The 46,137-nt window shown below is 41.6% G+C and carries 45 protein-coding genes and 1 riboswitch; of the genes, 21 read left to right on the plus strand and 24 right to left on the minus strand.

The features are described 5' to 3' along the window. Positions 1 to 132: 132 nt before the first annotated feature. Positions 133 to 474 (plus strand): hypothetical protein, encoded by a 342-nt coding sequence (locus tag VXQ11_RS14595; protein ID WP_104472901.1) that lies wholly within the window; start codon positions 133 to 135, stop codon positions 472 to 474. A 91-nt stretch (positions 475 to 565) separates the two neighbouring features. Here the strand turns inward: VXQ11_RS14595 and VXQ11_RS14600 are convergent. Further along, positions 566 to 1,704, minus strand: a protein-coding gene (locus tag VXQ11_RS14600) for an IS3 family transposase (protein WP_141667081.1) whose coding sequence is annotated in 2 segments (ribosomal slippage) — positions 566 to 1,446 and positions 1,446 to 1,704 — 1,140 coding nt in all. Because the reading frame shifts where the segments join, the coding sequence is not laid out codon by codon here. Positions 1,705 to 1,868: 164 nt separating this feature from the next. On the opposite strand from VXQ11_RS14600, the gene VXQ11_RS14605 reads away from it, so the two are divergent. Continuing rightward, a complete protein-coding gene (locus tag VXQ11_RS14605; RefSeq protein WP_064095446.1) occupies positions 1,869 to 2,465 on the plus strand; it encodes a hypothetical protein in 597 nt (198 codons plus the stop codon). A 432-nt stretch (positions 2,466 to 2,897) separates the two neighbouring features. Here VXQ11_RS14605 and VXQ11_RS14610 read toward each other — a convergent pair whose 3' ends face one another. From VXQ11_RS14610 to VXQ11_RS14620, 3 genes are all read right to left on the minus strand, one after another. Then, positions 2,898 to 3,947, minus strand: coding sequence for a 3-deoxy-7-phosphoheptulonate synthase (locus tag VXQ11_RS14610; protein WP_416706337.1), 1,050 nt, complete (start codon positions 3,945 to 3,947; stop codon positions 2,898 to 2,900). Positions 3,948 to 4,468: 521 nt separating this feature from the next. Continuing rightward, positions 4,469 to 4,999: a hypothetical protein gene (locus VXQ11_RS14615; protein WP_416682209.1), complete on the minus strand. Its 531-nt coding sequence runs from the start codon at positions 4,997 to 4,999 to the stop codon at positions 4,469 to 4,471. Between the two features lie 219 nt (positions 5,000 to 5,218). Beyond that, entirely contained in the window at positions 5,219 to 6,331 is a 1,113-nt protein-coding gene (locus tag VXQ11_RS14620) for an S-(hydroxymethyl)glutathione dehydrogenase/class III alcohol dehydrogenase (RefSeq protein ID WP_064095363.1), read from the minus strand. 121 nt (positions 6,332 to 6,452) lie between these two features. Here VXQ11_RS14620 and VXQ11_RS14625 point away from each other — a divergent pair, with 121 nt between their 5' ends. From VXQ11_RS14625 to VXQ11_RS14635, 3 genes are all read left to right on the plus strand, one after another. Then, positions 6,453 to 8,009, plus strand: coding sequence for a phospholipase D family protein (locus VXQ11_RS14625; RefSeq protein ID WP_416706338.1), 1,557 nt, complete (start codon positions 6,453 to 6,455; stop codon positions 8,007 to 8,009). 273 nt (positions 8,010 to 8,282) lie between these two features. Continuing rightward, on the plus strand, positions 8,283 to 8,720 hold the full coding sequence (locus VXQ11_RS14630) for a hypothetical protein (RefSeq protein WP_416706339.1): 438 nt from the start codon (positions 8,283 to 8,285) through the stop codon (positions 8,718 to 8,720). A gap of 158 nt (positions 8,721 to 8,878) precedes the next feature. Next, complete coding sequence (locus VXQ11_RS14635; RefSeq protein ID WP_416706340.1) at positions 8,879 to 9,355, plus strand: pyridoxamine 5'-phosphate oxidase family protein; 477 nt, start codon at positions 8,879 to 8,881, stop codon at positions 9,353 to 9,355. Positions 9,356 to 9,449: 94 nt separating this feature from the next. Here the strand turns inward: VXQ11_RS14635 and VXQ11_RS14640 are convergent, their stop codons facing one another. The 7 genes from VXQ11_RS14640 to VXQ11_RS14670 all read right to left on the minus strand — a co-directional run bounded on the left by VXQ11_RS14640 (position 9,450) and on the right by VXQ11_RS14670 (position 16,237). Beyond that, positions 9,450 to 10,034, minus strand: coding sequence for a uracil-DNA glycosylase family protein (locus VXQ11_RS14640; RefSeq protein WP_416682202.1), 585 nt, complete (start codon positions 10,032 to 10,034; stop codon positions 9,450 to 9,452). A 32-nt stretch (positions 10,035 to 10,066) separates the two neighbouring features. Continuing rightward, positions 10,067 to 10,777: an SGNH/GDSL hydrolase family protein gene (locus VXQ11_RS14645; RefSeq protein WP_416682200.1), complete on the minus strand. Its 711-nt coding sequence runs from the start codon at positions 10,775 to 10,777 to the stop codon at positions 10,067 to 10,069. Between the two features lie 206 nt (positions 10,778 to 10,983). Then, the gene (locus VXQ11_RS14650; RefSeq protein ID WP_416706341.1) at positions 10,984 to 12,042 is read right to left on the minus strand and encodes a fatty acid desaturase; all 1,059 of its coding nucleotides are present in this window, start codon (positions 12,040 to 12,042) and stop codon (positions 10,984 to 10,986) included. A 292-nt stretch (positions 12,043 to 12,334) separates the two neighbouring features. Further along, positions 12,335 to 13,078, minus strand: a complete 744-nt coding sequence (locus tag VXQ11_RS14655; RefSeq protein WP_416706342.1) for an SDR family oxidoreductase — start codon at positions 13,076 to 13,078, stop codon at positions 12,335 to 12,337. A 47-nt stretch (positions 13,079 to 13,125) separates the two neighbouring features. Beyond that, positions 13,126 to 13,824: a histidine phosphatase family protein gene (locus VXQ11_RS14660; RefSeq protein ID WP_064102936.1), complete on the minus strand. Its 699-nt coding sequence runs from the start codon at positions 13,822 to 13,824 to the stop codon at positions 13,126 to 13,128. Continuing rightward, on the minus strand, positions 13,821 to 14,942 hold the full coding sequence (locus VXQ11_RS14665; protein WP_416706343.1) for a phosphotransferase family protein: 1,122 nt from the start codon (positions 14,940 to 14,942) through the stop codon (positions 13,821 to 13,823). Before VXQ11_RS14665 ends, VXQ11_RS14660 begins: the two co-directional genes overlap by 4 nt. A 53-nt stretch (positions 14,943 to 14,995) precedes the next feature. Then, a complete protein-coding gene (locus VXQ11_RS14670) occupies positions 14,996 to 16,237 on the minus strand; it encodes an acyl-CoA dehydrogenase family protein (RefSeq protein WP_416706344.1) in 1,242 nt (413 codons plus the stop codon). Between the two features lie 94 nt (positions 16,238 to 16,331). Here VXQ11_RS14670 and VXQ11_RS14675 point away from each other — a divergent pair, with 94 nt between their 5' ends. Both VXQ11_RS14675 and VXQ11_RS14680 read left to right on the plus strand, forming a co-directional pair. Continuing rightward, positions 16,332 to 17,249, plus strand: coding sequence for a LysR family transcriptional regulator (locus VXQ11_RS14675; RefSeq protein ID WP_416706345.1), 918 nt, complete (start codon positions 16,332 to 16,334; stop codon positions 17,247 to 17,249). Positions 17,250 to 17,477: 228 nt separating this feature from the next. Beyond that, the gene (locus VXQ11_RS14680) at positions 17,478 to 18,032 is read left to right on the plus strand and encodes a thermonuclease family protein (RefSeq protein WP_416682192.1); all 555 of its coding nucleotides are present in this window, start codon (positions 17,478 to 17,480) and stop codon (positions 18,030 to 18,032) included. An 89-nt stretch (positions 18,033 to 18,121) separates the two neighbouring features. On the opposite strand, the gene VXQ11_RS14685 is transcribed toward VXQ11_RS14680, so the two are convergent. From VXQ11_RS14685 to VXQ11_RS14695, 3 genes are read right to left on the minus strand one after another with little or no spacing between them, the layout of a single operon-like run. Then, on the minus strand, positions 18,122 to 18,229 hold the full coding sequence (locus tag VXQ11_RS14685; RefSeq protein ID WP_144724873.1) for a DUF2474 family protein: 108 nt from the start codon (positions 18,227 to 18,229) through the stop codon (positions 18,122 to 18,124). Between the two features lie 9 nt (positions 18,230 to 18,238). Next, positions 18,239 to 19,243 (minus strand): cytochrome d ubiquinol oxidase subunit II, encoded by a 1,005-nt coding sequence (gene cydB / locus VXQ11_RS14690; protein ID WP_064102941.1) that lies wholly within the window; start codon positions 19,241 to 19,243, stop codon positions 18,239 to 18,241. After that, positions 19,240 to 20,685, minus strand: coding sequence for a cytochrome ubiquinol oxidase subunit I (locus tag VXQ11_RS14695; protein ID WP_064095351.1), 1,446 nt, complete (start codon positions 20,683 to 20,685; stop codon positions 19,240 to 19,242). The genes cydB and VXQ11_RS14695 overlap by 4 nt, the downstream gene beginning before the upstream one ends. A 256-nt stretch (positions 20,686 to 20,941) precedes the next feature. On the opposite strand from VXQ11_RS14695, the gene VXQ11_RS14700 reads away from it, so the two are divergent. Together VXQ11_RS14700 and VXQ11_RS14705 are read left to right on the plus strand one after the other, a co-directional pair. Continuing rightward, the gene (locus VXQ11_RS14700; RefSeq protein ID WP_416682189.1) at positions 20,942 to 21,382 is read left to right on the plus strand and encodes a MarR family winged helix-turn-helix transcriptional regulator; all 441 of its coding nucleotides are present in this window, start codon (positions 20,942 to 20,944) and stop codon (positions 21,380 to 21,382) included. Then, positions 21,382 to 22,584, plus strand: a complete 1,203-nt coding sequence (locus VXQ11_RS14705; protein ID WP_416706353.1) for an MFS transporter — start codon at positions 21,382 to 21,384, stop codon at positions 22,582 to 22,584. The genes VXQ11_RS14700 and VXQ11_RS14705 overlap by 1 nt, the downstream gene beginning before the upstream one ends. Positions 22,585 to 22,590: 6 nt before the next feature. On the opposite strand, the gene VXQ11_RS14710 is transcribed toward VXQ11_RS14705, so the two are convergent. Then, positions 22,591 to 23,571 (minus strand): GlxA family transcriptional regulator, encoded by a 981-nt coding sequence (locus VXQ11_RS14710; RefSeq protein ID WP_416706346.1) that lies wholly within the window; start codon positions 23,569 to 23,571, stop codon positions 22,591 to 22,593. 78 nt (positions 23,572 to 23,649) lie between these two features. Between VXQ11_RS14710 and VXQ11_RS14715 the strand changes: the two genes are divergently transcribed. Then, entirely contained in the window at positions 23,650 to 25,473 is a 1,824-nt protein-coding gene (locus VXQ11_RS14715) for an acyl-CoA dehydrogenase (protein WP_416706354.1), read from the plus strand. Positions 25,474 to 25,527: 54 nt separating this feature from the next. Here the strand turns inward: VXQ11_RS14715 and VXQ11_RS14720 are convergent, their stop codons facing one another. Next, positions 25,528 to 26,742: an alkane 1-monooxygenase gene (locus tag VXQ11_RS14720; protein ID WP_416682187.1), complete on the minus strand. Its 1,215-nt coding sequence runs from the start codon at positions 26,740 to 26,742 to the stop codon at positions 25,528 to 25,530. 188 nt (positions 26,743 to 26,930) lie between these two features. On the opposite strand from VXQ11_RS14720, the gene VXQ11_RS14725 reads away from it, so the two are divergent. Then, positions 26,931 to 27,881: an AraC family transcriptional regulator gene (locus VXQ11_RS14725; RefSeq protein WP_064095346.1), complete on the plus strand. Its 951-nt coding sequence runs from the start codon at positions 26,931 to 26,933 to the stop codon at positions 27,879 to 27,881. A gap of 5 nt (positions 27,882 to 27,886) precedes the next feature. Here the strand turns inward: VXQ11_RS14725 and lpxB are convergent, their stop codons facing one another. Then, a complete protein-coding gene (lpxB, locus tag VXQ11_RS14730; RefSeq protein ID WP_416706347.1) occupies positions 27,887 to 29,056 on the minus strand; it encodes a lipid-A-disaccharide synthase in 1,170 nt (389 codons plus the stop codon). A 387-nt stretch (positions 29,057 to 29,443) separates the two neighbouring features. Between lpxB and VXQ11_RS14735 the strand changes: the two genes are divergently transcribed. The 3 genes from VXQ11_RS14735 to VXQ11_RS14745 all read left to right on the plus strand — a co-directional run bounded on the left by VXQ11_RS14735 (position 29,444) and on the right by VXQ11_RS14745 (position 32,142). After that, complete coding sequence (locus tag VXQ11_RS14735) at positions 29,444 to 30,334, plus strand: sulfite exporter TauE/SafE family protein (RefSeq protein ID WP_416682182.1); 891 nt, start codon at positions 29,444 to 29,446, stop codon at positions 30,332 to 30,334. Between the two features lie 127 nt (positions 30,335 to 30,461). Continuing rightward, complete coding sequence (locus VXQ11_RS14740; RefSeq protein ID WP_191731298.1) at positions 30,462 to 31,553, plus strand: 3-deoxy-7-phosphoheptulonate synthase; 1,092 nt, start codon at positions 30,462 to 30,464, stop codon at positions 31,551 to 31,553. A gap of 64 nt (positions 31,554 to 31,617) precedes the next feature. Continuing rightward, positions 31,618 to 32,142 carry a protein tyrosine phosphatase family protein gene (locus VXQ11_RS14745; protein WP_064095343.1) on the plus strand — a complete coding sequence of 175 codons (525 nt, stop codon included), beginning with the start codon at positions 31,618 to 31,620 and terminating at the stop codon, positions 32,140 to 32,142. A gap of 2 nt (positions 32,143 to 32,144) precedes the next feature. Here the strand turns inward: VXQ11_RS14745 and ispF are convergent, their stop codons facing one another. After that, positions 32,145 to 32,633, minus strand: a complete 489-nt coding sequence (gene ispF, locus VXQ11_RS14750; RefSeq protein ID WP_064095367.1) for a 2-C-methyl-D-erythritol 2,4-cyclodiphosphate synthase — start codon at positions 32,631 to 32,633, stop codon at positions 32,145 to 32,147. A 100-nt stretch (positions 32,634 to 32,733) separates the two neighbouring features. Between ispF and VXQ11_RS14755 the strand changes: the two genes are divergently transcribed. Then, on the plus strand, positions 32,734 to 33,387 hold the full coding sequence (locus tag VXQ11_RS14755) for a hypothetical protein (RefSeq protein ID WP_416706348.1): 654 nt from the start codon (positions 32,734 to 32,736) through the stop codon (positions 33,385 to 33,387). 287 nt (positions 33,388 to 33,674) lie between these two features. On the opposite strand, the gene VXQ11_RS14760 is transcribed toward VXQ11_RS14755, so the two are convergent. The 6 genes from VXQ11_RS14760 to VXQ11_RS14785 form a co-directional block, all read right to left on the minus strand. After that, positions 33,675 to 34,919 carry a D-amino acid dehydrogenase gene (locus VXQ11_RS14760; RefSeq protein WP_416682177.1) on the minus strand — a complete coding sequence of 415 codons (1,245 nt, stop codon included), beginning with the start codon at positions 34,917 to 34,919 and terminating at the stop codon, positions 33,675 to 33,677. Positions 34,920 to 35,054: 135 nt separating this feature from the next. After that, positions 35,055 to 35,142, minus strand: a riboswitch (glycine riboswitch). Between the two features lie 320 nt (positions 35,143 to 35,462). After that, positions 35,463 to 36,371, minus strand: a complete 909-nt coding sequence (locus tag VXQ11_RS14765) for an AEC family transporter (RefSeq protein WP_416706349.1) — start codon at positions 36,369 to 36,371, stop codon at positions 35,463 to 35,465. A 158-nt stretch (positions 36,372 to 36,529) separates the two neighbouring features. Next, positions 36,530 to 36,964: an Imm44 family immunity protein gene (locus VXQ11_RS14770; RefSeq protein WP_064095339.1), complete on the minus strand. Its 435-nt coding sequence runs from the start codon at positions 36,962 to 36,964 to the stop codon at positions 36,530 to 36,532. Positions 36,965 to 37,095: 131 nt separating this feature from the next. Beyond that, entirely contained in the window at positions 37,096 to 38,190 is a 1,095-nt protein-coding gene (gene aroC, locus VXQ11_RS14775) for a chorismate synthase (RefSeq protein WP_416706350.1), read from the minus strand. Between the two features lie 12 nt (positions 38,191 to 38,202). After that, on the minus strand, positions 38,203 to 39,213 hold the full coding sequence (prmB, locus tag VXQ11_RS14780; RefSeq protein WP_004647103.1) for a 50S ribosomal protein L3 N(5)-glutamine methyltransferase: 1,011 nt from the start codon (positions 39,211 to 39,213) through the stop codon (positions 38,203 to 38,205). Positions 39,214 to 39,417: 204 nt separating this feature from the next. Continuing rightward, complete coding sequence (locus VXQ11_RS14785; RefSeq protein WP_064102951.1) at positions 39,418 to 39,804, minus strand: lysozyme inhibitor LprI family protein; 387 nt, start codon at positions 39,802 to 39,804, stop codon at positions 39,418 to 39,420. Positions 39,805 to 40,004: 200 nt separating this feature from the next. Between VXQ11_RS14785 and VXQ11_RS14790 the strand changes: the two genes are divergently transcribed. From VXQ11_RS14790 to VXQ11_RS14815, 6 genes are all read left to right on the plus strand, one after another. After that, a complete protein-coding gene (locus VXQ11_RS14790) occupies positions 40,005 to 40,313 on the plus strand; it encodes a hypothetical protein (RefSeq protein ID WP_064095336.1) in 309 nt (102 codons plus the stop codon). 160 nt (positions 40,314 to 40,473) lie between these two features. Next, on the plus strand, positions 40,474 to 41,850 hold the full coding sequence (locus VXQ11_RS14795; protein WP_416706351.1) for an ABC1 kinase family protein: 1,377 nt from the start codon (positions 40,474 to 40,476) through the stop codon (positions 41,848 to 41,850). A gap of 242 nt (positions 41,851 to 42,092) precedes the next feature. Continuing rightward, positions 42,093 to 43,379: an acyl-CoA dehydrogenase family protein gene (locus VXQ11_RS14800; RefSeq protein WP_416706355.1), complete on the plus strand. Its 1,287-nt coding sequence runs from the start codon at positions 42,093 to 42,095 to the stop codon at positions 43,377 to 43,379. A gap of 23 nt (positions 43,380 to 43,402) precedes the next feature. Next, positions 43,403 to 44,602 (plus strand): acyl-CoA dehydrogenase family protein, encoded by a 1,200-nt coding sequence (locus tag VXQ11_RS14805; RefSeq protein WP_064102954.1) that lies wholly within the window; start codon positions 43,403 to 43,405, stop codon positions 44,600 to 44,602. A 112-nt stretch (positions 44,603 to 44,714) separates the two neighbouring features. After that, positions 44,715 to 45,206 carry a GNAT family N-acetyltransferase gene (locus VXQ11_RS14810; RefSeq protein WP_416706352.1) on the plus strand — a complete coding sequence of 164 codons (492 nt, stop codon included), beginning with the start codon at positions 44,715 to 44,717 and terminating at the stop codon, positions 45,204 to 45,206. A 126-nt stretch (positions 45,207 to 45,332) separates the two neighbouring features. Continuing rightward, complete coding sequence (locus tag VXQ11_RS14815; RefSeq protein WP_416706356.1) at positions 45,333 to 45,914, plus strand: lytic transglycosylase domain-containing protein; 582 nt, start codon at positions 45,333 to 45,335, stop codon at positions 45,912 to 45,914. Positions 45,915 to 46,137 lie beyond the last annotated feature (223 nt).

The following is a 46,137-nucleotide window of genomic DNA, read 5'->3' on the forward strand; positions in this document are numbered from 1 at the left end:
GTCCATGGTGATAAAAATCATCATAAACCAGACATTTTTATTGGTGAGAATATAGACACTTTAAATGGGTTCTAACATTTCGACTTCATATAACGTGTATTATGTTAATTTTAGGGAAATTAAAGAGTAGAAATGAACTTAAATCTAAATAATAAAAAATTTGTAAATGCTAAAAATACATCTAATGGAGAAGTATCTCACGAGACTATTTTTAATTATTACCAAGTAGGTGAACGTATAGAAGCTACCTATTCTGGTGGCAGTATTACCAATGGACATTTACTAGGTTTCATGACTTCTGAAAAAACTTTCACTATGGCATACCACCACATCAATGAGATGAATGAATTACGTATAGGTGAATGTAATACTGAGATTGAGATCCAAGCCAATGGAAAAATTAAGTTAATTGAAAATTGGCAATGGCGTAATGGAGACTGTTCTACAGGCGAATCAATACTTGTTGAAATGTAAGGTAGAAATAAATAAAGCCCAGATCTTAGATCGGGGCTTCGTATAATCCGTATTATTGGACTGCTCCCAGTATCTTAGACATGAGATAGCCTCATTTTGAAGCTGTCTCGAATGCTTCTGGGCTCATACCATCGAGGTGCGAATGACGCCTGATTCGATTGTAGAACATTTCGATATAATCAAACACATCCGCACGAGCCATTTCTCGTGTTTTATAGATTCTCTTTTTAATTCTTTCCTTCTTTAAACTGCTAAAAAAAGATTCAGCAACAGCGTTGTCCCAACAGTTTCCTCTGCGACTCATACTGGGAATTAAATTATGCTTTTGACAGAATTTCTGCCAGTCTCCACTACTGTATTGTGAGCCTTGGTCTGAGTGTATGATCACAGGTTCATCGGGTCTGCGTCGCCATACTGCCATGAGTAGTGCATCAAGAACGATATCCTTAGCAAGAGTTGGTTTCATTGACCAACCGATCACTTTTCTCGAATATAAATCAAGCACTACAGCCAGATATAACCAGCCTTGCCAAGTCCGAATATAGGTAATATCAGTTACCCAGGAAGTATTCGGAGTATTCACAACAAACTCTCTATTTAAATGGTTGGGTGGCACAATCTGAGGACGACCACGGCCATAACTTTTATGCTTCTTGTATCCTCTAACTGCTGCAATACCATTGTTTTTCATGATCTTCAGTACACGATTCGGGCCACAGCCTTCACCTAGTTCTTTAAGATCCAAAGTAATGCGACGATAACCATAAATACCATAACTAGCATCATAAGAAGATCGGATGAGCTGTAATAACCGTTTATCTTCAATAGTTCTGCCTGATTCGGGTTCATGCAACCAAGCGTAATAACCAGCACGAGCAAGCTTTAAAACCCGACACATCGTTTTAATCTTAAATTGATTACTGTACTCAAGAATAAACTGATACTTTACTCGGGCAGACTTGCAAAGTACCTTGCGGCCTTTTTTAGTATGTCCCGTTCCTCTTCAGTTTGTCTAAGTTGACTTTTAAGACGGAGGATCTCTTTCTTTGCTTCGAGCAATTCATGTTCATCAGGGTTGTTGCGTAAAGGCTGTATCGCCTTTAACCATTTATAAATACTGTGTTGTGATACACCTAAACGTTCCGCTACATCAGTGACAGAATATCCTCGTTCAGTAATTAATTTTATAGCTTCGTCTTTAAATTCTGGGGTATATCGTTGTCCACTCATAATGTTTTCTCCTGTGCAAAAAGAATAGACGATATTTGTCTAGGAGAGTGGTGGCAGTCCACAATGAGGCTATCTCATGTCTAAGATACTGGGAGCAGTCCATATGTTAATTTTAGAAAAACTGAAATAAGATCAATCTAACTCGTAGCACGACAGGAGGTGATATGAATAATGATATAAGTGAAGCCCCCTATCACCCAGATAAATTACTGATGAAAATTCTTGATGAATTATCCCCTTATCGGTATTTTTATTTACATTTATTTTCCTTAGTTTTTATTGTTGCTTATATTTTTGGGTTCTCTATTGAAGGTTATTCTGGGATTACGAACTTTTCCCAATCGATGATTTTGGCATCACCACAAGTAAAACTGGTTAATGATGTTACGTTAATATTTGAGATATTTATTTTTTTAATTATGTTTTCAAAGTATACCTTTTGGGGGCTAGACATCAGAACTAAACATCTATTTAAAAGATATGAAAGATATTATCAGAGCATTCATGAGATTAAAGATAATAGATCTTTAGTTTTACTAGTATGTTTTTTAACTCTAATAATTATGATTTGTTTTAGATATCAAATGTTTATTTTTACCGATGGTGGGAATATATCTTCAATAAGAAAACTTTTAAATGAACCTAATTTTTTTGTGTATTTGTATATGATTTTAGGTTTTTTAATGAATTTTTTTCTATTTATATGTGCAATTTTTAGTCTAGAGTTAAGAAAGCATGTTAGAAACAGATATTTTAATTAATCATTTGGAAAACTAAGCTTATTTAACATAATGGGTATTATACAAAATTCCTTTTTAAATAGTGTTACTTATCAAATACTTAAATCAATAAATCCAAAACCCCAAAGATCAAAAAACACACGTTTTCACAACTCGTGTGTTTTTTGATCATATTTGTAATATTCTGCTTATAAAATTGATTATTTTTTAATCAAATCGAAGATTTTTTCAATGTTTCCGCTCTTTCCAGGGCAAAAACTATCCCCAATTTCTGGGGATAAAATTTAGACATATATTATGCATATCTTAGTAAAAATTAATCTCGACCTTTGCATCTATTTATTCATTATATTTTTAAACTGTTTAATGAACAATTTTAAACATCAAGGTAAATTACCTCATTAGCTTCTTCTGCCTTCCCCCAATGACTTGGAGAAAGCCAGAACCTGATTTTTAAGCACTACGCCTTAAACCTTCAAGTCGTAGTGAGTCAGTCATATTTAACAGCATCTGTTCGGTTTTAGCCCAACCCAGACATCCATCAGTGATTGATTGACCATAAGTCATTTGCTCAGAAATTTTCTGATTCCCATCAACCAGATGGCTTTCAAGCATTACACCACGAACCTTGGTATGTAAACGTTCTGCCAAGATCTGTTTCAGCACTTCAGGTTGTAGCATCGGATTTTTTGAGCTGTTGCCATGACTACAGTCAATCACCAGTGCCGGCAATTCCATCTGATGTTTTGCCTGTATTTTCTCGATTTCAGCCAACTGGTAATTAGGTCCACTATTTGAACCACGTAAAATTAAATGCGCTTTAGGATTACCTTGAGAATGTAAAATACATGGCAAACCGGACTGGCTCATACCCAGGAATTGATGCGGATGAGAGGCAGACTGAATAGCATCTAGGGCAATCTGGATCGAACCATCAGTACCATTTTTGAAACCAATGCTATATGGCATATGACTTGAGATTTCACGGTGAATTTGTGATTCGCTGGTACGTGCTCCAATCGCGCCCCAAGCCAGCAGATCATCGAAATAAGCGGTTGCCATCGGGCTGAGAATTTCCGAAGCGATTGGCAGACCCATTTCAATAATTTTAAGATATAAGTCACGGGATTTTTCCAGACCCAGTTGCATATTGGATGAACCATCCAGATTCGGATCGTAAAGGAAACCTTTCCAGCCTACCGTAGTCCGCGGTTTTTCAATATAAGTACGCATGACCAGAAAAATCTGATCAGAAACCTGAGTTTGTAGCTGTTTTAATTTTTCTGCATATTCTAGCGCGGAAGCTTCATCATGAATGGAACATGGACCTGTAATCACCATTAATCGATGATCTCTGCCTTCTAATATATTTTGAACAGTTTGACGATGTTCAGCGACCTGGCTAGCCAATTGCGGAGACAGTGGCAATTGCTGCTTAAGTTGCTGGGGTAAAGTTAAAATGCTTTCAGCATGATGTTGTTGTGATGTATTTGGGGTATTCATGACTTTAATCCTGGGACTGAAAAGCAGTCCAAACTTTTATTTGAGCGTTATGGGTCTAATCGAAACTGTCTTGAGGGTCATTAGCTGACTAAAATAAGACCAATAAAAGCTGTTAAAGTATGAATAGTTAAATGTTGTCATGATTGTCTCCAAAATATTCTTAAAAATTAAAGGCATAAAAAAACCTGATCAGGGTTGCCGATCAGGTATAAACTGGTGGGCAACTATTTCATTGCCCAAACGCATTCAGGCAATTATCTAAACTGCCAGAAATAAAAATATGCGTTTGAAATGAGAGGTTGCGTTAACATATTATGTCTTTCATAAAATATGAATCTGAAATTAAAATACGCGCTCTAGGGTCATTTGACAAGTATTAAATATAAAAAAATATTTATTAACTTTTCTACTTTTTTTTATGATTTTATCACACAGTTAAATATATCAATAAAAATGGCAAAACCCACAGAAATGTAGATTTTGCCAACAGTACTTCACTTCATTTTCATGAAGATGAATAATTAACGTGAAACACGATTCCAGGCATCACGTACTGCAAATTTCGCCTGTTCCCAGTTTAAACGAGATTCGCCTTTCATTTGTTCCCATTTTAATTTCAGATCTTGTTCTGCATCTTCAAAACGGGTGTGGGCATCATAGCTGCCCCGGTTTTCATAACCTACGCGGTAAGCAGTATCGTAATCGCGGTCATAATCCAGATCGCTGTATGTGGTACGGGCATCTGAATAGTATGGGGTATTTACAGAATTATCACGCCAGTAAGCCTGTTCTTCGGTTGGATTTACTGCTTCGCCTATACCTTTACCGGCCAGACCACCGACCACAGCACCCACAACACCACCTACAGCAGCACCAACAGGACCACCTGCTGCACCAACTGCTACGCCTGCGGCTGCACCGCCTGCAGCACCCAAACCTGTTCCTACAGGATGTGCACCAGGTTCACCAGTAATCGGATCTGCATTTAAATCGTCGCGGACATCTTTTGGAGAGTTCTTAATAACATCACGATCAAAATTATCATTCGACATAAAACTTATCCTTATTTTTTAAAATGGTTTTAATCACGTATGTTGATACGTTCTATTTAATATAAACATCTGGAATGTAATGACCTTAGTTTGCTTGTGTTCTTTGGGTGAGTCTGTGTGATGCTTTAATGCACTAATGTATCCTGAATCAAGTGAAATCCGCATAAAAAAGACCGGTTTAATACCGGTCTTTTTCTCTCTTAAGCCTACGATAATCATTTATTCAAAATGAATGACCGTACGGATTGATTTACCTTCATGCATCAGGTCAAAAGCTTCATTGATCTGATCTAATGGCATGGTATGAGTTACAAAAGGTTCAAGCTGAATTTCACCTTTCATTGACTGCTCTACCATTCCTGGTAATTGTGAACGGCCTTTCACGCCACCAAAAGCGGTACCCATCCATTTACGCCCTGTGACTAACTGGAATGGACGGGTTGAAATTTCTTTACCTGCACCGGCTACCCCAATAATCACCGACTGGCCCCAGCCACGGTGCGCACATTCCAGTGCTGAACGCATCACATCCACATTACCGATACATTCAAAGGAGTGGTCAACACCCCAACCGGTCATTTCCACAATAACCTGCTGGATTGGTTGATCATAGTCTTTTGGATTAAGGAAATCTGTCGCACCAAACTGTTTCGCCAGTTCAAACTTATCTGGATTGGTATCTACCACAATAATACGGCCTGCTTTTGCCTGGCGGGCGCCCTGTACCACAGCAAGACCAATACCGCCTAAACCAAATACAGCAACACTGTCACCTTCCTGTACTTTGGCAGTGTTATGGACAGCACCAATGCCTGTCGTCACGCCACAGCCCAGCAGGCAGACATGCTCATGGTTAGCTTCAGGATTAATTTTTGCCAAGGATACTTCAGCAACTACGGTATATTCAGAGAATGTTGAACAGCCCATGTAATGGTAAATTGGCTCTCCGTTATAAGAAAAACGTGTAGTTCCGTCTGGCATGACACCTTTACCTTGGGTCGCCCGTACAGCAACACACAGGTTGGTTTTTCCAGATTTACAGAACAAGCACTCACCACATTCAGCAGTATAAAGTGGAATTACGTGATCACCTGGTTTCAGACTGGTGACCCCTTCACCCACTTCAACCACTACACCTGCACCTTCATGGCCCAGGATTGCAGGAAACACACCTTCAGGATCTTCACCAGACAAGGTAAATGCATCGGTATGACACACACCTGTATGGCTAATTTTCACCAGTACTTCACCTGCTTTTGGTGGAGCAACATCCACCTCAACAATCTCTAAGGGTTGGCCCGGACCAAACGCAACCGCTGCACGTGATTTCATGTAAAACTATCCTTTTTTTGCTGGTTTACAGATGACTAACAGTAACCTCTTTCTATTCGGAGATTCAACTATTAACATCGGGAGTTAAGGAATAAAAAATCCTATAATCAATGGAAGATCAATGACTAAACCTTCACCGTTTATCTGTTTAAGTGTTTTTACTTTAACCCTCATGATTTCTGGCTGCGAACTGGCTCCCAACACTACCAAAGATGCAGAAATTACTCCAGCCCAACCTGCGCAATGGATTGAAGGTCAATTTTCAAAACAGCAGATTCATGAAGGGAAAACTGCTTTTTTACCCTTATATGACGGCTTTATGAGCATGGCGGCACGTGTGTACCTGATTAATAAGGCCCAACACCATCTTGATCTGCAATATTATATCTGGAAAGATGATTATATCGGTAACATGATGTTGGCCCAACTGTTGAAAGCTGCGGAGCGTGGAGTCAAGGTGCGGTTACAGATTGATGATCAGAATGGTACGCAGCTAGATGACAAATTGCTGGCCCTGAGCCAGCATCCAAATATTCAGGTAAAGCTTTTTAATCCCTATAAATTTCGTAAATTACGTGCACTTGATTATGGTTTCCGGATGAAACAGGTTAATCATCGCATGCATAATAAACTGATCATTGCTGATGGGACTGCAGCAGTGACTGGTGGTCGTAATATCAGCAGTGAATACTTTGATGCCAGTGAAGATTTCCAGTTTACCGATGTCGATATCTTTTTTACAGGTCAAAGCGTAAATGCTGCGAATCAGACCTTTATCAAGTTCTGGAATGACGATCTTAGTTATAATCTTCAGCAGGTGCTAAATGATGCAGGCAATCCTGAAATGCTCAAAAAACTCAAAACTGAGTTTGCGCGCGAAGATGTTGATGAAACTGAATTAAAACGCCGGGTAGGAATAGCAGAGAAACAAGTCGAACAGCAATTGAAAAAACAGCCCATTCACTGGGCACCTGCTTATTTCGTCGCGGATACTCCTGCTAAAGCACGTCCCCATGCAAAAAATGGCGATTATATCTATACCCATATGCTCGAACTCATGGGTGAGCCAAAAAAACATCTGGAACTGGTGTCTTCATATTTCATTCCAACACAAGAAGGCACCGACTATTTAACTCATCGTGCTCAACAAGGCGTCAAAATCAGAATCCTGACCAACTCTTTTCAGGCCAATGATGTGGCTCTGGTATATGCCTATTATCAACAATATCGTCAGCAGTTACTACAAAACGGCATCGAACTCTGGGAATTTAAACCTTATATTATCCGGCCTGAACGTACCTGGTATGAAGTCATGACTGGAAATATTATTCCGGCAAAGAATAAAAATAGCTCAAGTTTGCATGCCAAATTCTTTGATCTGGATGGCATGGTATTTATTGGTTCCTTCAATTTTGATCCGCGTTCAGCTTTTTTGAATACTGAAGTCGGCCTCGTGATCCAGTCGGAAGATTTCCAGAAGGAAATTACTTACGCAATGGATCAGTATTTGCCACGTATCGCTTATCAGCTCAAGCTGAATGAAAAAAATGAAATCATTTGGCTGGAATATCAAAAAGATGGTCGTATTATTCAACATTTACATGATCCAGACACTACAAAATTCCAGCGCTTCATGATGAATCTTGTGACCAAATTTCCAGGCGAATGGTTAATGTAATGACAAAAAAATTACGTTTTAATTACACAAATTATTTTAATGATTAAAAATCATAAATGAAATTTCATTTTTTGAGTAATCTCCTTCTTATCATTCCAGTCTATTCCCTGTGGGAGGAGAGATTTTCAATATTAATTAAATTCTTATACTTATATTTATTAGTTTTTTTCTTATACATTAATCAGCTCAATCACGACAAAGCTTTTACCTCCTCCCTCGATTGCTTTAAAATTACACTTTTCCAATCTTTTGCGATTATTCGCCCTCACTCCCATGCAATTTTTTGATTTAAGTCGCCAGTTTAAGTTTAGTGACATTCTGACGCCTGTTAAAACTCTCCATGATTTATCCCAGCAAGAGTGGTATCTGGCCAAGATTCGGGTTGAACATGACTGTCTGTCTGAATCCGATACAGTCGAGGGTCAGGTAGTTTTAAAATCGAATGAAAATATCCAGCTCGAACTGGAATGGCTGATTCAGGATAATGGCTATGAGTTACAGGTTTTATTTAAAGGTGTAGAAACTGAAGCTACTGATGAGGCTGGCATTATATTAAAAGGTGCTCAACTGGTCGATGAACAGCAGCAAACTCTCTCTGCACAAGCTTTGAGCTTATGGATTGATGGTAGTTTATTACCGATGTTACCTGAAATCCGCCGAGAGATTAAAGCACGTTTAAACTTGTGGGATTATGTCGAATACGATGGCTAATCGCCTGCTGCCATTTTTCAAAGAGCCATTTAGCTCTTTTTTATAATCTGAAACATATTTTAGATTGGTAAAGCTACCTGTTTTCAAGGTTTTTTCAGACAATGCCATATGGAAAAATTTACTATAAGCTTTATAAAAAATAATAAGAGAATCAATACATGATTTCTGATAGTGAATGGCAACAGATTCGCCAGATCGTTGCTGATGCACAACGTACTGCCATGCATTGCTCTATTGCAACAGTCAATTCCAAAGGCCTTCCTAGCATTACCCCGATTGGAACGGTATTTTTAAATCAAAAGACCAGTATAGGTTTCTTCTTTGATACTTATTCCGCTACCTTTACTGAAAATTTACAGCATCAGCCACTGGCCTGCATACAAGCTGTGAATACTAGTAAACTGTTTTGGTTGAATGCGCTGCTTAAGGGGAAATTCAAACGTTATCCAGGAGTACGTCTATATGCAGAAATTGGCCCTTTACGTTCAGCCACATCTGAAGAAATACAGCAGGTGGAATCTCGTATTCGAGTTTTAAGATGGACTAAAGGCAGTCAGTTAATCTGGTCTAACTTTCATCATGTTCGGGATATTCAAATTTATAGCTATCGTTGGGTCGAATATCCAAATATGTGAATAATAAAAAACCAAGTTACTAAGCGTAAGTTAATTTCATATTTACAGCTTTAAATTTTTCTAGCTATTTTTCATCTGAATATTGAATTAAATATTAAATCAACCCCACATGCTTAAACATTAATCTGTAACTTTCGGCTTTTTTCTCTAAAGAAACCGGATAAGCGCGGGAAGATGAAGGCATACGATATAAATACAGATCACGTCCGGCAAAATGAGCCTGACTTGGGTGATCAATGCTCGGTTTGACCGTACCTTCAGGCATGGACAACATCATAGTATCTGTAGCCTTATCTCCAGTAGTCATAATATGATTGCACTGCGGCATTTGACTAAGCAGTTGCTCGATATTGGTGGGTACGACAATTTCCAGAAATTTGTCTGAGGCATTACCTTTTAAACGCCGGATCTGATAACCACTGTCAAAGATTGCAATTCCCCTTTGTGTCAAAAACTCCCGGATTAAATTTTCCTTAAATTTTTTGTTGGGTAGATCTAAAAAATAATCTTTATTATTAAAAAAAATCAGTCCAAAAATCCGCCACATATCATTTTGATAATTTGGATAATAAAAATTCATTTTCCAGCGTGTAGCAGGTGGCGGAAAACTACCCAACATCAGTAATTTGGCATTGGGCGGTAAAAATGGAGGTAACGGATGGGTTTCAATATCGGACATAGGATTAACTAAATTGAGAGCTTTTTACTATTTTAGAATGCCTTCTGAATCTTGCCAGCGACTTCTTGTCCCCAAAGTGTATAAACTTCCTTGCTCGGGTGAAAACCATCTGCAGCCATTTGTAAATTCATGGCACGGTATTTTTCAATATCATATTCAATCCATTGCATATTCACCTGCTGATTTACAAATTTTTCCAGTTGCCGGTTCATCTGTTTGGCATATTGGCCAAATAACCAGGCTAAAGGATTCGGTAGCGCTGGGAACATATTCATGGGGGGAACACCGGCAGCAATAACCAGCTTCGGACTAAATTTTTGCTTAATTTTGCTATAAAGTTGTTGCTGTTTCTGAATCCAGACTTCTGCAGACATGAGCCTAGTTACATCATTGACCCCAACTGAAGTAACAATTACATCATAATGCTGGACTTCCATCTGGTCCAAAGTACGCAGTACATTTGAGGTGGTATCACCGGTTTTGGCTTGCAACTTCCATTCAACCTGAAAGTCACTTTTCAGTTCATGCAGAATTGCACCCAGTAATGCATCATCCTGATGTTCTACGCCTACACCTGCCGCCGCGGAATCTCCTAGAATGAGCAAGGACAGTTTTTTGCCTGTTCCGATTTTTCCTTTACGTACACCTTCGGGTTCCGGAAGCCTTAAGGTATTTTTCTTAACGCGACTACCTTGAATGACAAGTGCAGGAATCAAAGCAATGGTGGCGGCTTTCAGCAACATAGCGGGCTATTTTATATAGAGATATATTTAATTTTACCTGAGTTTGTTCTTTTGAACTATTTCCTCAGCAGTCACTTTAGATGAATAATCACCTAAATTTGACTAAGATAGGATTCTTACAAAATATAGGCTTAGATATCTTTATTTTATCTTCGATAAATAATAAAAAATCCCGCTAAAAAGCAGGATTTTTACAAGCTCACTTATCAGGTTTTATAATCATTCCAGCGATTCATACGCTTGAATGTTCCAACATCATTGAAACGTACACCTACTTCTTTCATCACTTTATGCGCCGTTTTGGATGTCAGTTGACGGATATAAAATGGCTCCTTGACCACAAAATGATGAATGGCATGAGTTGAACCAAAATTACAGCAGAATAACTGGAACGGAACCATCCACCATGGATTGAGTACCTGGGTTTGTTTGATCACATCACGTGGATCAATATCGCCATAATAATGCATATTTGAACTGACAAACTGCAAGCTAAAAGAACGGATAAAGTTCGGAATCACCCAGATGACTACCAGCAGATTTACGATCGGCATAGCATCGACAATGCCTTGCGACCAAAGCATCTCATAACCGAAGAGTGGTGCAATTGCATTTAAACCATGAAAGACCACAAACAGATAGCACAATCCATAATAAATAATGCTGAGTGGCAAAAAGCCGAGTAACTGGGAGATCATGGCAATTTTACGTTCTTTTTCAGGCTGTTTTTCCAGAAAAAGATGAATCATTTTAAACATCTGAAATGGACGCAGATACACTGACATTAACTGGTCACTAATCACCAGAATTCGGCGAATGCCCCAAGGCATACCATTACTGATGCCACGTTCTTCCAGGTCATGTTCAGTGCCTGAATATTTATGATGATGCAAATGTAAACGACGACGTGCCCAGGGACTAATCGTGTTTGGACGCGCCAGCCAGACAAGTGCCAGCATCAGATGATGGGCCCAAGGCGTTTTCTTGAAATACATATAATGAATCAGGTCATGTTCCAATTCATGCGTTAAAGATGCAAAAATCGCGATTAAAGGAATGGTAAACCATGCTGAGAGATAACCCGTTCCATATGCTACTGCGCATGTAATCATACCTGCCCACGCCAAGCCTAGAATACTTGCACCGATAAAATTCTGATGTTTAAGTATGGGATAACGAGCACGCACCTCTTCCCCGGCCTGAATAACGATACTTCTAACCTTGGAGATTCGCTGCTGGTCAGTCATATCGGAAGATGTAGACATATGGACAACCTTTGATTTTTGAACAGTTGTACATTAAAGGAAATTCTAGAAAAAAGAAGTTATCTTTCCACTTTTGAAGCGAGTATGTCTAAGTTTTGGACAGTTGAGAAAGTTCTTTAAATTGGAGGGAATTATGAAAAGTGAGAGATTATCTTTTTCATGAAATTAACAGTCAAAATTAGTCGAATTAACTGATCATTAATCATTAAAATTTTTTAAGGTTTGGCTGTAATATCGTTATCATAAAAAGAGAAGCATTCTCGCTTCTCTTTTCAAATATCTAAAATTGCTTTTAGCCCAACTTATTTACCAGTTTAAGTGGTAATACCTTCATGGCTAGACCGAGTGGCAACCACGGCCATTTCGGTACATAGGCTTTAACTGGCGCTTTTTCAATTTCTGCTGCCAATAAACGTGAACCGGTTTTCTCATCTACTTCAAAAGGCAGCTTTTTCGCGCCTTCATTGATTTCAGTACGAATATATCCTGGGAAAATTGTAGTGACTTTAATTGGCGTATTCATCAGTTCAGCACGAATGCCTTCCGCTAAATGAGCGACCCCTGCCTTACTTGCGCCATAAGCAGTCAAGTGTTTTGGCATACCACGCATGGCACTCATGGATGAGATCATGACCAGATGGCCAGAGTTTTGGGCGCGGAAAATTTCCACTGCAGCTTCACATTGTGCCAATGCCGAAATAAAGTTGGTTTCCACTGTAGCTTTATTGATGGCGAAATTACCTTTACCGATGCGGCGACCTTCACCCACACCTGCATTCACGATAATCCGGTCAATGGTGCCGAAGTCTTCTTTAAAAGCGCGGAAAACTTCAAAAACCTGATCGTAATCGGTGACATCCAGTGTTTTGGCAATGACTTTAATATTATATTGGCTTTCCAGTTCCTGCTTTAAGGTTTCCAGACGATCCAGGCGACGTGCACAAATCGCCAGGTTATAGCCTTTCTTGGCAAATTCACGTGCCATACCGGCACCGATCCCTGAACTTGCACCGGTAATTAAAATTGTTTTAGCCATGGGTTTACCCTATTCCTTTATTTTTTTACAGTAGTATTCGATATGATTTAGATCCAGGTCAGCAATTCCGGATGCTGTGCCTTGATAAAATGATGTTCATTTAAACTGAGTAGTTGCGGTTCATTACCTACCAGCCGCAGTGTCGTAATACTGGTATTGGTAATCGCCCAGTTCAAAGCAAAGGTTTTTTCTGGGCTAAGGCCCAAAATTTTGCCTACAGCCACAGAAATCACGCCGCCTGAGGTATAAACGACTGCATAACGTGGGCGGCTTTTGGCCAGCTGGTCACACAGATTTTGCAAACCGGTTTCCACACGGTCTTTAAAATTCGGCCAGGATTCATCATATTCATGGTGGTAATCATCGCCGGTCCAACGTGCAATCGCACCGGTAAAAATTTTGCTGAGGTAATCCCGAGGATTTGCATGCTCTGACACGTCCTGTTTGAGCAATTCAGGCTGATTAAAACGCGGTTCATAACGTGCAAATACCTGCTGATGATTAAATTCATTCCAGGCACTATCCGTCAGAATCTCACTTTCCGGAAAACATTCTTCCAGAGATAATTTTGCTGTCTGTTGATGACGCTGCATGGAGCCTGCAACCACATAAGGTGCTTCTTTCAGAATTTCATCAAAATAGCGGCCCAAAAGCTTTGCCTGTAACTCGCCATTGGGCGAAAGCTGATCATAACTTTCTGCGCCAAAAGAGGCTTGGCCATGCCGGATCAGGTAAATAGTGGTCATTTTGGCATTATCTCTTTAAATTTCAGAATATATTTCTGTGCGATCTCATTAGCTTCCAGTTTTTGGCTGCCAATCAGTTTTAAAGCACGAATATGCAAGGCATGAATTATCACCCAGAAATCCTTAAAGGCCGGATTATTGGTTTGTTTGTAGTAATAACGATAATAAATCTGCTGGGCGATGACCGCGAGGCGGAATACACCAAACACCTCATAAAATGTCCAGTTCTCAGGCTGCAAACCGGTTTTTTCAAGATAGTAATCTACGACCTCTTTACGGGTAAACATACCTTTTAGATTGGTTGGCTGACGACGAGTCGCTTTAAAAATGGCATTATCGGTATCTTCTACCCAATAGGCCAAGGCAGAACCCAGATCCATCAGCGGATCGCCGAGAGTGGCCATTTCCCAGTCCAGTACACCAATCACTTCAGTCGGATTCTCTGGATCCAGAATGAGATTGTCAAAACGCCAGTCATTATGAATGACGCAGGTTTTAGAGTCGGAAGGAATATTTTCATTAAGCCAGTTGCGTACATATTTAAAAGATGGAACATTTATGGTCTTGGCTTTCTCATAACGATTATCCCAACCTTCTACCTGACGGCGGCAATAACCCTCACCTTTGCCCAACTTTTCCAGCTCGGTGCCTGTATAAGGAACCTGATGCAATTCGATCAGTTTATCAATCATATTGATACATAATGTCCGAATATCAGACTCAGTCAGTTGCAATTCAGGTGGCATTTTGGCGCGTGGAATAATGCCTTCGATGCGTTTCATCACATAGAAGTCACAGCCAATCACCGATTCATCCTGACAAAGCGCGACCATTTCAGGTACGACCGGATAGTACCCAGCCAAAGCTTTCTGCACATGATATTCACGTGCCATATCATGGGCTGATTTGGCTTTGGTGCCTTGTGGCGGGCGACGTAAAATTAGATCGGCATTGGCATACTTTAGACGATAGGTCCAGTTTGAAGCCCCACCTGAATATTGAGTCACTTCAACGGGGCTTTCAACATTATTGCCGTTTTGGATTAACCATTCGGTGATGGCCTGTACATCCAGTTCTTCACCTTGACGAACTCTTCCACCAACATCAATAACCGCCATAATGTTTCCTCAAAATTTTTAATACGTTTCAATCTTCTTGTTAAAAAACCAGATTACTTTTTGCGACGAGTACTGTAGCCATGTTTTGCCAGTTCTAGTTTGGCAATCATGCCTTTATGCACTTCATCCGGACCATCGGCCAGACGCAAGGCACGTGCCTGAGCAAAGAATCCAGTCAATGGCGTATCCCGAGAGACTCCGGCACCGCCGTGGATCTGGATCGCCATATCGACCACTTTTTCCAGCACACTCGGCGCAACGACTTTAATTGCAGAAATTTCAGTCAATGCAGCCATATTCCCTAAAGTATCCATTTTATAGGCAGCATACAAGGTCAAAAGACGCGCCTGATCAATTGCAACCCGTGCTTCCGCGACACGCTCCAGGTTGCCGCCAAGTTTTAAAATCTCTTTGCCAAATGCGCTGCGGCTCATACCACGGTCTATCATCAACTCCAAAGATTTTTCCGCCGCACCAATACAGCGCATGCAATGATGAATACGACCTGGTCCTAAGCGACCTTGAGCAATTTCAAAGCCCTGACCGGCACCACCAATAAAATTTGAAACAGGGACACGGACATTATCAAAACTGATTTCGCCGTGGCCATGTGGTGCATCATAGTCACCAAACACTGGCAGCATACGTTCGATTTTAACGCCGGCAGTATCTACCGGGACCAGAACCATCGAATGCTGATGATGACGGCCTTTTGTTTCATCTGGAGTATGCGCCATAAAAATAATGATTTTAGCATTCGGATCACCCAGACCTGATGACCACCATTTACGACCATTCAGAACAATCTCATCACCTTGAATTACCGCCGTTGCCTGCATATTGGTGGCATCACTGGATGCAACTGCAGGTTCAGTCATACAAAAGACCGAACGGATTTTTCCTTCTAAAAGTGGCATCAACCATTGCTGTTTCTGTTCTTCAGAACCATAACGCCATAAAACTTCCATATTGCCGCTATCAGGAGCATTACAGTTAAATACCGTTGGCGCAATCAGGCTACGGCCGGAAAGTTCCGCGATATGCGCATATTCCTGAACCGACAGGCCTTGACCAAGTTCTGGACAAGGAAGAAACATATTCCAGAGGTTTGCAGCTTTGGCTTTGGCTTTTAAATTTTCCAGTTCTGTAGGCCATTGCCATTTGGTCCAGTCTCCACCTTGGTTTAACTCGTGAACCTGCTGCCAGAATTCAGCTTCGACCGGTTCAATTTCTTCACTAATAAACTTTTTAGTTCTGTTTAAATAATCCTGTGCATGTGCTGACAGTTCAAACATTGATTCATCCCTCTAAATATTCTAATTCATACGCTTTACAACACCTTAACCCAAATTATATTATGAATAAAATGATTTTAATCCATACAATATTATGCATAGTATTCATTCTAAAACCGTGATGGATCTTCGAAATTTCCATCGTATTGACATTAACCTTTATCCACTTTTTATTGCGATTTATGAGCAAAATAGTATTTCTAAAGCTGCACAGATTTTATCAGTTAGTCAGTCTGCTGCCAGTCATGCATTGCAACGTTTAAGACAGCATTTACAAGATGATTTATTTGTGCGCACCAGTAGCAAAATGCAGCCTACCCCGTTTTCAGAACAGATATATCCTGAAGTAAAAAAAGCACTTTTTGCGATTCAAAATATTTCGATTCAGCATCAGCAGTTTAACCCTGAGATGATCCAGAGCCTGAAGATTGCGGTTCATGATGAAATTGAGCCGATGATTTTCCCTAAACTGGTTCAGCACTTTCAGCAGCTTAGCCTTGATATTCAACTTAGCAGCATGAAGCTGGATCGTAAAAATATTGCAGCAGATTTGGCCTCTCAGCAGGTCGATTTCGTCATAGATCTGGAACAAAATATTGCTGAAAAAATCCAGTTTGAGCGCCTGGTACAAGATGAATTTGTAGTATGTACACAATTGACAGAAATGAGTGAACAGATTTATCTTGCCTCTCCTCATATTGGCGTGTCCTCACGTCGTACTGGGGTTTTAGTTGAAGATATTTATTTAAATCGGAAACAGTATTCACGGCAGATTTTTTTACGTTGTCAGCATTATTCAACTGCACTACAAATTTTAGAGCAACAAAAGACAGCTATGTTGACTATTCCTAAAAATGTATTGGCACATTTACAACTGGCTGCTTGTCTGAATATTTTTAAAGTTCCTGTAGAACTGCCTGAAATTAATATGGGTATGTATTGGCATAAGGATTTACAAGAGAATAAGAGACATCAATTTTTAAAAAGTGAAATTTATAAAATTTTTGCTTAGGCTATTTATAAAGGAGTTTAAATCTGCTTAGGCTATTTAAAATATTAATTTTTGATGCCCGTGGATTTATCTTATCAGCATAAAAATATACTTAGGCTATTTTAGTCGGTACAAAACTAAACACTGAGTGATTAGCTTTTAATCCGTAGATCTACTGGCTTTGCTCTAAAATGACCCAACTTTTAGCTGTGTTCTCGCAGCTGTATCTTGCTGATTTGGATCTCGCCCTTGTTAAATCTCTCCACCAGCTGGCAAATTGTGCTGGGTCTAGTATTGTTGTGTTTTTCCTATTATCTACTGCACAAAATTACGGTCTATTTAAAAGACATATTCCGTCCCTTTAAGAAAGGGAAAAAATATTGGTGCCGCGTAAAAGCTGTGAGTGATGGGGATACACTCACCTGCTACCGTTTTAATATCCGTCGCTCTGAAACCAAATTACGCTTTGCTTTTGTAGATGCACCAGAATCTAGTCAGGCCTATGGCAAGGAATCACAGCGACTAGTCAAAAGTATGGTGCATAATAAAATGGTTCGGGTAAAGATTACCGACATTGACCGTTATGGCCGTTGCGTCGGGGTGGTCTACCGCTATCGTAAAAATATCAATGAAGAGATTGTTAAACGTGGTGCAGCCTGGGTTTATGAGGAATACATCAAAGATAAAAACCATTTACGCTATATGATTGGACTGCAAGATAAAGCTAAGAAGCAGAAGAAAGGCCTTTGGAAACATACTCGTCCTGTACGTCCAAGTGTTTATCGCAAACAGTTAAAATCCTAAATTTAATTTTTTTATAATAGATCAATTGCAGCTAAGAAAAGTGATCAGGATATCCAGATCACTTTTCTTTTCATATTGATTTTATTAATTTAGTAAGCTAAATGCACCATAAAGCGGAATGCGCCGGCAATCACTGCCAGCGTTAAAAATCCCGCTAGCCATAATCCTACAAACCATAATACCTGTTTGCCTTTCATGACCGCTCCTTAATGATAGCCATCATCGCCAACCCTGACCTTATGCCGGAATACCCAATAGGACATACCCGTATAAATCACAATAATCGGGATCAGGATCAACGCACCAATCAAAGTGAATAACTGGCTATTTTCATGTGCTGCTGCCTGCCAGATGGTCACGCTTGGCGGAATAATATATGGCCACAGGCTGATTAAGAAGCCAGTATAAGCGAGGAAAACCAGCACCAGCATATAGGTAAATGGACCTAATTCACTGCGTCTCTTACAGGCACGCAAAGCCAGCCAGGTAAACAGCAGAACCAGAATTGGAACCGGCATAAAATACGTAAGTTGAGGCTGGCTGAACCAGCGTTCAGCAATTTGCGGATGAGTTAACGGCGTATATATACTCACACCGGCCAGTATGATCAGTAAGGCAATAATCAGCTTTGGCATCAGTTTAAACATTCGATCCTGCAAGTCATCTCCAGTTTTATAGATCAGCCAACCACAACCCAATGCTGCGTAGAGTACTACCACACTAATACCGGTAAAAATACTAAATGGACTAAGCCAGTCCAGACCACCTCCGACATAGACACCGTTCCGGGTCTCAATACCCTGAATATAGGCTCCTAGAATCATGCCTTGCAGAAAACTGGTAAGTACAGAGCCGCCTATAAAGGCTTTATCCCACCAATGCTTGCTACGGTTAGCCTTGAAGCGGAATTCAAAAGCCACGCCCCGGAAAATCAGAGCAATCACCATCAGAATAATCGGCATATACAATGCCGAGAGTACGGTTGAGTAAGCAAGGGGGAAAGCTGCAAATAGCCCGGCACCGCCCAACACCATCCAGGTTTCATTACCGTCCCAAACCGGAGCAACAGTATTCATCATGACATCACGTTCATCCTGATGCGGGAAAAAAGGAAACAAGATGCCGATTCCCAGATCGAAACCATCAAGAATGGTATATACCAGTACACCAAGACCAATAATCGCAATCCAGATTAATGATAAATCAATCATTTTTTATCCTCCTGATCCGGTTGTTCAGGAACTTCTTCAATACGCTCGCGAATACTACTTAATGGTCGACGCGAAGCCTGAACCACATCGCTATCTGTTTCATGATGTGGTCTGGAATGAATGAACTCTGGACCTTTGTGCATAAGACGTAACATGTAGTAGATCCCGATGCCAAATACCACACAGTAGACGACTACAAAAATTATCAGGGTTAGCCCCACCTGTTCGGCGGATACCGGTGACAGTGCATCCTTGGTCCGCATGATGCCGTAGACTACCCAAGGCTGACGGCCGACTTCCGTCGTAAACCATCCAGCCAGCAAGGCAATAAATCCGGAGGGACCCATAATCAAGGCAAAACGGTGTAATGCGCGGGACTCATAAAAACGACCTCGGTTACGTGCCCACGCCCCCCATAATGCCAGTAACAGCATGAGGACTCCCAGACCGACCATGATCCTGAAGCTCCAGAAAACGATTAATGAATTAGGCCGGTCTTCAGGTGCAAAATCTTTGAGTCCTGTGACCGTTCCATCCATTGAGTGAGTCAGAATCAGGCTCCCCAAGTTCGGAATTCCGATTGCATATTTGGTTTCTTCAGCTTGCATATCGGGAATCCCAAAAAGATATAAAGGCATGCCTTCATCATGGTTGGTTTCCCAGTGCCCTTCTATTGCGGCCAGTTTCGCTGGTTGATGCTCAAGAGTATTAATACCATGCATATCACCAATAACCACCTGCAATGGCGCAAGTACCAGAATCAACCACATTGCCATAGAGAATGAAGTTTTAACCAGTGGATCACGACGTCCCTTGAGCAGATGCCAGGCTGCTGCAGAAGCTACCAGCAAAGCAGAAACCAGAAAAGCAGCTGTACCCATATGTGCCAGACGATAAAGGAAAGAAGGATTAAATATGATAGCAATCCAGTCTTGCGGGATAATCAGGCCATTTTCTATTGCAAAACCGTGTGGAGTCTGCATCCAGCTGTTGGAAGATAAAATCCAGAACATGGAAATACAGGTTCCAAGCGAAACCATCAAGGTCGAGAAAAAATGTGCCTTCGGTCCCACTCGTCCCCAGCCAAATAACATGATGCCGAGAAATCCGGCTTCCAGAAAGAAAGCGGTTAAAACTTCATAGGCCAGTAAAGGTCCGGTGACACTACCCGCCACCCGTGAAAACTCACTCCAGTTCGTTCCGAACTGATAGCTCATGACCACGCCTGAGACTACACCCATCCCGAATGCAACAGCGAAAATTTTCACCCAGAATTTGAACAGATCCTGAAAAATCGGGTTTTTGGTTTTGAGCCAGCGCCATTCCAGAATAGCCAGAAAACCGGCCAGCCCAATTGAAATGGCAGGAAAAATGATATGAAAAGATACAGTAAAGGCGAACTGTATTCGTGCTAACTCTAATGCAGTTAAACCCAGAGTCATAAGCTTCACCTATGTATTGTTATTTGGCATCTTTGCCTTACAATTTTTAAGTCATGAATTCTTCTAGTGACATGGCTAGCTTAGGCGCGACCATTATAAAAAGTATGTATTCTTTTGTTGGTTATTTTTTAATCATGTTAAACCATGTAACTATAGCTAGCAAAAAGAACATGCTTAATCATTTTAAAAATCCCCCCTTGAGCTTTAGATAAAACAGGCGTAAATTAAGCAAAAATTAGTTACCCAGGTTAACTATATGTTCTATCAGACTTCCAGATTTCGTTCCTTGTTGTTGCGGTGCGCACGACTCATGAGTGATGAGATCAATACTATTTTATTATCCTCTCAGCTCAATTACTCCCTATGGCAAGTGCTTTACATCATTCAAGCCCACCAACAATGTACATTGGTTGATATTTCAAGCTATTTGAATGTGTCGAAGCCCAGTATTACTAGGCGGATTCAGCAACTGGTGGAGCTGGATCTGATCGCCCAGATCGAAACTGAAGATAAGCGTCAAAAACTATTCAAACTGAGTGAACAAGGCATAGAAACCTTTGCCATGTGTTCCAAGCAGATCGATGCATTTGAAGATCAGTTACTTGAACAGATTGAGGCAAATGATCTGCAAAAAAGTAAAACCACCCTGGTACAACTTATTCAGCAGTTACAACCTACTTCTCAGGAAAACTCATGATGAGCCAAGAAGAAGAAGCGCCTTTATGGACGCCCAACTTTATCCTGATCAGTCTGGTAAATTTTCAACTGGTTCTGGTGTTTTACTTGCTAGTAATTGTCATCGTCGGTTACTCAGTTGCTGAGTTAAGCGCGTCGACTGCTCAAGCCGGTCTGGTATCGGGTCTGTTTATTGTGGGTACGTTATTTGGACGATTATTGATTGGAAAATTACTGAACCGTCTGGGTTTGAAAAATACTCTTGTTATTGGTTTGACTGGTTTCCTTCTTTTTTCCGGACTGTATTTGATTCCAGCCAAGCTGGAGGTTTTATTAGGGATCCGGCTGATACACGGTTTTATGATGGGTATGGCTTCTACTGTACTGGGTACAGTGATTGCACAGACCATTCCTGCCACCCGGCGTGGTGAAGGAATTGGCTATTACAGCATGAGCAGCACCCTTGGCACAGCGATTGGTCCCTTTGTCGGAATCTGGCTGATGACAAATTTTAATTATCAGGTTATTTTCATCTTTACCAGTATCGTTGCGCTCAGCTGCCTGATTTGTGGCTTGTTCATCCAGCCACCACGCCTTAAGGCAAGTCATTCATCAGCAGATTCTACCTCGCAAAGCACCAGCAAACTGGCTCAGTATATTGAACCGAATGCCCTACCGATTGCACTGATTGTACTGCTGGTGGCTACTTCTTACTCAGGTGTACTGTCCTTTATTCATTTTTATGCCAAAGACATTAATCTGGTCGAAGCAGCATCATTCTTTTTCTTAATGTATGCCTTTGCCATTTTGCTTTCGCGTCCTTTTACCGGCCCGCTCATGGATCGTAAAGGCGAAAATATCATTATCTATCCTGCCATTGTGATTATGGCACTGGGGATATTGCTACTCAGTCAGGCGCAAAACTCTGTGATGTTACTTGCCAGTGCTGCCTTGCTTGGTTTTGGTTTTGGTAATATCCAGTCGGTGTGTCAAACCATTGCGGTGAAAAGTACGACATTGCAGCGTATGGGACTCGCAACCTCAACCTTCTTTATTGCCCTGGATGCCGGTCTTGGTTTTGGCCCTTATTTCTTGGGTATTCTGCTGGATCAGATTGGTTATCGCCAGCTTTATCTATTCTTGGCACTGCTCACCCTGAGCTGTCTGGTCTGGTATTACCTTGTGCATGGCCGTAAAGCAGGAAAAGTACAGCCTTCTCATTAAACACTTTTAAAAGCGCCGGCTAAACCGGCGCCGGTATTCCAACGGCGTCAGACCGGTTTTTTTATGAAATAAACGGCAGAATGAACTTGGATCCTGATAGCCGACATTTTGCATGATCACATCCACAGCTTGATCGGTTTCTTCCAGTCGTTTACGGGCAGCTTCAATTCGGATCGCTTGTAGATACTGATTGGGCGGTATGTCTAAGGCTTGTTTAAAGCGTCGAATCAGGGTTCGGCCAGTCACATTAAACTGCTCTGCCAGCTGGTTCAAACTAAAATCTTCATGAAAATGCTGCTCTAGCCAGTTCTGGATTTTTTGTACCAGTTCATCATGGTGCGGCTGGCCAATATTCAGCAATGAATAAGACAACTGGCTATCTCTGCGGTAATCAATTACGAAAGATTTAGCCGATTGCATGGCCACCTCAAAGCCATACAAGCGCTCAATCAGATGCAAACCCAGGTCAAACCAGGCCAGGCCTCCACCCGCGCAATAGATATTCTGATCCCGGCTAATCATCAGATCGGCATTCAGTTTCACCTTAGGATAGCGTGAACGGAACATTTCCTGAAAACCCCAATGCGTTGTTGCAACTCGGTCATCTAAAATGCCTGCTTCTGCCAGAAAGAAATTCCCGGTACAGTTTCCTGCAATTAAAGTCGCATCTGCATGTGCAGATTGTAAAAAATGAATCAGTTCTGGATTCTGTTGCAATACATCCTGAATCGGTGCGGCAATAGTCGGCACCACCAGAATATCAGCAGTTTGAATCTCTTGATAAGAAACATGTGCCTGCAACTGCAGCCCATTGATACACCGAATCGGGTGTCCATCCGGACTGGCGATACTCACCTTAAACAGGCGCTTTACATCCTGCTGCTGGATCCGGTTCCAGCTTACGCCAGCCATGGAAAATAAATCGACCACACCCGTAATGGCTGAAGCCAAAGCGCCATCAAAGCCTAAAATCACCACCTGTTGCATATTTTTCTATTTGTCACTTTTCACCCGATTCATGTCATTATTGACAATCCTCCTCAATAAAAGCAACTGCTAGTCTTGATGCTATCTCAAGGATTAAACATTCAGGATAGTACCGTGACTCAACTGATGAACGATAAAGATCTTCATTTCCAGCTTTATGACGTATTCAAACTTGAAGCGCTGACTAAACTGCAACGCTATCAGGATCATGACAAAAATACTTTCGACAGTATTCTGGAAACGGCAAAAGGTATCGCGACTGATTATTTTGCACCGCATAATGCCAAAGCTGATCAGCATGAACCGAACTTTGACGGCAAACAGGTCAAAACCATTGATGAAGTGAAGACAGCTTGGCAACAGTTTGCCGATGCCGGCCTGCTCTGCGCCCAGCATGATTATGCAGATGGCGGCATGCAACTGCCCACTTTGGTGAATATGGCCTGTAATACTTATTTCATGTCGGCCAATCCGTCCACCGTGGCTTATTCTTTTCTAACAGCAGCTGCGGCGAACCTGATACAAGCTTTTGCCTCCCCAGAACAAAAGCAAATATTCCTACCGCATATGTTGAGTGGCCGCTTTGCTGGCACCATGGCCATGACCGAACCGAATGTAGGTTCCTCTTTGGGCGATCTGACCACTAAAGCGATTCCTCAGACAGATGGAATTTATAAAATTAAAGGCCAGAAAATGTTTATTTCGGGTGGCGATCAGGACATTAGCGAAAATATTGTGCATCTGGTCTTGGCGAGGATTCAGGATGCGCCGCAAGGCGTGAAAGGAATTTCCCTGTTTATCGTACCAAAACTCAGAACTCATGAGGATGGTTCCCTCGGTAAAGCTAATGATGTACAGCTGGCTGGCTTACTGCACAAAATGGGCTATCGAGGTACTACATCTACAGTTTTAAGCTTTGGAGAAAATGATAATTGCTTAGGCTATTTAATTGGAGAACCTGGACATGGCTTAAAATATATGTTCAAGATGATGAATGAAGCGCGTGTGGGTGTAGGTCTGGGCGCAGCCATGATTGGTTATCGTGGCTATCTGGAATCTCTGGATTATGCTAAAAACCGTCCGCAAGGCCGGCCAGTTCATGAAAAAACACCTGATTCCAAACCGGTGAATATCATTGAACATACCGATGTCAAATGCATGCTGCTGGCGCAAAAGTCGTATGTAGAAGGTTCGCTGGCACTTTGCTTATTTGCAGCCCGATTAATTGATGAACATCAGGCAGCTCAAGATGAAGATAGTGCCATTCTGCTTGATCTTATCACCCCGGTGGTCAAATCCTTCCCTTCTGCATATGGCCCGAAAGCCAATGATCTGGCTATTCAGGTCCTGGGCGGCGCGGGTTATACCCGTGAATATCCGGTGGAGCAATGTTACCGTGATAACCGGCTCAATCCGATTCATGAAGGTACTTATGGCATTCAATCTCTGGATCTGCTGGGTCGTAAACTCTGGCAGCACAATGGCAAAGGGCTAAATCTGCTCATGCAGCGCATCCAGAAGACCTTGTCAGAAATTCATGAACCTAAGATAGTGGAACTGGCAGAGATCTATAAACAGCATCTTGTCACTGTACAAGAAACTACTCAGGTTTTAGGTCAGGCCCTACATCAAGGCAAAGTCAGTGAAGCTTTGGCCAATTCAGGCCTGTATCTGGATATGATGGGTAAGACCATCCTGTCCTGGCTCTGGCTGGAAATGGCGAATCAGGCTCAACTCAAGTTTGGCACATCTTCGCAGGCAGAAGATCAGACTTTTCTGGCAGGGAAAATTCAGGCAGCTCAATATTTTATTCGCTGGGAACTCCCGGAAGTTGAACATCAAGCCAAATTACTGATGAATCTGGATGATACTTGCCTGAATATGCAAGCCGACTGGTTCTAGGCAGAATTCATCAAAAAATGCGCCTTTATCGGCGCATTTTTATTTTGTAATTCATTAAGCTGCAGAGTCTTTTACACCAAATTTTTTAAACAGTTTGGCACCCTTGGAAGGCAAGATATTGGCCTTGCTTAAATCGCCCTGATAATGCTGATATACCCGCTGATCCATGATTTTGTACCATAAAGGTGGAATCAAGGCTGGAATCAACATGGTTGCATAACCGCTGGGTAATTCTGGCGCTTCATCAAAATGCCGCAACGCCTGAAATGGACGGCTTGGGAAAGCATGATGATCAGAATGGCGCTGTAACTGATACAAAAACAGATTGGTCACGATATTATTATTGTTCCAGCTATGTTCCGGTAAGGTTCGCTCATAACTGCCATCCGCTTTCTGTCCGCGTTTTAGTCCGTAGTGCTCGATATAATTCACAATCTCAAACAGGCTGACGCCATAAAATGCCTGTGTCAGTGTATAAGGAATAATTTTCTTGCCGTACGCCTGCAGCATCAATGCATGATAGCCGGCACTCATGGCCCAGCCATGAAACAGTTCATTTTCCTGATTAAAGAATTTCAGTCCTTTACGCTCGAGCCGTCTTTTTTCAATCTGGATTGCAGATTTTAATCCGCCTATTACTGTACGTGGCCAGAAGCGGTAAAAAGACTCACCCATTTTCGAAGATGCCGGATCTTCTGGTGTCGCCACCCGTTTATGGTGTCCATAAGGATGTTCAATCCGAAAATGGTTATAACCCAAAGGCATCAGGCTGGCATGAGACCAGTAATGGTCTTTTTTCTGGGGACGATGGCTGAGTTCATGTGCGGTATTCACCCCCACACCATTAATCGCCCCCATAGAAACTCCAAGCAGTATCTGATCCAGCAAAGACACATTTGGCCGGCTTACGACATAGCCGGCAAAGGCATTGGCTGCCATTTGCAAGGGAATAAATGCTTTTACAATGCGGTCATAATAAGGATCGTTAACCAGTGCCTTGATCTGCTCATCATTTGGATTATTGGCATCATCGCCAATCAGTGCGTCCAATGTCGGAATGATTACATGCAGTAATAAAGGCCCGCCCATCGCAAAGATTTTTTGAGTGGCTTTGGGACCAAAATGATAACCAGCCAGAATTCCCATTCCGATCACAGGCAGACCTGGGCTGAGCAACCAGCCAAAACGTTTTTTATCCAGCTTTACACCTTTTGGTGCGTACGCTTCCTGCGTAAACTGCGCTTTCTGGATTTGTGCAGGGGCATTCATTGCGACCTTCCTTTTTTATGTTACTCTGCACTTATAGTTGAATATTTCAGCAGTAGCGAACAGTATTCAACGTCCAGAAAAGCTATGTCAGCGTCTTTGGCACATGCTGCCAAATTCTGGCCTAAAATCACAAAGTTAAAAAATTTATTGTCAATTAAATGAAATAAAACAGAAGAATAGAGCTAGGCATGGATGCTTTAAGTAAAATTTTTGATGATATTCATCTGGAAAAATCGGAATATCTTTATCTAAATGTGTTTCATCCGGGCGGCTTTGACTATCAGCATGAGCCTTTTATGCTGGCCTATATCCTGTTACAGGGACAGGCCCAATTAAAGTTCATGAATGGTGATTGGCTGGAGCTGCAACAAGGTGATCTGGTGCTATTACCAGCAGGTTCCGCCCATCATGTTTCCTGCCCAGACAATGCCGATTTTTCTGCACGCTGTGCGATTAATCCTTATTTTCAGAGCCATGCACAGCAATGTGTCGATCTCAATGGGGAAAATTCTACGGAGCATAGCTTCATACTGGCCATTCGTTCCAGCCTGGATATCCAGATGGCCAAACCTCTTTTGAGTGCCTTACCTAAATACCTGCATATTCAGCATATTCTGGGTGATACGGCGCCGGAATGGTTACAGGTCGGCTTGCAGTTTCTGGCACTGGAAACCCAGCAGCTTCGTCCGGGACGTGACAAGATTCTGGATCATCTGGTCAGTATTTTACTGATTGAATGCGTGCGTGATTATATTTTAAACCTGGAAAATGCCTCGAGCTGGCTGAATGCTCTCTCACATCCGGAATTATCTAATGCACTGGCGGCGATTCATGGCAAACCTGAACAGTCCTGGACCGTAGAAAGTCTGGCCGAACAGTGTCATATGTCACGTTCCAAATTCGCCCAGTTGTTTACCCAGATTGTCGGTGAGCCGCCTCTTGCTTATCTGCAACAGCACCGCCTGCGCCTCGCCGCGCAATATTTGAGAAATAGTGGATTTGGTATCCAGCAGATCGCTTATCTGGTTGGTTATTCATCCGAGACGGCATTTAGTCAAAGTTTTAAAAAACAGTTTGAACAGACGCCGACCCAATACCGGCTGAATTCTCAGAAGAATCAGTCTATATTACCAGACTAAAATTACTAGACTAAAGCCAGTACCGCTTTGACCGGGTCTTCACTATTACCAGAAAGCAGCTGCTTGTGCATGGTAATATGCTGCATGACTTGAGTCTGCGCCACTTCAATATCCATTAACTTTTCAATTTCAGCAGCCAGATTTTCCGGGGTAGCATCGGACTGAATCAATTCCTGAATCACTTTTTTGCCAGCAATGATATTTGGCAATGAAAAATAAGGGATTTTTACCAGTAATTTGGCAATTTGATAAGTCAGCCAGTGCAGTTTATAAAAAGTCACCATCGGACGGTGCAGCAACATCGCTTCAAGCGTTGCAGTTCCAGACGCCAATGCGATGATATTCGATGCATTCATCACCTGACGGCCAATTTTGGATTCAGCGCTGGTATTTTCCATCAGACGAATCTGGGCCTTTAGGCTCTCAGGATAAGTGGCCAGTAAACTTTCGATTTGCTGCTTCCGTGCATCATTAATGGCCGGAATCAAAAAGGTATAATCCGAACATTTTTGGTGCAGAATATTGGCGGCATCCAGAACCAAAGGGCCTAAACGTTCAATTTCCCCACGGCGGCTGCCCGGCAATAAGGCAATATATTTCTGATGTGGATCGAGGCCTAATTCTGTTTGAGCATCCAGAATTGGATTTTCAAGCGGTAATTGGCTAGCGAGCGGATGTCCAACAAAAGCTGCCGGTACATCCCATTGTTTGAAAAAGGCTTTTTCAAATGGAAATAAGCACAGTACCAGATCAATACTGGCTTTAATGCCATGCACACGACCTTGACGCCATGCCCAGACCGAAGGACTGACGTATTGCACGGTTTTAATCGGTAACTGTTTTTGTTTAATGGTTTTCGACAAACGCAGGTTAAAATCAGGCGCATCAATCCCGATAAAAATATCGACCGGATCTTTAGTCCAGGTTTCCACCAGACCGTCACGAACAGCAAACAGTTTTTTAATATCTTTTAAAACTTCGACAATGCCCATCACCGATAAAATATCCATCGGATAATAGCTTTTAAAGCCTTCCTCGATCATTTGTGGACCACCGATACCTTCAAATTCAGCATCAATGCCTTGCTCACGAAAACGGCGAATCAATTTTGCGCCAAGCGTATCTCCAGAAACTTCACCGACCACGATTCCAATTTTAAGTTTTCGATTTAGCAAGTGGGTTTCCTCTCAGATCCGCATGGAAATTTATTGAATCGGGATTCTAACATAATCCTGTCGCTATTCCGGAATAAGCTTAAGCATCTTCTAATTTTAAGAAACTCACCGTTTAGAATGACTTAGTCAATGATCGAACTTGCCTAACAAGAATTAAATCGACATTAACAGATACATTAAATTAGACAGAAATGAGGCAAATCGGGCAGTTAAAATCAATCATCATATTCGCACTTTATACATAACCCAGTGAATAAACATGAAAGATCACCTAATATTCTTCACCTAGCTTTATCTTTTTTATGCATAAGCAAATCAATAATCAAGACAACGACTTATATCCAAAAGTCATAAGATATGCTCGTTTTTTGATTTTGGCATATATGCATGTTTGGTCCGATTGAATTTATTTTAGCAGGCGTTCTGGTAGGTTTTTGTGTAGGTGTCACCGGTGTGGGTGGTGGTTCATTGATGACGCCAATTCTCATCAGTTTATTCCGGATTGAACCGCATATCGCGATTGGTACTGACCTGCTCTATGCCGCGATTTCTAAATTCTGTGGCTCGTTTGTGCATGCCAAAAAAATGAATATCGTCTGGCCGATTGTGATCTGGCTGGCCGTTGGCAGTATCCCCGCTTCTTTTGCAACGCATTGGGTTCTTGATAACTATCTGAGCCAATCAACGCATTACAAAGCCGTCCTGACCATGGTATTGGGCTTTATGCTGACCATTACCGGCTTATCTATTCTGTTTCGCACCCAGATCGAAAATCTTTTCAATAAATACAGAAAACAAGAACTGCCTGACATGACGCAGGATCTGGAAAAAATAAAACTGCAAGCTAAAGATAAGCGCATAGCCATTATCATTATGGGCATTATCTTAGGCATATTTGTCACGCTCTCTTCAGTGGGAGCCGGCGCATTTGGTATCATGGCTCTTGTAGTGATGTTCCCGAATCTACCGATGATTCGTATCATTGGCTCAGATGTTGTGCATGCAGTGTTATTGACCCTGGTTGCAGGGCTGGGTCATATGTCTTCAGGCAACGTCGATTTCATGCTACTCATGTGGTTATTGGTGGGATCTATTCCGGCGATTATTGTGGGGACCTTGCTTAGTTCACGTATGCCGGAAAAACTGATCCGGAAAATTTTAGGTATCACCCTATTTGCCCTAGGTGTAAATTTCATGATTAATCCTGTGAAATCAAAACCGGCCCAACCTGCTGAAACAGCAATGATAATCATGAGCCAAAATTCACAATCTGTTTAACTTAACTATCCGATTCATCACTTTTTTTTCAAAGAAATATTCATCTTTTTTATAACAAAGTGACGCATCATTCATGTTATATTCGGGCTATTAAACAACCTTTTGTATGATCGAACCAGTGACGGCAATGAATACACAACAGTCAAATCCTATTTCAGCATCAGATATTGATGACGTGAATATCCACAGCATGATTCCTCTTGTAACCCCTGCCGAGCTTAAAGCAGAATTACCGTTGACTGAAACTGCTTATCAAACCGTACTGCATGGTCGTGAAACGATTCGTAAAATCCTGGATGGTGAAGACAAACGCCTGTTCGTTGTAATTGGCCCTTGCTCTATACATGATCCGGCGGCTGCACATGAATATGCAGAACGTTTAAAAGTACTGAGCGAAAAAGTTAAAGACAGCTTATATATTGTGATGCGCGTTTATTTTGAAAAACCACGTACCACAATAGGCTGGAAAGGCCTGATCAATGATCCAGATATGAATGATTCATTCAATATTGAAAAAGGTCTGCGTATTGGTCGCAAACTGTTACTTGAACTAAATGAAATGGGCTTGCCATGTGCCACTGAAGCACTTGATCCAAACTCTCCACAGTATTATCAAGACTTGATTTCATGGTCAGCGATTGGTGCACGTACGACTGAAAGCCAGACCCATCGTGAAATGTCTTCAGGCCTTTCTTCTCCGGTCGGCTTTAAAAATGGTACTGACGGCGGTTTAACTGTCGCAACCAATGCGATGCAGTCGGTGAAACACGGCCATAGTTTCCTGGGTCTGAATGACCAGGGTCAGGTGGCTGTCATTCGTACCTCTGGTAACCCATATGCGCACGTGGTATTGCGTGGTGGTAATGGCAAACCGAACTATGATGCAGGCTCGGTCGCAGATGCAGAAGCTGCACTGGCCAAAGCCAAGGTCAGCGGCAAGATCATGATCGATGCCAGTCATGCAAACTCGAACAAAGATCCGTACTTACAACCGCTCGTCTTAAAAAATATTACGGAACAAATTCTTGATGGAAATAAGTCAATTGTTGGTATTATGGTAGAAAGTCACCTGAAAGGTGGCCGTCAGGATATTCCTGCCAATCTATGTGATCTGGAATATGGAAAATCAGTTACTGATGGCTGTATCGACTGGGAAACGACTGAAAAAGTTTTACTCGACATGCATGAGGCATTGAAAGACATTTTACCTAATCGTTAAATGATCTGACAAACGCCATCGCCAAGATGGCGTTTGCATTTCTAGAACAAGGAAATTATATCTGATGAATGACATTGAAACGGCATTAAGCCAGATTGAGAATTTTCAGTTCATACATGAACATCTGTTTAGTTCGGGTCAGCCGACCATTGCCCAGCTACAGCTGATGAAAGAATACGGCGTGTCTACAGTCATTAACGTAGCATTAACCGATAGCCAGCAGCATCTACCACATGAAGATAAAATTTGTCTTGAACTGGGATTGAACTATATTCAGGTTCCACTTTCCTGGGAAACGCCTTCAGACAATCAGTGCCTGCTGGTACTAGACCTGATCGATCACCTGGTAAAAGATCAAATGATCTGGGTACATTGTTCGCAAAATTACCATGTCAGTTGTCTCATGTATCTATATCGCCAATACTATATGGATATTGAACTGCCTCACGCACAACAGCATTTGCATAAAATTTGGGAACCTAATGAAACCTGGACCGGTTTAATGCATGCGGTTGCCCTACAGTTACAAGGCCGTAAAGCAACACAGGAACTGGAACTTTCCCTGATTAATCCGAATCATTTTACTTGAGCTTATTTACTATGGCTCAACAGCACGATTGCCGTGGACATAATTCCTTCCTGACGACCAGTAAAGCCTAGCTGCTCAGTGGTGGTGGCTTTAATACTGATCTGTGTCACATCGACATCCAAGACATCCGCGATACTTTGACGCATTGCCAGATTATGTTTCGCCAGTTTTGGACGTTCACAGGCTACGGTAATATCGGCATTATTCAAAAGATAACCACGATCCAGAATCAACTGATAAACATGTTTGAGTAATACCCGGCTATCTGCACCTTTAAACTCAGGATCTGTATCCGGAAAATGCTGGCCAATATCTCCAAGCGCCAAGGCCCCCAACAAAGCATCACAGAGTGCATGCAACACCACATCACCATCCGAATGTGCTTTCAGACCATGAGTATGCGGAATTTGAATGCCTGCCAAAGTGACAAAATCACCTTCTTCAAATGCATGCACATCCAGCCCCTGGCCAATACGAATTTGTGCGATCACCTTATACATCCTTTAGAAATAGCCAATTGAAATCTTGTACACTTGCTTTCTATTTCGCTATAGTTAGACCAAGCGTAACACAGTGAAAGTATAAGCGATCATGCTACTGAAAACTGATATAAAAATGTTGAAAATAATTGCAATGATGCTCGGTCTGGGGACGATTTCTACGGGCAGTTCGGCGATTACACTAGACTGTAATAACGACAGTAAAAAAACGGCTGCCATGAAGAAACTCTGTTCAGCAGCACTGGCCGAATCTCGTGAAAAACTTACAGACCAATACTTTACTGCTTTCCTGATTACTGATGCACCTGTACGCTTATTGCAAGATACCCAAAAATTATGGGTAAGCCGCTTGCAGCAATGCAAAACCATAGACTGTTTTAAACAGCAGTTCGAATGGCGTTTAGATGATTTAAATATCTATATTTCGCTGAATCAAAGTTTAACCCAGCATTATATCAAGTTTGAACAGGGGCAAATTGCCAAGCAGCCTGTTCATCTCAAGATTCATCAACTGACCAAAGACCGGATCAAGATTGAAGGCCTGGCATATCGCAATCCGAATAACCGGGCCGAGACGCAGACCATTCCCTTTTTAGCTTATACCACACCTGAGGCAAAAAATCAGATTACCGACAATGAAAATGACTGCCGCTATGAGTTTGACTATAGTAAAGCCATTTTAGTTGTCAGCAGCCAGCAGAAAGGTTGTGAGCGATTTACTGGCATTTATCGTTTATATGATTAAATAGCTAACTAACATAAAGTCATCAAAAAGCGAGCATTAATTAGTATCTAAAGTCCCTTCTCCTTCAGGGATGAGAAGCACTGCTTCCCGGGATAACCAGATATTTATAAGAGCCTCTCCCCAGAGGAGCATGCTCCGCACTCCTATAAAAAGAGGAAATTTCCTTGCTCATTTTGAATGGTTTAAAAATAATTTATGAAAGAACCACACTATTTTAAAGTTCAGATAAACCTTTAAAGATTTTTAAAATTCATCTTTAAAAAATAGCCCGAAAGCGGGCTATCAGTTCAAGCAGGATAATATTGAGCCACTTCCTGACCAATCATGACTGCTGTTGCCGCTGATAAAGTCCAGCCCAGATGACCATGTCCGGTATTGTAAAATACCCGTTCATGTTTGCCACGGCGTACTACCGGCATCATATTTGGCATCATTGGGCGTAAGCCAGCCCAAGGCACGACATGTTCGGTACACAGGTCAAAATTGCGATTGGTCCAATCAATCAGCGGCTGAATCCGGTCCGCGCGAATATCGCGATTATAGCCATTAAACTCGGCGGTGCCTGCAACACGTAAACGGTCCTTGCCTAGACGTGACAAGACAATTTTAGCACTTTCATCTAGCAGGCTGACCCAGGGCGCATTGTTCTGGCTCTGCTCATCATTTAACTGTAAGGTTATGGAATAACCTTTGACTGGATAAACATTGACCCGCTCACCGAGAATTTCAGCCAGCTGATAACTGCCAACACCTGCACATACCACAATGGCATCTGCATTAATTTCCAGAATATCCTCTGGAGAGGAATGGACATTTTCAGTACTGGGTTTGCATTTAACCCGAATATTATGAGCTTGATAATCAACAGCGAAAACATCTTGACCAAACTCAAATTTTACGCCTTTTTGCATACAGGCTTTAGCCAGCCCGGTGCTAAATTTATGAATATCCCCGGTGGCATCGCTCTGGCAGTAAAATCCTGCGTAATAATCGCCCGTTAATGCAGGTTCTATCTGCTTGATTTCTGTATCGGAAATGGCATTTCGCTCCAGACCCCCACTACACAACAAATCATTGACTTTGATCGCAACGTCATAATCTGTCTTATTATGATAAAAATGTAAAATACCGCGTTTTTCCAGATTAAAATCAATATTTTCTGTTTGAGCAATTTCAAACAAACGCGCTCTGGCCAGTAAGGCCAACCGTACCGTTTCTCGGGTATTGGCTTCGTAATGTTTGATATTGCCTAAAAACTCCATGAGCCAGCTGTATTTATGCACACTAAAAGAGGGATTGAGCAAAAGTGGTGCAGTTTTTTGTGACATCCATTTAATGCCTTTCAGCACCGTAGCTTTCTGGTTCCATACTTCTGCGTTACAGGCAGAAAGCTGGCCACCATTGGCAAAAGATGTTTCCATCGCCGGATATAGATGCCGATCCACCACGGTCACCTGATAGCCTGATAATGCCAGCTCATAAGCTGTAGTTACTCCGGTAATACCAGCCCCAATCACCACGACATGACGCATAGACACCTCCTTGATTATATTGATGTCTTTTCCCATCTGTCATGTGTACCTGAGAGCTTCGGTAGATGCATTGCACATCAATGCGGCCACCTTCCCCTTCGGTGAGTGATTGAACACTTCTCTCCAGAGTCTTTATCCATTATCACAGTCCTTTTGCCTGAGAGTTTCCTGGGAACTTGCTCCTTCGGCGAATGCAGAAGCATTTCTCTCCTGCAATAATGTTTTATTATCATGAGCAATTTATATACCATTTTTAAGAAATACGCTGTTTTAATTTATGTTAATTCACGTGAATCAATCTTTAATTGCTTATTTTAATCAATAATTTATTAGTTAAATTGAAAACTTCAACTCTATAGCAGATTTGTATATCTTTCTTCCCACAGTCACTGAGTCGCAGCCCTTTCCTAGGATTTGTAACAGTCTAAGAGTTAAATGATTGAAGCCAGTCAAAAGATCACAATTTGCTTAGGCTATTTTATTCACTTAAAACAGGTATGATCTGGAGCAAAATGTAGACTGTTTCATTATCCATTTAAGAATTTAAATCATCCAGGAAAGCACCAATATTAAGCTTCCTGCTGCGACCACTGTTTGTACGCTGATGATACTGGCCATTAACTCACTATCACCGCCATATACCCGAGTGAGGACATAGGAAGCTGAGGCAGTAGGAAGTGCAAAGAACAAGACCAAGACCTGAGTAGTTAATGCATCAATCTGAAAAGTTTTGCATACTAAAAATGCAATGAGCGGCATTGCGAAAAGACGCCCGAAAGTCATCATACCCAGTGGCAACACCTCACGCTGAAAGCCCTGAAACTGTAGGGCAGCTCCCACACACATTAGTCCTAAGGGTAAACTGCACAGTGCAATCTGTTTAAGAAAGTGTTCTGACCCAATCCAAAGTGACCACCCCGAGAAATTAAATAAACCGCCTATAATACAGCCCAGAATTAATGGGTTTTTAGCCAAGCCCAGAATAATTTTGGTGAGCTGCATTTCGTGACTACGGGTAAATGCCAGTACCGATAAGACATTCACCAAAGGAATACACAGCACCATGATCACCGCGAAAATAGTCATACCCTGCTGCTGAAATAAGGCACTGACAGCAGCAAGGCCAATATAGGTGTTAAAGCGTAGTAAACCTTGGACATACACGCCAAAACGCGCATAAGATATCTGGTAAATATGACGCAAAATATACAATGCAATACTGACCACGGCCATAATGCTAAATACAACTAGCACCACATCTTCAATGACTGCCATTTGAATCTTGGCAGTGGCCAGATTTAAAAATAGCATCACTGGAAAAAGCACATAATAATTTAACTTTTCTGCACCGCGCCAAAAATCATCTTCCAGCCATTTTCTTTGTTTTAATACATATCCCAAGCTAATGAGGCCAATAAGCGGAAACAGTACAGTGAAGATAGTCTGAAACATTGAGCAACTCTTGATATGCAGTTTTGCGGCAATCAACCCTAATTGCCTGTCAAGGAACAAGCATACAACAACCCTCGTATTACCGGATAAAAAAACAATGGAAAAATAAACGGATAATAAATAAGAGAGACTCTATGTGACTTTAATGAATAAATCGTTTAAATCCAGCTTTCTTCTTTTGCAATATTTAATACATCTATTTTAAGTTTTTCTAACTCATCAAAAACTGTTGAATCCAGTTTTGGACGAACTTTTTCTAATTTAACTTTTAATAAGTCTAAACTTCTTAAAAGCATAGAAAAGATGAGTTTCTTTCGGCCTAGGTCATCTGTTGCCTTGAAGGTGGTCGGATCTATTCTTAAGCGAAAATCCATGTTTTTTCGTTTAGGAGAATAATAAATACGTTCATCAAAATTATCCGTTCCCATTATAATTGAAATACATTTCCACTTATTTATCGGAATATCATAAGACTTATTTTGAAGTTGAGCATTTAAGGCATCTTCAACTGCATTACGTGCTTTACATTCCTGTAGAGTTTGCTCTTCACTTAAAACTTCACTACTCAGCTCAGCACTTAACCATATTTCCATAAATACCTCCCCTGATCATTATTTTTAGAAAAATCTTAGCTTAATCTGATTTCTTTTTAACATGATAGTTTTTGTACAAAAAAAGCCAGACCGAAGTCTGACTTTAATTTTATTCACTTCTATAAAGCAAATTATTTCGGTTCAATCGGTGCGAACGGCGCAACTACATCCGTGTTTTGCGCACGATGACGCATGAAATGATCCATCAGCACAATCGCCAGCATCGCTTCTGCAATTGGCGTAGCACGTACACCCACGCAAGGATCATGACGGCCTTTGGTCAGCACATCGGTATCTTCACGATCAATATTAATGGTTTTACCCGGAGTAGTGATTGAAGCAGTCGGTTTCAAGGCAATCGCAACACGAATGTCCTGACCGCTAGAAATACCGCCTAGAATACCGCCAGCATGGTTCGCCAGGAAGCCGTCCGTAGTAAGTTCATCACGGCTTTCATGACCAAACTGTTCAGCGACGCCAAAACCATCACCGATTTCAACACCTTTAACGGCATTAATCGACATCATGGCATGTGCGATGTCAGCATCCAGACGATCAAAGACTGGCTCGCCCCAACCCACAGGTACTTTAGACGCAATGATCTCAAGTTTAGCGCCACAACTGGTACCTTGCTCACGCAAAGACGTCACCAGTGCTTCAAAACGTGGTACTGCATCCACATCGCCACAGAAAAACGGATTGTTTGGAACTTCGTTCCAGTCCAGTTTCTCTGCTTTTTCAGGGCCGATCTGGGTTACATGACCACGAATCTCAATGCCAAATTTTTCGAAAAGGAATTTCTTGGCAATTGCACCCGCTGCAACACGCATTGCTGTTTCACGCGCACTTGAACGGCCGCCACCACGATAATCACGGAAACCATACTTTTGGGTATAGGTATAATCGGCATGACCCGGGCGGAATGTCTGTGCGATATTGCCGTAGTCTTTCGATTTTTGATCCGTATTACGAATTAACAAACCAATTGAAGTACCGGTGGTTTTACCCTCAAACACACCGGAAATAATTTCTACTTCATCAGGCTCTTTACGCTGGGTTGCAAATTTCGATGTACCCGGCTTACGACGGTCCAGATCTTTTTGCAAATCCGCTTCAGTCAGCTCAATGCCGGGTGGAACCCCATCGATGATTGCCATCAGGCCAACACCGTGAGATTCACCACAAGTCGTTACACGGAACAGTTGTCCTATACTATTACCTGCCATGTCAAACGACTCCTATGCTTGAATAGACTGAATAAATAAATCGCGGTAAGTACGGCATTGCTCTGCAGTCAATGCAAAGATACCAGTGCCACCTTTCTGGAATTGTAACCAGTAGAAATCCACCGAATTGAAATTTTGGCGCATTGCCCATTCTGAGTTACCTACTTCGATCACGATCAGGCCATTCTCAGTCAGGTAATCTGCAGCTTGAGCCAGCATTTTACGTACCAGATCCAAACCATCCTGACCTGCAGCAAGTGCAAGCTCAGGCTCATGATGGAATTCTTCAGGCAAATCAGCCATATCTTCCGCATCGACATACGGCGGATTAGATACGATTAAATCGTACTGATTTTCGGCTGGAATTTTTTCGAACAAGTCGGATTCAAGCAATGCGATCTGATATTGCTTGTCATGATGCTCAGTATTGATTTGCGCAACTTCCAATGCTTCTTTCGAAATATCGGTGGCATCTACTTCCGCTTCAGGGAAAGCATAAGCCAAGGCAATCGCGATACAGCCTGAACCGGTACACATATCTAGAATACGTTGTGGTGTCTTCGGATTCGGGTTTTCCGGCAAGTTATTAACCGCCTCACCCATTTGACCATGTTCACCCAGGAAATATGGGGCAAAACGGTTCTGGATCAGTTCAGCAATCGGTGAACGTGGAATCAGCACACGCTCATCAACATAGTAGGGTTTGCCGTCAAAGTAAGCCAGATTCAATAAATATGAAGTTGGAACTTTTTCATTAATACGGCGTTCCAGCAGACTTAAAAATTCGGCTTTTTCACTTGGCAATAATTTGGCATCTAGAATTTCAGCGTCCGCTTTCCATTCTAGTGACAGGGTTTGCAACACTAGCGCTGAACTTTCAGCAAAATAATCTTCTGTGCCTTGGCCCAAATGTGCATCGTATTGACGTAATGCTGTCACACCAAAACGAATAAAATCACGAATGGTGGTTAAATTTTCAGCGGCTTCCTGCATATGTTCAGGGCTAATAGTCGGTCGATCCACTTAAGGCGTCTCCAAGGTCATTTTTTTAAACGCCTTATGATACCTTGTTTTGCGTGCTTTTATAATGCTAAAAGCATGAAAAACACGAATTCTCTACGCCTTCAAAAATTATAAAATTCCTGTTTTTGTGAGTAATTATCAGCATAAATTTTGACTTTATTCGTAAATGTTTCAGTTAAATGCCGATGCTAATACTATGGCATTTTATCTGGAAGCTGATGCATAAGAGCGAGATTGATAAAGATTGGCCTGATCCATAATCAAAGCCAGCATACATTGACCTTGTTGCTGTTTGGCATATTTTCCTGACATTCTAAAATTACATTGCTGAGTCAGTTTACGCTCCCAAAGCACATGCTGACTGCGGATGGCAGCAGTCTGATTCGGATTTAATTTTAGATAAGTTTTATAGTTTTTCTTCAGGCGTTTATTGTGAAATTTTAGCTCTTTATTAAGGCATTTTTCAATTTTAGCAGTATTTCCATAACTGAAATTCATACATTGTGAATATTCTTTGGAATACCCCATAGCAGCCTGTGTTTGAGCGGAAGTACCCACAAAAATTGCAACTAAAAACCACGCAAGACGCATAACATCCCCTTTACCGAAAGCGGTACAATCCCAATAAATGTTTAACAATCAATATTGTTTAAATTATCCACTGATATTAACGTAGTCCGGACAAAAATCCTATGCATTTCTTGGAAAGAAAGATTCCACAGTTCCACAATTGAAAATTGGCCTGTGACGCTCATATAATTCATATTCAATCTTCAAACGAGCCTCTATCTATGAGCTATAAGCACAATAATCTTATGGCGATGCGCCAGAATTACTGGAATGATCAAGCATCCGGTCAGGTGCAGCAAGAAAAGGGATTTTTACAGTCAGCCTTGATACAGCATGGCGTATTTACCGATGCAACGCTGGAAGATGCCAAATATCTGTTCTTTGGCTTGCCAAGTATTGTGATTGTTAAAGGCTATTCTCTGGGCTTCATGCATGACAGCGTACAGCGTCTGATTCATCAACATATTCAAACAAATAAACAACAGTTGCAGCAACGATCTGAATTAAAAATCCAATTTCAAATGGCATAATGCCCTGTCTAAACTGATACTGGTTGGTGAATAATTGAAAGCTTGCCTAGCTTTTACTATGAATTCAGCCGCTTAAACTTTTTTAATACGTGCAGAAACGCTAATATCTCTTACAATGATTTATTCTGCTTCATGCTGATGATGAAAGGATCGAGTTTACATGTCAGATCAGAACGATAAGCTTAAACAACTGAAAACCTCCTCTATGGATCGACGCTTATCGATCGCAAAGGCATCCTTGCTGGCAGGCACACGTTGGGCGGCTTCTAGTGCAAGCTCCATGTTCTCGAGCGAAGAAGATAAAGAAAAGAAACGTAAAAAAGCCATGAAAGAACAGGCTGACTATCTGGTTGCAGAAATCGGTAAGCTCAAGGGTTCTATTGTTAAAATTGGGCAAATGATGGCACTTTATGGAGAGCATTTTTTGCCTGAAGAAGTCACTCAGGCTTTAAATACCCTGAATAACCAGACAGTTGCACTGGCTTGGCCAGCCATCAGAACCCAATTACAGCAACAGCTTGGTTCAAAACTGGATGACCTCACCATTGATCATGAGCCTTTAGGCACAGCCTCTTTGGCACAGGTACATCGCGCTACCCGAAAATCCGATGGTATGGAACTGGTCTTAAAAATTCAGTACCCCGGTGTAGCGGAAGCCATTGATTCAGATATGAGCCTGTTTAAGAACATGCTTAAATTGACGCGTATGGTGCCGCAAACCCGTGAGTTTGACCAGTGGTTCGACGAAGTCCGCGAGATGATGCATCGTGAAGTAGACTATCAGATTGAGGCAGATACAACGCGTCGTTTTGCTGCACGTTTGAAAGATGATCCACGCTATATCGTACCGACGATTATTGATGAATATTGCTCTGATCGTGTGTTGTGCATGACCTTTGAACGCGGTGTGCCAATCAATAGCCCGGTGATGTTATCCCTACCTCAAGAACGCCGCAACCTGTTAGGCGAAGCTTCTCTGGAAATTGCAGTACGTGAAATCTTTGAATGGGGCGAGATGCAAACCGATCCGAACTTTGGTAACTATCTGGTTCGTCTCGGCAATGGCGCTGATATGCATGACAAGATCGTTTTGCTCGACTTTGGCGCAATTCGTCAGTTTGACCAGCATCTGCTCAATGTTGCGCGCAACCTGATTCAGGCAGGCTATCATCATGACTCGGATATGATGGTCAAGGCCATGACGGGTTATGAATTTTTTGATTCAATTCCACAAAGTATCAAACCCGATATGGCCAAGGTCTTCTTATTAGCTACTGAAGCATTTAGCTCACCACTGAATAATCAGGAGCTGCCAGCCGGCGTAATGGACGAACATAATCGTTATGACTGGAAAAAGAGTCAACTGCATAGCCGTGTCATGCAACAGGCTTCAAGATCTATGGCGTCGCGTTATTTCAGTGTACCGCCAAAGGAATTTATGTTTATTAGCCGTAAATTTATTGGTGCCTATACCTTTATGACCGTCATTGATGCCAAAACCAATGTACGTGCCATGATTAAAAAACATCTCTCTTAAAATAAATACATCATAAAGACCCGGATGATTTTGTCATCCAGGTCAATTTTTATTCATTAAAGATTTTTTTAATTTAGATCTTTCTTCTTATTTTCATTGATTTACATTTTAATTTATTAATCTTAAAAAACCTGAGAATTGACAATTAATCTTGTCACCTACGACATAGTTTTATCCTTGAGCACATGTCAGTATTAAAAAAAATAATGTGACGACACCTTAGGATAATCAGAATGAATAATATGGTGAATAAAGCCCAAGGATTTGGCTTGTCTATATTGACCAAAATCGCGGGAAGCGAAGTATTAGACCAGTTAAAGCTGCGTAAATTTGTAGAAAAATCACTTTATCAAAGTTCAAAAGCAGGATTCAAAACTCTGAGTCAAACCCAGAAAATCCTAAAATCTGGCCAGAAGATTGAAAAACAGCGTCTGCCGCATCAGTCCAAATCCCTATTTGACCTGAACTTGACTGAAGAACAGCAAATGACTTGTGATGCCATGCAGCAATTTGCCCAAGAGGTGCTATATCCTTTAGCGCATGATGCAGATCAACATGAATTATTTCCCCCAGAACTCTGGCACTACAGCACTGATTTAGGCTTGAATCTCTATGCCCTTCCCGAAGCCTTAGGGGGTGTTGCAGCAGAACAGAATATCGTCAGCAATATTTTAATCGCTCAACATTTGGCACAAGGAGATTTCAGCCTGACCGCTGGCTTACTTACGAATTTTAGTGTCATCAATGCGATCACTCGCTGGGGCTCAGAGCAGATTCAGGCAGAATATCTGAGCGCTTTCGCAGAGAATCCTGAGTTGAAGGCCACCTTTGCAGTGCAAGAAGCCACGGCTGCATTTAATCCTTATCAGCTTAAAACCACCGCCATTCATAGTCAGAATCATTATCTCATTAACGGTGAAAAAACCTTGGTAATACTGGGAGAAACTGCGGATATCTATCTGGTCAGCGCCGACCTGCATGGCAAAGCTGACGTGTTTGTCGTGCAACGACATAATACGATGACTGTACAAAATTCTCCGGCAATGGGCTTAAAAGCTACTGAAACTGTGACGCTTAAATTCGTAAATACCCCGGCTCAACGTCTGGGAGATGAGGATTTTGATTATGCAGCTTTTGTTGATCTGGGTAATTTAATGTGGTGTGCGATGGCAGTAGGCACCTGTGAAGCTATTAAGAAATATTGTGTGCAATATGCCAATGAACGTATCGCCTTTGGTGAACCAATTTCTCATCGTCAGAGTGTCGCTTTTATGATTGCCGATATGGCCATTGAAATTGATGCGATGCAGATACTGATCCTGAATGCTGCGAGTCTGGCTGAATCGGGGCAAAGCTTTCATCGTGAGGCCTATCTGGCCCGTCTGCTCTGCGCAGAAAAATCCATGAAAATCGGCACCGATGGTGTACAGATTTTAGGTGGTCACGGGTTTACTAAAGAACATCCGGTAGAACGCTGGTATCGGGACCTGAGAGCCACTGCTATTCTCCACTCTGGCTTGCATGCCTGATCAGAAAGTAAAGAAGAATAATTATGAATCTACAAAATCCGCCAAAATTCAAACTCTTGATTGATCAAGCACATGAAGTTGCCGTCAATGTTTTGCGTCCGATTTCACGAAAATATGACAAGGCTGAACATGCCTATCCGATAGAACTAGACATGCTTGCTTCTGTGGTCGACGGTATGAATCATGGTAGCGAAGGCATGAATGCCGGTGCAGCAGTCAATAAACGTGGTGATGCAGACAGCAGTAATAAAAATGGCATTAATATGTCTACCGCCCTGAGTATTATTGAAATGTGTTATGGCGATACTGGTTTATTACTTTCGATGCCACGTCAGGGATTAGGAAACTCAGCGATTGCAGCCGTAGCAAATGAGGAACAATTGCAGCGTTTTCACGAAATTTGGGCCGCCATGGCAATTACAGAACCAGGCTGTGGTTCAGATTCCGCTGCGATCCGTACAACTGCAATCAAAGATGGTACTGATTATATTTTAAATGGTGAAAAAATCTTCGTAACTTCCGGTGAACGGGCAGATGCAGTCGTCGTTTGGGCAACTTTGGATAAAAAACTGGGACGATCAGCAATTAAATCATTTGTGGTGACCAAAGGTACCCCGGGCATGAAAGTTGAACGGCTAGAACATAAATTAGGGATTAAATCATCTGATACTGCCGCCATTAGCTTTATCAACTGCAGGGTCCCCGCAAAAAACTTGCTTGGTCATGCGGAAGTTGATGTCGCCAAAGGTTTTGCCGGCGTCATGGAAACCTTTGATAATACTCGTCCATTAGTCGCTGCAATGGCAATTGGTTGTGCGAAAGCTTCACTAGAACGAATTAAGGAGATTTTTGAGGAAAAGTTAGATGCCACATATGCTACACCGTATTTGCAAAGCTCCAATATCGCAGCACAAATCTATCGTATGGAAGCCGAATGGGAAGCCGCACGCCTGCTCATGCTGAAAGCTGCATGGATGGCGGATAATCGTAAACCAAATTCGCGTGAAGCCTCTATTGCCAAAGCCAAAGCAGGCCGGATCGGTAATGAAATCACCTTAAAATGTGTTGAACTGGCAGCAGCCATTGGTTATAACGAAACTGAACTTCTAGAAAAATGGGCACGTGATTCCAAGATTCTGGATATTTTTGAAGGGACCCAACAGATTCAGCAACTCATTATTGCCCGACGGGAATTAGGGAAATCATCGAGCGAATTAAAATAGTGATTGTTCATTAAATAGTGAATTAAAATCACCTGAATTGATTAAACGATGGATTTTTTAAGGGTTTAAGGCTATAAAAATTCATCTTTTTTTAAAATAAAATCAGTTCAATATGTACTCTATTCGTCCTATTCAGCCTCAAGATAATGCACAAATTGCCAAGGTCATTCGTAAAGTTTCTATAGAGTTTGGTCTTGCCGCAGAGTCCGGCTTTGCAGTAGGTGATTCAATTTTAGATAATTTATATGAATTCTATAACCAACCGTATGCAGCTTACTGGGTTATTGTGGATGAACGGAATCAGGTGTATGGCGGTGGTGGAATTGCTCCCTTAGAAGGTGACGCAAACATTTTAGAAATTCAGAAAATGTACTTTTTACCTGAGATCCGTCAGCAAGGTTTTGCCAAAAAAATCTTAGAACTATCCTTTGAATTTGCACAGGCTCATCAGATTGAGGCAGTCTATTTAGAAACAACTAAAACGCTATGGCAAGCAATAAATCTCTATGAAAAATTAGGTTTTCAACATCTACCTCAGCCTAAAGGCAATACCGGACATAGTAATGCCTGTGAAATCTGGATGCTTAAAACGCTTGCAACTTAGGACAGGGTTTTATCAGATTTATAAGATTAGTGCAGAAATATAATGCTTTTATCTGCACTAAGCTTGACTCTTATATATAGGCTGCCTAACATCGAAATAGGTTTATTCAGGCATGGAATCCACAGTTTGTTTTTTTCTTATTTCTTCAATCCAGCTCAATCTCAATCTTCATTATTTCATTCTTATTCTTTTAAATTTTCCTCTATTTTATTGAGTACCTTTCTTTTTGCTGGCTGCTCATCCTTGGGTGGAGGCTCCATAGAAAAACGTGCAGCTAAATTGTCTAAAGGCATTCAAACTGCGTATTCTACTCCTGCGGATACAGCTAATCGTGTTTCTCCTTTGATTGTGCAGCATGCACAAAATCAGGGGGTAGATCCCCTACTAGTAGCAGCGGTGATTCGTCAGGAATCTACTTATCGTAGCCAAGCTACTTCTCCTGCAGGGGCTGTAGGATTAATGCAAGTAATTCCAAGATACTGGCAACAAACCTGTCCAGGTGATTTATATAGTGAGAACAGTAATATCCAGTGCGGTACTTATATTCTTGCTAAGTATAATCAATCATCTGGCAACTGGAAGAAAGCTCTTGCCTACTATAATGTGGGTCCGTCAGGTTATGAGAATAATCGCAAAATGCGCAAACAGGGTAAACGGTATGCCAAACAAGTGAAACAACATAAAAAAATATTAAAGAACTCTCTTTAATTACTTAATAATATGAGTCCAATAATCATGCTTAGGCTATTTTTAAGTAAATTAAGAAAATTTTTTAATTTCCAATAGTGGATTCTAGATTCGTTACTTTGAGTAGCCATCTATAAGCTATTTCGCAACTGCAATGTATGTATATAGCTAAAATAGCCAGCAGTAAAAAACCAGCGAATCGCTGGTTTTTTTATTTCCTGCATTTCAACAGCGGCATCTATAC

It is taken from the genome of Acinetobacter sp. 197, from assembly GCF_048148385.1.
In the GTDB taxonomy this organism is placed as follows: Bacteria; Pseudomonadota; Gammaproteobacteria; order Pseudomonadales; family Moraxellaceae; genus Acinetobacter; species Acinetobacter pecorum.

Excerpts from the sequence above, each read along its gene's own strand:
- VXQ11_RS14595 (WP_104472901.1), top strand. The coding sequence starts at position 133 with ATGAACTTAAATCTAAATAATAAAAAATTTGTAAATGCTAAAAATACA.
- VXQ11_RS14605 (WP_064095446.1), top strand. The coding sequence starts at position 1,869 with ATGAATAATGATATAAGTGAAGCCCCCTATCACCCAGATAAATTACTG.
- VXQ11_RS14610 (WP_416706337.1), bottom strand. The coding sequence starts at position 3,947 with ATGAATACCCCAAATACATCACAACAACATCATGCTGAAAGCATTTTA.
- VXQ11_RS14615 (WP_416682209.1), bottom strand. The coding sequence starts at position 4,999 with ATGTCGAATGATAATTTTGATCGTGATGTTATTAAGAACTCTCCAAAA.
- VXQ11_RS14620 (WP_064095363.1), bottom strand. The coding sequence starts at position 6,331 with ATGAAATCACGTGCAGCGGTTGCGTTTGGTCCGGGCCAACCCTTAGAG.
- VXQ11_RS14625 (WP_416706338.1), top strand. The coding sequence starts at position 6,453 with ATGACTAAACCTTCACCGTTTATCTGTTTAAGTGTTTTTACTTTAACC.
- VXQ11_RS14630 (WP_416706339.1), top strand. The coding sequence starts at position 8,283 with ATGCAATTTTTTGATTTAAGTCGCCAGTTTAAGTTTAGTGACATTCTG.
- VXQ11_RS14635 (WP_416706340.1), top strand. The coding sequence starts at position 8,879 with ATGATTTCTGATAGTGAATGGCAACAGATTCGCCAGATCGTTGCTGAT.
- VXQ11_RS14640 (WP_416682202.1), bottom strand. The coding sequence starts at position 10,034 with ATGTCCGATATTGAAACCCATCCGTTACCTCCATTTTTACCGCCCAAT.
- VXQ11_RS14645 (WP_416682200.1), bottom strand. The coding sequence starts at position 10,777 with ATGTTGCTGAAAGCCGCCACCATTGCTTTGATTCCTGCACTTGTCATT.
- VXQ11_RS14650 (WP_416706341.1), bottom strand. The coding sequence starts at position 12,042 with ATGTCTACATCTTCCGATATGACTGACCAGCAGCGAATCTCCAAGGTT.
- VXQ11_RS14655 (WP_416706342.1), bottom strand. The coding sequence starts at position 13,078 with ATGGCTAAAACAATTTTAATTACCGGTGCAAGTTCAGGGATCGGTGCC.
- VXQ11_RS14660 (WP_064102936.1), bottom strand. The coding sequence starts at position 13,824 with ATGACCACTATTTACCTGATCCGGCATGGCCAAGCCTCTTTTGGCGCA.
- VXQ11_RS14665 (WP_416706343.1), bottom strand. The coding sequence starts at position 14,942 with ATGGCGGTTATTGATGTTGGTGGAAGAGTTCGTCAAGGTGAAGAACTG.
- VXQ11_RS14670 (WP_416706344.1), bottom strand. The coding sequence starts at position 16,237 with ATGTTTGAACTGTCAGCACATGCACAGGATTATTTAAACAGAACTAAA.
- VXQ11_RS14675 (WP_416706345.1), top strand. The coding sequence starts at position 16,332 with ATGCATAGTATTCATTCTAAAACCGTGATGGATCTTCGAAATTTCCAT.
- VXQ11_RS14685 (WP_144724873.1), bottom strand. The coding sequence starts at position 18,229 with ATGAAAGGCAAACAGGTATTATGGTTTGTAGGATTATGGCTAGCGGGA.
- cydB (WP_064102941.1), bottom strand. The coding sequence starts at position 19,243 with ATGATTGATTTATCATTAATCTGGATTGCGATTATTGGTCTTGGTGTA.
- VXQ11_RS14695 (WP_064095351.1), bottom strand. The coding sequence starts at position 20,685 with ATGACTCTGGGTTTAACTGCATTAGAGTTAGCACGAATACAGTTCGCC.
- VXQ11_RS14700 (WP_416682189.1), top strand. The coding sequence starts at position 20,942 with ATGTTCTATCAGACTTCCAGATTTCGTTCCTTGTTGTTGCGGTGCGCA.
- VXQ11_RS14705 (WP_416706353.1), top strand. The coding sequence starts at position 21,382 with ATGAGCCAAGAAGAAGAAGCGCCTTTATGGACGCCCAACTTTATCCTG.
- VXQ11_RS14710 (WP_416706346.1), bottom strand. The coding sequence starts at position 23,571 with ATGCAACAGGTGGTGATTTTAGGCTTTGATGGCGCTTTGGCTTCAGCC.
- VXQ11_RS14715 (WP_416706354.1), top strand. The coding sequence starts at position 23,650 with ATGCTATCTCAAGGATTAAACATTCAGGATAGTACCGTGACTCAACTG.
- VXQ11_RS14720 (WP_416682187.1), bottom strand. The coding sequence starts at position 26,742 with ATGAATGCCCCTGCACAAATCCAGAAAGCGCAGTTTACGCAGGAAGCG.
- VXQ11_RS14725 (WP_064095346.1), top strand. The coding sequence starts at position 26,931 with ATGGATGCTTTAAGTAAAATTTTTGATGATATTCATCTGGAAAAATCG.
- VXQ11_RS14735 (WP_416682182.1), top strand. The coding sequence starts at position 29,444 with ATGTTTGGTCCGATTGAATTTATTTTAGCAGGCGTTCTGGTAGGTTTT.
- VXQ11_RS14740 (WP_191731298.1), top strand. The coding sequence starts at position 30,462 with ATGAATACACAACAGTCAAATCCTATTTCAGCATCAGATATTGATGAC.
- VXQ11_RS14745 (WP_064095343.1), top strand. The coding sequence starts at position 31,618 with ATGAATGACATTGAAACGGCATTAAGCCAGATTGAGAATTTTCAGTTC.
- VXQ11_RS14755 (WP_416706348.1), top strand. The coding sequence starts at position 32,734 with ATGCTACTGAAAACTGATATAAAAATGTTGAAAATAATTGCAATGATG.
- VXQ11_RS14760 (WP_416682177.1), bottom strand. The coding sequence starts at position 34,919 with ATGCGTCATGTCGTGGTGATTGGGGCTGGTATTACCGGAGTAACTACA.
- VXQ11_RS14765 (WP_416706349.1), bottom strand. The coding sequence starts at position 36,371 with ATGTTTCAGACTATCTTCACTGTACTGTTTCCGCTTATTGGCCTCATT.
- VXQ11_RS14770 (WP_064095339.1), bottom strand. The coding sequence starts at position 36,964 with ATGGAAATATGGTTAAGTGCTGAGCTGAGTAGTGAAGTTTTAAGTGAA.
- aroC (WP_416706350.1), bottom strand. The coding sequence starts at position 38,190 with ATGGCAGGTAATAGTATAGGACAACTGTTCCGTGTAACGACTTGTGGT.
- VXQ11_RS14785 (WP_064102951.1), bottom strand. The coding sequence starts at position 39,804 with ATGCGTCTTGCGTGGTTTTTAGTTGCAATTTTTGTGGGTACTTCCGCT.
- VXQ11_RS14790 (WP_064095336.1), top strand. The coding sequence starts at position 40,005 with ATGAGCTATAAGCACAATAATCTTATGGCGATGCGCCAGAATTACTGG.
- VXQ11_RS14795 (WP_416706351.1), top strand. The coding sequence starts at position 40,474 with ATGTCAGATCAGAACGATAAGCTTAAACAACTGAAAACCTCCTCTATG.
- VXQ11_RS14800 (WP_416706355.1), top strand. The coding sequence starts at position 42,093 with ATGGTGAATAAAGCCCAAGGATTTGGCTTGTCTATATTGACCAAAATC.
- VXQ11_RS14805 (WP_064102954.1), top strand. The coding sequence starts at position 43,403 with ATGAATCTACAAAATCCGCCAAAATTCAAACTCTTGATTGATCAAGCA.
- VXQ11_RS14810 (WP_416706352.1), top strand. The coding sequence starts at position 44,715 with ATGTACTCTATTCGTCCTATTCAGCCTCAAGATAATGCACAAATTGCC.